General features: G+C 47.7%; 45 protein-coding genes, 1 pseudogene and 2 riboswitches (2 of these 48 cut by a window edge). Of the genes and pseudogenes, 37 read left to right on the forward strand and 9 right to left on the reverse strand.

What is annotated here, in order from left to right:
• The 3 genes from gcvPB to gcvT all read right to left on the reverse strand — a co-directional run.
• Window positions 1-796 carry the 5' portion of an aminomethyl-transferring glycine dehydrogenase subunit GcvPB gene (gcvPB, locus tag ACDJ59_RS02400; protein WP_413409695.1) on the reverse strand. It extends 644 nt beyond the left edge of the window, so 796 of the gene's 1,440 nt are visible here — the first part of the coding sequence; it begins with the start codon at window positions 794-796; its stop codon lies beyond the left edge, outside the window.
• 137 nt (window positions 797-933) lie between these two features.
• Window positions 934-2,289, reverse strand: coding sequence for an aminomethyl-transferring glycine dehydrogenase subunit GcvPA (gene gcvPA / locus ACDJ59_RS02405; protein WP_413407496.1), 1,356 nt, complete (start codon window positions 2,287-2,289; stop codon window positions 934-936).
• Entirely contained in the window at window positions 2,286-3,422 is a 1,137-nt protein-coding gene (gene gcvT, locus ACDJ59_RS02410; protein ID WP_413407497.1) for a glycine cleavage system aminomethyltransferase GcvT, read from the reverse strand. The genes gcvPA and gcvT overlap by 4 nt, the downstream gene beginning before the upstream one ends.
• A gap of 321 nt (window positions 3,423-3,743) precedes the next feature.
• Window positions 3,744-3,866: riboswitch (glycine riboswitch) on the reverse strand.
• 343 nt (window positions 3,867-4,209) lie between these two features.
• On the opposite strand from gcvT, the gene gcvH reads away from it, so the two are divergent.
• The 7 genes from gcvH (at window position 4,210) to ACDJ59_RS02445 (ending at window position 11,483) form a co-directional block, all read left to right on the forward strand.
• Window positions 4,210-4,602, forward strand: coding sequence for a glycine cleavage system protein GcvH (gene gcvH / locus ACDJ59_RS02415; RefSeq protein ID WP_047844042.1), 393 nt, complete (start codon window positions 4,210-4,212; stop codon window positions 4,600-4,602).
• Window positions 4,603-5,021: 419 nt separating this feature from the next.
• The gene (locus ACDJ59_RS02420) at window positions 5,022-6,476 is read left to right on the forward strand and encodes a PTS mannitol transporter subunit IICB (RefSeq protein WP_413407498.1); all 1,455 of its coding nucleotides are present in this window, start codon (window positions 5,022-5,024) and stop codon (window positions 6,474-6,476) included.
• Window positions 6,477-6,514: 38 nt separating this feature from the next.
• Window positions 6,515-8,617 (forward strand): BglG family transcription antiterminator, encoded by a 2,103-nt coding sequence (locus ACDJ59_RS02425; RefSeq protein ID WP_413407499.1) that lies wholly within the window; start codon window positions 6,515-6,517, stop codon window positions 8,615-8,617.
• Window positions 8,614-9,048 carry a PTS sugar transporter subunit IIA gene (locus tag ACDJ59_RS02430; RefSeq protein ID WP_017686856.1) on the forward strand — a complete coding sequence of 145 codons (435 nt, stop codon included), beginning with the start codon at window positions 8,614-8,616 and terminating at the stop codon, window positions 9,046-9,048. Before ACDJ59_RS02425 ends, ACDJ59_RS02430 begins: the two co-directional genes overlap by 4 nt.
• Entirely contained in the window at window positions 9,045-10,190 is a 1,146-nt protein-coding gene (locus tag ACDJ59_RS02435) for a mannitol-1-phosphate 5-dehydrogenase (protein WP_413407500.1), read from the forward strand. The genes ACDJ59_RS02430 and ACDJ59_RS02435 overlap by 4 nt, the downstream gene beginning before the upstream one ends.
• A 142-nt stretch (window positions 10,191-10,332) precedes the next feature.
• Window positions 10,333-10,650, forward strand: coding sequence for a transposase (locus ACDJ59_RS02440; RefSeq protein WP_413406014.1), 318 nt, complete (start codon window positions 10,333-10,335; stop codon window positions 10,648-10,650).
• Window positions 10,599-11,483 (forward strand): IS3 family transposase, encoded by an 885-nt coding sequence (locus ACDJ59_RS02445; RefSeq protein ID WP_413406016.1) that lies wholly within the window; start codon window positions 10,599-10,601, stop codon window positions 11,481-11,483. Before ACDJ59_RS02440 ends, ACDJ59_RS02445 begins: the two co-directional genes overlap by 52 nt.
• 40 nt (window positions 11,484-11,523) lie before the next feature.
• Here ACDJ59_RS02445 and ACDJ59_RS02450 read toward each other — a convergent pair whose 3' ends face one another.
• Together ACDJ59_RS02450 and ACDJ59_RS02455 are read right to left on the reverse strand one after the other, a co-directional pair.
• The gene (locus ACDJ59_RS02450; RefSeq protein WP_169481867.1) at window positions 11,524-11,775 is read right to left on the reverse strand and encodes a cysteine-rich CWC family protein; all 252 of its coding nucleotides are present in this window, start codon (window positions 11,773-11,775) and stop codon (window positions 11,524-11,526) included.
• 138 nt (window positions 11,776-11,913) lie between these two features.
• Window positions 11,914-13,917 (reverse strand): endonuclease MutS2, encoded by a 2,004-nt coding sequence (locus tag ACDJ59_RS02455; protein ID WP_413407501.1) that lies wholly within the window; start codon window positions 13,915-13,917, stop codon window positions 11,914-11,916.
• 528 nt (window positions 13,918-14,445) lie between these two features.
• Here ACDJ59_RS02455 and ACDJ59_RS02460 point away from each other — a divergent pair.
• From ACDJ59_RS02460 to ACDJ59_RS02515, 12 genes are all read left to right on the forward strand, one after another.
• Window positions 14,446-16,782: an AraC family transcriptional regulator gene (locus ACDJ59_RS02460; RefSeq protein WP_413407502.1), complete on the forward strand. Its 2,337-nt coding sequence runs from the start codon at window positions 14,446-14,448 to the stop codon at window positions 16,780-16,782.
• A 282-nt stretch (window positions 16,783-17,064) separates the two neighbouring features.
• A complete protein-coding gene (locus tag ACDJ59_RS02465; RefSeq protein ID WP_017686861.1) occupies window positions 17,065-18,018 on the forward strand; it encodes an ABC transporter permease in 954 nt (317 codons plus the stop codon).
• A gap of 45 nt (window positions 18,019-18,063) precedes the next feature.
• Window positions 18,064-18,936, forward strand: a complete 873-nt coding sequence (locus tag ACDJ59_RS02470) for a carbohydrate ABC transporter permease (protein WP_017686862.1) — start codon at window positions 18,064-18,066, stop codon at window positions 18,934-18,936.
• Window positions 18,937-18,998: 62 nt separating this feature from the next.
• A complete protein-coding gene (locus ACDJ59_RS02475) occupies window positions 18,999-20,498 on the forward strand; it encodes an extracellular solute-binding protein (protein ID WP_413407503.1) in 1,500 nt (499 codons plus the stop codon).
• 24 nt (window positions 20,499-20,522) lie between these two features.
• The gene (locus ACDJ59_RS02480) at window positions 20,523-21,626 is read left to right on the forward strand and encodes a glycoside hydrolase family 88/105 protein (protein ID WP_413407504.1); all 1,104 of its coding nucleotides are present in this window, start codon (window positions 20,523-20,525) and stop codon (window positions 21,624-21,626) included.
• Window positions 21,627-21,734: 108 nt separating this feature from the next.
• A complete protein-coding gene (locus ACDJ59_RS02485) occupies window positions 21,735-23,246 on the forward strand; it encodes an extracellular solute-binding protein (protein WP_413407505.1) in 1,512 nt (503 codons plus the stop codon).
• Window positions 23,247-23,593: 347 nt separating this feature from the next.
• Window positions 23,594-24,862 carry an S-layer homology domain-containing protein gene (locus ACDJ59_RS02490; RefSeq protein ID WP_413407506.1) on the forward strand — a complete coding sequence of 423 codons (1,269 nt, stop codon included), beginning with the start codon at window positions 23,594-23,596 and terminating at the stop codon, window positions 24,860-24,862.
• 710 nt (window positions 24,863-25,572) lie between these two features.
• A complete protein-coding gene (locus ACDJ59_RS02495; RefSeq protein ID WP_413407507.1) occupies window positions 25,573-28,554 on the forward strand; it encodes a DUF5704 domain-containing protein in 2,982 nt (993 codons plus the stop codon).
• 171 nt (window positions 28,555-28,725) lie between these two features.
• Window positions 28,726-30,774 (forward strand): type I pullulanase, encoded by a 2,049-nt coding sequence (pulA, locus tag ACDJ59_RS02500; RefSeq protein WP_413407508.1) that lies wholly within the window; start codon window positions 28,726-28,728, stop codon window positions 30,772-30,774.
• A gap of 487 nt (window positions 30,775-31,261) precedes the next feature.
• Entirely contained in the window at window positions 31,262-34,138 is a 2,877-nt protein-coding gene (gene pulA, locus ACDJ59_RS02505; RefSeq protein WP_413407509.1) for a type I pullulanase, read from the forward strand.
• Window positions 34,139-34,418: 280 nt separating this feature from the next.
• Entirely contained in the window at window positions 34,419-35,048 is a 630-nt protein-coding gene (locus ACDJ59_RS02510) for a 50S ribosomal protein L25 (protein WP_413407510.1), read from the forward strand.
• Window positions 35,049-35,263: 215 nt separating this feature from the next.
• Window positions 35,264-35,404: a hypothetical protein gene (locus ACDJ59_RS02515; protein WP_413407511.1), complete on the forward strand. Its 141-nt coding sequence runs from the start codon at window positions 35,264-35,266 to the stop codon at window positions 35,402-35,404.
• A gap of 99 nt (window positions 35,405-35,503) precedes the next feature.
• Here ACDJ59_RS02515 and ACDJ59_RS02520 read toward each other — a convergent pair whose 3' ends face one another.
• Together ACDJ59_RS02520 and ACDJ59_RS02525 are read right to left on the reverse strand one after the other, a co-directional pair.
• Window positions 35,504-37,276: a sensor histidine kinase gene (locus ACDJ59_RS02520; RefSeq protein WP_413407512.1), complete on the reverse strand. Its 1,773-nt coding sequence runs from the start codon at window positions 37,274-37,276 to the stop codon at window positions 35,504-35,506.
• Between the two features lie 3 nt (window positions 37,277-37,279).
• A complete protein-coding gene (locus ACDJ59_RS02525; protein ID WP_413407513.1) occupies window positions 37,280-38,020 on the reverse strand; it encodes a response regulator in 741 nt (246 codons plus the stop codon).
• A 382-nt stretch (window positions 38,021-38,402) separates the two neighbouring features.
• Between ACDJ59_RS02525 and ACDJ59_RS02530 the strand changes: the two genes are divergently transcribed.
• The 12 genes and pseudogenes from ACDJ59_RS02530 to ACDJ59_RS02585 all read left to right on the forward strand — a co-directional run bounded on the left by ACDJ59_RS02530 (window position 38,403) and on the right by ACDJ59_RS02585 (window position 49,430).
• Window positions 38,403-39,401, forward strand: coding sequence for an ABC transporter ATP-binding protein (locus ACDJ59_RS02530; protein WP_413407515.1), 999 nt, complete (start codon window positions 38,403-38,405; stop codon window positions 39,399-39,401).
• Window positions 39,398-40,396 (forward strand): ABC transporter ATP-binding protein, encoded by a 999-nt coding sequence (locus ACDJ59_RS02535; protein ID WP_413407516.1) that lies wholly within the window; start codon window positions 39,398-39,400, stop codon window positions 40,394-40,396. The genes ACDJ59_RS02530 and ACDJ59_RS02535 overlap by 4 nt, the downstream gene beginning before the upstream one ends.
• A 22-nt stretch (window positions 40,397-40,418) precedes the next feature.
• The gene (locus ACDJ59_RS02540) at window positions 40,419-41,369 is read left to right on the forward strand and encodes an ABC transporter permease (protein ID WP_413407517.1); all 951 of its coding nucleotides are present in this window, start codon (window positions 40,419-40,421) and stop codon (window positions 41,367-41,369) included.
• A gap of 52 nt (window positions 41,370-41,421) precedes the next feature.
• Window positions 41,422-42,321: an oligopeptide ABC transporter permease gene (opp4C, locus tag ACDJ59_RS02545; protein ID WP_413407518.1), complete on the forward strand. Its 900-nt coding sequence runs from the start codon at window positions 41,422-41,424 to the stop codon at window positions 42,319-42,321.
• 67 nt (window positions 42,322-42,388) lie between these two features.
• Complete coding sequence (locus ACDJ59_RS02550; RefSeq protein ID WP_413407519.1) at window positions 42,389-44,029, forward strand: ABC transporter substrate-binding protein; 1,641 nt, start codon at window positions 42,389-42,391, stop codon at window positions 44,027-44,029.
• A 39-nt stretch (window positions 44,030-44,068) separates the two neighbouring features.
• Window positions 44,069-45,052, forward strand: a complete 984-nt coding sequence (locus tag ACDJ59_RS02555) for an ABC transporter ATP-binding protein (protein WP_413407520.1) — start codon at window positions 44,069-44,071, stop codon at window positions 45,050-45,052.
• An 86-nt stretch (window positions 45,053-45,138) separates the two neighbouring features.
• Complete coding sequence (locus tag ACDJ59_RS02560; protein WP_413407521.1) at window positions 45,139-46,617, forward strand: M20 family metallopeptidase; 1,479 nt, start codon at window positions 45,139-45,141, stop codon at window positions 46,615-46,617.
• Between the two features lie 24 nt (window positions 46,618-46,641).
• A riboswitch (glycine riboswitch) is annotated at window positions 46,642-46,762 on the forward strand.
• 86 nt (window positions 46,763-46,848) lie between these two features.
• A pseudogene (locus ACDJ59_RS02565) lies at window positions 46,849-46,998 on the forward strand (hypothetical protein); the annotation flags it as partial.
• A 52-nt stretch (window positions 46,999-47,050) separates the two neighbouring features.
• Complete coding sequence (locus ACDJ59_RS02570; RefSeq protein ID WP_413407522.1) at window positions 47,051-47,167, forward strand: hypothetical protein; 117 nt, start codon at window positions 47,051-47,053, stop codon at window positions 47,165-47,167.
• A 92-nt stretch (window positions 47,168-47,259) separates the two neighbouring features.
• The gene (locus tag ACDJ59_RS02575) at window positions 47,260-47,778 is read left to right on the forward strand and encodes a hypothetical protein (protein ID WP_413407524.1); all 519 of its coding nucleotides are present in this window, start codon (window positions 47,260-47,262) and stop codon (window positions 47,776-47,778) included.
• 275 nt (window positions 47,779-48,053) lie between these two features.
• Complete coding sequence (locus tag ACDJ59_RS02580; protein WP_036617058.1) at window positions 48,054-49,025, forward strand: helix-turn-helix transcriptional regulator; 972 nt, start codon at window positions 48,054-48,056, stop codon at window positions 49,023-49,025.
• 42 nt (window positions 49,026-49,067) lie between these two features.
• The gene (locus ACDJ59_RS02585) at window positions 49,068-49,430 is read left to right on the forward strand and encodes an HIRAN domain-containing protein (protein ID WP_237176987.1); all 363 of its coding nucleotides are present in this window, start codon (window positions 49,068-49,070) and stop codon (window positions 49,428-49,430) included.
• 21 nt (window positions 49,431-49,451) lie between these two features.
• On the opposite strand, the gene ACDJ59_RS02590 is transcribed toward ACDJ59_RS02585, so the two are convergent.
• On the reverse strand, window positions 49,452-50,555 hold the full coding sequence (locus ACDJ59_RS02590) for a glycosyltransferase family 4 protein (protein WP_413407525.1): 1,104 nt from the start codon (window positions 50,553-50,555) through the stop codon (window positions 49,452-49,454).
• A 215-nt stretch (window positions 50,556-50,770) separates the two neighbouring features.
• Between ACDJ59_RS02590 and ACDJ59_RS02595 the strand changes: the two genes are divergently transcribed.
• The 6 genes from ACDJ59_RS02595 to msrA all read left to right on the forward strand — a co-directional run bounded on the left by ACDJ59_RS02595 (window position 50,771) and on the right by msrA (window position 56,708).
• Window positions 50,771-51,082 (forward strand): DUF3817 domain-containing protein, encoded by a 312-nt coding sequence (locus tag ACDJ59_RS02595; protein ID WP_036617062.1) that lies wholly within the window; start codon window positions 50,771-50,773, stop codon window positions 51,080-51,082.
• Window positions 51,083-51,359: 277 nt separating this feature from the next.
• Complete coding sequence (locus ACDJ59_RS02600; protein WP_413409697.1) at window positions 51,360-52,178, forward strand: TerC family protein; 819 nt, start codon at window positions 51,360-51,362, stop codon at window positions 52,176-52,178.
• Window positions 52,179-52,680: 502 nt separating this feature from the next.
• Entirely contained in the window at window positions 52,681-54,144 is a 1,464-nt protein-coding gene (locus ACDJ59_RS02605) for an RtcB family protein (protein ID WP_413407526.1), read from the forward strand.
• The gene (locus ACDJ59_RS02610; protein WP_413407527.1) at window positions 54,144-55,448 is read left to right on the forward strand and encodes an ATP-binding protein; all 1,305 of its coding nucleotides are present in this window, start codon (window positions 54,144-54,146) and stop codon (window positions 55,446-55,448) included. Before ACDJ59_RS02605 ends, ACDJ59_RS02610 begins: the two co-directional genes overlap by 1 nt.
• Window positions 55,449-55,756: 308 nt before the next feature.
• Window positions 55,757-56,014 carry a GlsB/YeaQ/YmgE family stress response membrane protein gene (locus ACDJ59_RS02615; RefSeq protein WP_017686880.1) on the forward strand — a complete coding sequence of 86 codons (258 nt, stop codon included), beginning with the start codon at window positions 55,757-55,759 and terminating at the stop codon, window positions 56,012-56,014.
• A 178-nt stretch (window positions 56,015-56,192) separates the two neighbouring features.
• The gene (msrA, locus tag ACDJ59_RS02620; protein ID WP_413407528.1) at window positions 56,193-56,708 is read left to right on the forward strand and encodes a peptide-methionine (S)-S-oxide reductase MsrA; all 516 of its coding nucleotides are present in this window, start codon (window positions 56,193-56,195) and stop codon (window positions 56,706-56,708) included.
• A gap of 82 nt (window positions 56,709-56,790) precedes the next feature.
• Here msrA and ACDJ59_RS02625 read toward each other — a convergent pair whose 3' ends face one another.
• Window positions 56,791-57,671: the 3' portion of a hypothetical protein gene (locus ACDJ59_RS02625; RefSeq protein WP_413407530.1), read on the reverse strand. It continues 391 nt past the right edge of the window; the window shows 881 of its 1,272 coding nt (coding positions 392-1,272); the start codon falls outside the window, past its right edge — the gene reads right to left on this strand; it ends in the stop codon at window positions 56,791-56,793.

The following is a 57,671-nucleotide window of genomic DNA, read 5'->3' on the forward strand; positions in this document are numbered from 1 at the left end:
TTTTGTGCAAGTTCAGATGCACCACGTCAAAGCCCATATCACCCGGACGGGTAATGCCCATAATGGCATTGGAATTGGCTCCGTCGTAATACAACAAGCCACCAGCCTGGTGTACGATGGATGCAATCTCCTGAATGTCTTTCTCGAACAAACCAAGTGTATTCGGGTTTGTCAGCATCAATGCTGCCGTATCGGAACCGACGGCTGCACGGAGTGCGTCCAGATCGACCAGTCCGTCTGCGCGGGATGGAATCGTCACAGTTTCAAATCCTGCAACGGTAGCACTTGCCGGGTTGGTCCCGTGAGAAGAATCGGGCACGATGACTTTGGTACGTTTTTCACCACGACCTTCGTGGTAGGCACGAATCATCATAAGTCCAGTCCATTCTCCATGGGCGCCAGCGGCTGGTTGCAGGGTCACAGCGTCCATACCTGTCAGACCTGCAAGGTCGTTCTGCAACGTATATAACAGTTCAAGTGCACCTTGAATGCTGGATTCATGCTGGTACGGATGGATTTTGGCGAATCCATTGTAACGGGCAACATCCTCATTAATCTTTGGATTGTATTTCATCGTACAAGAGCCCAGTGGATAAAATCCATTATCTACCCCGAAGTTACGACGGGACAACGCAGTATAGTGTCGAATAACATCTACCTCGAACACTTCCGGCAGTGCCGCTGCTTCCGAACGGAGCATTTCCCGGGGAATCAACGTATCGGCAGACTGGCGAGGAACGTCACATTCTGGCAAGGAATAAGCGACACGCCCAGGGCTGCTGAGTTCAAAAATCAATGATTGTTCCGGAGCAGGAGATAAGGTCTGTGCACTAAATGTTGTATCCGTCTCAGGTTGAACCGAAGTGGAGACAGAGGTACCTGTTACCGATTGTCCTTGTACCGATGTTGTCGTTGTCGTCGTCGTATCCTGAGTCACAGCGATCCCTCCAATGCTCGTGCGAATTCGTCAATCTCTTCCTTAGTGCGCCGTTCGGTAACAGCAATCAGCATTTGTCCGGCAAGCTCCGGGTAATCACGTCCGAGTTCGTAACCACCAATAAAGCCCGCATCCAGCAGTTTCAACTGAAGAGTATCCACGTCGGTTCCTTCAGGAAGTTTAATTACAAACTCATTAAATGTTGGTGCATTAAAAGTAAGGCTAACTCCAGGAATCGCAGTTAATGTATTGAGGGTGTAATGACTCTTTTGCAAATTCAGATCCGCGACATCGATCATACCCTGTTTACCCATGATGGACATATACACAGATGCGCTGAGTGCAAGCAAAGCCTGGTTGGAACAGATGTTGGATGTCGCCTTTTCGCGGCGGATATGCTGTTCACGTGCTTGCAGTGTGAGTACAAAACCACGTTTGCCGTTGCGATCCGTGGTCTGGCCTACGATTCGGCCAGGAATTCGGCGCATATGAGGCTGGGATACGGCGAAATATCCGCATGTTGGGCCGCCGAGTGAAGCGGCGATGCCAAGGGGCTGCGCATCACCTACAACGATGTCGGCACCCAGCTTGCCTGGGGCTTCCAGCAGACCCAGCGATAGCGGGTTGGCACTTACAACGAGCAGGCCTTTGTGTGCATGCACGAGGTCGGCAGCCTGCTTCACATTTTCCACAGCACCAAAGAAGTTCGGACTCTGGATCATGACAGCAGCGGTATCGTCCGATATGGCGGCTTGCAGGGCATCCCAGTCAGTGACGCCATCCTTATAACCAATCTCGACAATCTCCAGACTTAATCCGTGTGCATATGCCTGCAATACCTGACGGGCTTCTGGATGAACGGTACGGGATACGATAAGCTGTTTGCGACGTGTTGCCGCTGCCGCCAAGTTACCTGCTTCCGCAAAAGCTGTTGCGCCGTCATACATGCTGGCATTGGCTACAGCCATACCGGTTAATTCACAGATGTAGGATTGAAATTCGAAAATGGCCTGTAGTTCACCTTGGCTGATCTCAGGCTGATAAGGTGTGTAGGCAGTGTAGAACTCGGAACGGGATATGACATGATTGATGACGGAAGGAACATGATGATCGTATATACCTGCGCCGAGGAAGCTGGCGTGTGTTTCAAAATTGGCATTGGCGCCGGCTTGTTTGGACATATGACGTGTCAGCGCATATTCATCAAGTTTGGAGGATACGGGCAGCTCGCCCTGATAACGAATCTCTTTTGGAATGTCCTGAAACAAATCCTCCAGCGTATCCACACCGATGGTTGCGAGCATGGCGCTCTGATCTTGCTCAGTCATGGGAATATAACGGTGCTTGCTCATGCTTGATCAGCTCCTTGAGTAGGTGTCTTCGACGTACGTGTCCGTTTATGAAAAGGGGTCTTCACGACCTCGGCTTTTAATTTCTTGCCGCGGATCTCAATCTCAAGCGGGGTTCCCAGCGCAGCGTATTTGCTGTCGATGAGGGCAAGCCCCAGATTACGTTTCAATGTAGGTGATTGCGTGCCTGTAGTAACTTCACCAATCTGTACGCCTTCGGCATAAATTGGATAGTGGGGGCGGGGAATACCACGCTCCAACACTTCGATGCCGACCAGTTTACGGGCGAGCCCGTCAGTTTTTTGCTGTAACAAGGCTTCGTGTCCGATAAAAGGTCCGGCATTCAGCTTCACAAACATACCTACGCCAGCTTCGAGTGGAGAGATAGTTGCCGACAATTCCTGTCCATACAGAGGGAGCTTTGCTTCAAAGCGCAGTGTATCCCGAGCACCGAGGCCTGTCGGCACGAGTCCGTGACCATCACCGGCTTGCATTAACCCATTCCAGACCACAGCGGCCTGATCTGCAGGAACATATAGTTCAAAGCCATCTTCACCGGTATAACCGGTACGGGACAACAGTAATTTTACTCCACATACTTCAGCATCCTGCACAAAACGGAAAGGCTCAATCGAGGATACATCCGTATCCGTAACTTTCCTGATAATATCTACAGCCAGTGGTCCTTGAAGGGCGAGTAGCGCCGTCTGCTCCGAATCGTTGGTCATGCTCACGCCAGGGATCAAGTGCTCTTGCAGCCACGCCCAATCCTTGTCGATGTTGGAGGCGTTAACCACAAGCATATAATGCTGATCTTCCAGCTTATACACGAGCAGATCATCCACCACACCGCCATCTGGATAACACATCAGGGTGTACTGGGCTTGACCGGGAACCAGCGTGGTCACATCATTAGTTGTCATTTGTTGCAAAAACGCTTCAGCCTGCTCACCCTGTACTGTGAATTCGCCCATATGGGATACATCAAACAGTCCCGCGCGCTCGCGTACCGCTTCATGTTCTTTCTGAATTCCGCTAAATTGTACCGGAAGCTCCCAACCTCCAAAATCAATGCACCTTACGCCTTCGTATTGCTGATACAGTGGGAAGAGTGGTGTTCTAAGCAAATCGGACATCAAATCACCTCGTCATGGGCCGTCAGCCGGCCGGATATACAATCGTGGATCAATGAACCATGGTATTTTTAAATTTTCAGCTAGATAATTTCATCACATAAGTATGGTAAGGCAGCTATGGCAGCGCCGTTCTACATCCTGTTTTTCGTTTTTTGGGAAAAAGGAAAAGGACAGGCCAAAGAATCGGCATGCCAAGTAGCACGCTGTATTCTAAGGCTCTGTCCCTTGTACCTGAGAGTTACCCCGCCGCATTAGTGCAGCAGGTTTCCCCTTGGGTGATCATAACGCCCGCACAGGGCGAATAGATGCTCTCCAGAGTTGCGTCCCGTAAAAGTCCTTTTGCCTGAGAGATTCACCCCCGCTTATCGGTGGTTTACTCCTTCGGCGTTACCTCATGTACATCCCGAATCGGGTGTCACGGGTAATCTCTCCCTTTACATTCATCCGCGGGTATAACATAGTCCAATAAACACATTTACTCCTCTCATTAAAACGTGAATCCACTACCGATGTCAAGAACGATATCATAGATAATGATTTAAAACCGAATATTTAATTTAGTTTTTATGTTATTGTTCGTGTATTTATAAAGACTGCGCTTACTATTCTAATATTAACCAGTATATGAAGAAAGAGTGTAATCCGGTTACAGGATTTAGAGGTGTTCAGCAAATAAATTGTGAGGTATCTTGACATTTGAATCGAAAATATCATACGCTATGTTCTGGGAAAAGGGTTAAGGTCAAAGAACGCATGCACTCATTAATGAAAAGCGAGGCGGATATCGATGAGCGAATTGAAAAGTGATTTCCTGTACAGTGAAGAGCACGAATGGGTGCAAACCGTAGGGGAGGATACTGTACGTATTGGCATTACCGAGTTCGCGCAGCATCAGCTGGGTGACATTGTGTTTGTGGAATTGCCTGACCTTGAAACCAATGTAAAAGCAGAGGACAGCATTGGAACGATCGAATCGGTCAAAACGGTGTCGGACTTGTTTTCTCCAGTCACTGGTTCAATTATTGCAGTCAATGATTCGTTGCAGGATTCCCCTGAACTTGTGAACAGCTCTCCTTACGAGGAAGGTTGGATGATTGAGATCCGTGTGGAGGGAGATCTAACAGCAGCATTGTCTACATTGATGAATGCAGACGCGTATCGGAAACATACGGAAGAATAGTATCAACGAACTTGTACTTATTAACATATATTTTATATTTAAATGATATGAGCTTCATATTGTTTCGACCTGTGTGAGCCGGATGCTTGCACAGGTTTTTTGTGCTTTCCAAGAATGGTTTTGAATGTGGATTGAAGCAGATTGTGGATGTAAATCACCTGATTGGACCAAGCTATAGGTTAGAAAATGATTCTGGAAATGACAAAAGTCATAGGCAAGAAAAGCCTTGTGTACCAATGGGTTCAGCCATTATGCATCGATTAAAACGATTACATAACCTAATGTTGTCATCATTGTTCATGACGAAAGTACGCTTTCATTTCATTGAACAGGAGAGCATTCTCGCTTAGGATTACAGCAGGGGAGAAATGATACCCCTTTCATAAATCATAATCACTTGATCCAAGGAGGATAATACAATGAGTAATTTGGACCAATCGTCCAATTCCAAAGGTGGGCTAAGGGTAGGTGTTCAGCGTTTTGGCCGGTTCCTGAGTGGTATGGTCATGCCGAATATGGGCGCATTCATCGCCTGGGGATTAATTACCGCTCTGTTCATTCCAACAGGCTGGTTCCCTAACGAGACGCTTGCGCAGCTAGTTGATCCGATGATCAAATATTTGCTGCCACTGTTAATTGGTTACACCGGGGGTACGATGGTGCATGGTCAGCGTGGTGGTGTCGTGGGTGCCATTATGACCATCGGGGTCATCGTGGGTAGTGATATCCCGATGTTCCTCGGTGCCATGATTGCCGGACCACTGGCAGCATGGATTATCAAAAAGTTCGATAAATCGATTGAAGGTAAAATTAGAGCCGGATTTGAAATGCTGGTTAACAACTTCTCAGCCGGTATTATTGGCGGGATTCTGGGGATTTTTGCGCTACTGGGTATCGGGCCTGCTGTAGAAGCGATTAGCAAAGTATTATCTGCCGGGGTACAAGGCTTAATGAATCTGGGCTTGTTACCGCTGGTCAACCTGATTATCGAACCGGGTAAAGTATTGTTCCTGAACAATGCGATCAACCACGGGATTCTTACACCAATTGCAACAGATCAAGCGAGAGAATTAGGGCAATCCGTGTTATACATGCTTGAATCGAACCCGGGTCCGGGACTTGGTATCTTGCTTGCTTACTGTTTCTTCGGACGCGGAATGGCCAAATCTTCTGCACCAGGTGCCGTTATCATTCATTTCTTCGGGGGAATTCATGAGATCTACTTCCCTTACATTCTGATGAGACCAATTCTGATTTTTGCCGCAATCGCGGGTGGCGTCGCAGGTACATTAACATTCATGCTTACCGGAGCAGGACTTGTTTCAGCACCATCACCGGGTAGTATTATCGCGTATTCCCTCTTAACACCAAAAGGTGGATACCTGCCGATGCTTGCAGGGGTGCTTGTAGCAGCCGTCGTTTCTTTCCTGGTTGCAGCAGTGTTACTGAAAACGGGTAAACAAAAGGACGAAGATCTGGAGTCCGCATCCAGTCGGATGAAGGACATGAAGAGTCAAGGAACCGTTCCAAACGCTGGCATTACGGCTAACCAACATGAAGCAGACAGAGCCCCAGATATGGCTTCTTCTACCGTCAAAACAGACGTGAAGAAAATTGTCTTCTCCTGTGATGCAGGCATGGGTTCGAGTGCCATGGGTGCTTCCATTCTACGCAAGAAGATGAAGGCAGAGGGGATTGACGTTACGGTGACCAATACGGCCATCAGTGATATCCCACCGGATGCAGATGTGGTCATCACACAACAAGTATTAACCGATCGTGCCCGCTCCGTTGCGCCGAACGCAGAACATATATCCATCGACAACTTCCTAAAAAGCCCGGAATACGATGCGCTCGTTGAACGTCTGAAGTAATTGCACGCATTTGTTTTCCCTGAGCCGGAGGCTGAGATATGAGTATTACCAAAAGACAACGTGAAATCGTGGAGTTCCTGCTAGAGCATCCACATGAAGTAACAGCCGGCGAAATCGCCGTTGAAGTAAAGGTCAGTACCCGAACGGTTCACCGGGAGCTGCAAATGATTGAACAATGGCTTGAACCTTTGGGCATGAGGCTGGAAAAAAAATCAGGAACTGGTATCCGAATCGATGCCAGTTCCGATGATCTGGCTGTATTGCGCAAGCAACTAGAGGGTAAAGAATATGTAGAGTTTACGCCAGAAGAGCGTAAGCTCTTCATGCTTTGCATCCTGCTGGATGAACCGGAGCCTGTAAAGTTACTCGCACTGGCTTCGGATCTGAAAGTGACCGTATCCACCGTAACCACTGATCTGGACGATCTGGAGTCACGAATTCGTCAGGCGGGACTGAAGCTGGTTCGCAGACGTGGATATGGCGTCAAGATTAACGGAAGTGAGACGATTCATCGCACAGCTATAGCTGCCCTTGCTCTCGAATTTTTGGATGAATCCGACCTGTTCGGAAGACAGCCAGAACAGGGAGGCTCCATCGTAAACCAAAAATTGTTGGATATGATTGGACACGGTGATGTGCTTACGGTCGAAAATGCGTTATGGCAACCGGATATCGAATGGCTGGAGAACATTCCAGAACGCCAATACATGAAGCTGCTGATTCAATTATCCGTAGCGGTTGTACGTATTCGTAAAGGCATCGGCATTGGACGTATGTCTACACGAGAGAAAACGGGAGATGCAGTTGCAGAGCAGGATGAGATGAAGGTTCCACCTTATATGGCTTCCCGCTTGTGCGGTGTGTTATCCACCCAGCTGGGGCTGACATTCTCCCAAGATGAGCAAGCTTATTTTCACAGACTATTAGTTGAGACAGAGCAGCGGATTCACTCTTCGCGGCTGTTGCCAATAGACGACTTGATTTTACTGGACAGGGTACATTCTCTGATTGATCAGATGCAGGCGAGAACGCATTACGCTTTTCATGAGGATCGTTTGCTTCGTGAAGGTCTGCTTGGTCATATGCAACCTGTCATGGAGCGAATTGAAGGGCAACAGATGATTCGTAATCCGCTTTTGCAGCAGATTCGTAAGGATTATGATTCCCTCTTCGAAGAGGTCAAACAATCCGTGCATCAAGCTTGGCCAGGTACAGAAGTTCCGGATGAAGAAGTTGGTTTCCTGGTCATGCATTTTGGCGCTTCCATCGAGAGGTTACGTGCACTGAAACGGGAGATCAGGGCAATCATCGTGTGTACAAGCGGAATTGGATCATCACGCATGCTTTCCAGCCGACTGTCCAAGGAGATTCCCGAGATTCGGATCATGGACAGCGTGTCCTGGTATGAAGCTGCCCGGATACCTACAGATCAATATGATCTGGTTTTATCCACTGTTGATCTGCCGATGGATGAACATCAGTATTACAAAGTGAGTCCACTGCTTACGGCAGAAGAGAGCGAGCGTCTGCGTCATTTTATCCGAACAACAACATTACAACGACAGCATAATAAGCCCCGTGAAGCAGAGGTTCAGACGACAAGTCGTTACTCGGACCCGGATGGAATGGAAGCTATTTTAGTTGAAATCGTCCGAATTATTGGCAAGTTTCAGGTGTATCCGTTGGATAACCAAGATATCGGTTTCTATAAAACCGTATATGCGATGTGCAACGTACTCCATGGATCTGGTGTTCTGAAGGAACCGGGGGAGATCGCAAAACGGTTGGAGGCACGTGAAGCAGTGGGGAGTCAGAAGATTCCCGGTACAAGACTTGCGCTTTTTCATACACGCAGTGAGGGAATTTACAGGCCGTCCATTAGCTTGTTTCAGCTCACTGAGCCACTCCTCTGTACGCCGGATGATCCCGCAGGAGTTACCCATGTCCTCTTGATGCTTGGTCCCCGAGAATTATCCAAGGAAAGCCTGGAGGTTCTCAGTGAGATCAGCGCCCTGTTATTGCAGGAAGAAATGATTACATTGCTGGAAAAGGGAATCAGGGATGAACTCATTCATTACCTGTCCCAGGAACTTGTTGGATTTTATCGCAGTAAAACCGAAATTGGAGGTCAACCATTATGAGTATGTTAACAACAGATAAAGTCATCATGAATGCGACGGCTCAGGACAAATACGAAGCGATTCGTATGGCAGGACAGATTCTAAAGGATGCGGGACATATTACCGCTGATTACATTGAAAAGATGATTGAACGTGAAGAGATTGTCTCGACCTATGTAGGGAACGGCCTGGCTATTCCGCATGGTACAAAGGAATCCAAAGCTTTCATTTTATCCACAGGTATCTCTGTCATTCAGTATCCACAGGGTGTTGATTTTGGCGAAGAAAAGGCTTATATGGTCATTGGTATCGCGGCTCAAGGCGGGGAACATATGGAGATCTTGACTAGCATCGCGGTGATCTGTGCTGAGGATGAGAATATGGAGGCTCTGCGTCTGGCGAAAACAGCCGAAGAAGTAATCGCTATTCTGGAAAGTGAAATGGAGCTATGAAGGCCCTACACTTTGGCGCAGGTAACATTGGACGCGGGTTTATCGGCTTGATTCTGTCCCGTGCGGGGTATGAGGTGGTCTTCTCAGACGTGAATCAGACCTTGGTCACAGCTCTCCAGCAACAGGGGCAGTATACTGTAGAACTGGCTAACGAGAGCAAGGATCAGGAGACCGTCACGGGTGTAAACGCAATCGATGGGACTCAGCTAGAAACGGTTGCCCAAACTGTGGTGGAAGCGGATCTGATTACAACCGCAGTGGGTGTAGGAGTACTAAAGCATATTGCACCAGGCATTGCGAAAGGACTTGAGAAAAGACTGAATTCAGGTCCTGCTCAAAACCCTCTCCACATTATTGCTTGTGAGAACGCCATTGGAGCCAGTACGCAATTGAAAGAACATGTATATGCTTTGCTCAATGAAGACGTACGTTCCCTTGCTGATCAGTATATTTATTTTCCAGACTCGGCCGTAGACCGGATTGTACCTATTCAGCATCATGAAGATCCGTTGCATGTACAGGTGGAGCCTTTTTACGAGTGGGTGGTGGACCGTTCCCAGATGGCTCCTGCATTCAAACCGGTTGAGGGGATCGTATATGTCGATGATCTGGAGCCGTATATCGAACGGAAGCTGTTCACTGTTAATACAGGACACTGCGTTGCAGCATATATCGGTAATGTGCACGGCTATGACACGATTCAGAAGGCTATTGCTGACGAAAAGGTGAAATCCATTGTCTACGGTGCTTTGCAGGAAACTGGAAAAGTTTTAGTGAAACGTTTTGCATTCAACCCGGAAGAACATGAGCAGTATATTGTCAAAATATTGGGACGGTTTGTCAACCCGTATCTCACCGATGAGGTTACTCGTGTTGGTCGTTCCCCGCTGCGTAAGTTGTCTCCGAATGATCGTCTGGTTCGCCCGGCCCTTCAGGCATATGCGGATGGAAGCGAAACGACCTATCTGGCTATGGGTATGGCAGCAGCCTGCAAGTTCGATGTCTCCGATGATCCGGAAGCAGTTGAACTGCAGGACATGATCCGCCAGAAGGGGATTACAGCAACGCTCCACCATTATACGTCCATGGATGAGCATCATCCGGTGCTTGAACAGGCTGTTGCCCAGTATAACCAAATGTAAGAGCAGTGTTAGCCAGCTAATAGTATTAGATGTGATGCATAATGAAGAAGAGCCATACAGTTGTTTGGAGTGCACCCCTTAGAATAGACATTGGAAAAACCCCTGGGTTTAGCCGATGAAATTCTAGGGGGTGCATTTTTTTATGGCGATTAAAGGACAAAAGTATAAAACGTATTCGGAGAAGATAAAAAAAGAGGCTATTCGTCTGCATACGGTTGAGGGCTGGACTTACCGAAAGATCAATGAACATTTGGGAATTCATGACCCGGGACGAATGAAACGCTGGATGCGAAAACACCGGGAACAAGGCGAGTTTGGACTGATGGATCAGCGAGGTCGACGGAAAGAATATTTGGATCAAGAACGCTATGTGCAAAAACTGAAACGGGAGAATGAGTTGCTAAAAAAGTGCTTGGTAATCTGGAAGGAGGAAGCAAACAAGAAAGATTTCAGATCATAGAAAAAGTAGCGGCATACGGGGATATCCAGAAACTTTGTGATGTGTTTGGCGTGTCACGGAGTGGATTTTATGCCTATGTAAAACGTAAACGATTCGATCGCGACGCAAAGGCGAAGAAACAGGTGCTTCAAACGTATCAACGATATGAAGGCAAATATGGTTATCGGCAGCTCCAGTTGTTCCTTTGGCAAGATCAGGGGATTTGGATGAACCACAAAAAGGTGCTACGCCTGATGCAAATGCTCGGTATTCAATCTCGAATCCGTCGTAAACGGCGCTCCAACAGCTCGTATGCACCTGCGCAGCGTGTAGCAGAGAACCGCTTGAAGCGAGATTTCAGTGCAGAAAAACCGAATCAGAAATGGGTCACGGACATTACCCAGTATCGTGTGGGAGAGCGCTGGATATATCTTTCAGCCATAAAGGATCTGTTTAATAACGAAATTGTGGCCTACGAAATAGGCGAACGCAATGACAATGAACTGGTGCTCCGCACATTCAGCAAGGCGTTTGCGAAGCAAACAGACGTGACCGGACTAGTCGTTCACAGCGACCAGGGATTCCAGTACACATCTCATGCTTACCACGACATGCTGCCAAAGGTTGGCGCCCAAATCAGCATGTCTCGCCGAGGAAATTGTTATGACAATGCCTCGATGGAGAGTTTCTTCTCGCATCTCAAAACGGAAGGACTCTATCCTTATCATATCCGAACGCTTACCGAAGCACAAAGCAAAATCGAAAAGTATATCCGTTTTTACAACCGAAAACGACCACAACGGAAACTAAAAAAACTGACGCCGGTAGAGTACCGACGCCAGTTTGCAGCCTAGGGTTTTTTTTATAATGTCTACTAAATGGGGTCTTGACCAGTTAACTGTGAGGCTCTTCTTTTGGTTGGCTTTTATCGGCATAGTCGTCCAAACAGCGTTGACATATGCATGATTTTCGGCGCTGTTCTGCCGGAATGCGGTCAAATACACCTTCGGGGAAAGTAGCCCGGTTACACCAGCATTCCGAATGAGGATGTCCTGCGGCATAGGAACAGCGATTAGCTTCCCCGCATAATGGGCAGACAAGAACATCGATATGGATGTGCTCTTGATCGTCTTGTTCTGCAGACATTCGGTTCTTCCCTCCCTATGGAATAGCTACGAACTGAAGTTGAACATACTGGTCCCAGTATAACAGAAATGTGCTGGTGATATGGATTTCACTGTGTATATATGACTTCCATTTCACTACATTTTTTTCTCCCATGGGTTATTCTTCAGGCGGTAATTCGATCTGTAGGCCTTCCACATGTTTGCGTCCCATCAACTTACGCTTCTTACGATTTTCCTTTGTTTCTAGCACAATGTCCAAGTCATAATCGTCACCCGGATAAAGCTCATCGGCAGATATATGCAGAGTCAGGCGTTTCTTATGGATTTTGACTTTGCGTCCCCTGAGCATGACCCCGATATTTCCACGGCTATCCTCGACATCACAGACGATGCCCGACTGATTGAGATAGGCTACATATACCCGATCCCCTTTGCGAAAATTTTTGGCAGGAGCAGGGGGAGCTGACTCTCTTGGTGTTGTGTTTTTGTGGAGACCGATTGAATACTTTGACTGCTTCGACTGATTCCGTTTGGACAACTCTGCTGGGCCGTCTGCTTCTGCAACAGAACGATCAGGCGTCAGGACCGGAGTTTCCAAAGGAGGTGACGTGAACCCTAACGTACGATCTCTTGAAATACTTTGATCGGACAGGGACTTGGATCGCTCGATAATTCGCTGTGGCATGCCCAGCTTTAATGCGATGGAATAGGCGTAACTTTCGCCAGCTTCTCCGATACGCAATCGATAAAGTGGCTGGAGAGATACGGTATCAAATTCCATACGGGCATTTTCGAATCCTGGTGTGGCAGCTGCAAAATGTTTGATTTCACCAAAATGTGTTGTCGCTACGACGGTTGCTCCGCGGCTGTGCAGTTCCTCCAACATGGCGATAGAAAGTCCGACACCTTCACCGGGATCTGTGCCGGAAGCCATCTCATCAATGAGCACCAGAGTTGATGTATCAGCCTGTTCCAGTATCCCAATCATATTGCGAATATGTGCTGAGAATGTACTGAGTGCTTGTTCCAAACTCTGCCCGTCACCAATATCAACCGCTACCTCGTTATAAACAGCCATCTCGCCACCTTCCTCCACCGGAATAAGCAAACCGGATTGCATCATCAGGGTTAGCAAACCAAGTGTTTTGAGTGCGACCGTTTTACCCCCCGTATTCGGGCCAGTAATAATGAGTGACGAGTACGTTCTGCCGATTGCAAAATCAAGGGGAACCATGGAAGAACCCATGAATGGATGACGTGCACGTTGAAGGCTGATGTGGCCTTGCGTATTGACTCGAACGGTACGTCCATCCATGGTGGCCGCATATTTGGCTTTGGCAAACAGGAAATCCAGCACACCTACCGTTTCGGTGTTCAGGGCGATTTCACGGCTATACGATTCGGTCAGGGAGGTTAAATCACCGAGAATTCTCATCTCCTCTCGGGACTCCTCCGCTTGTAGAGCGGCCAATTCCATCTGTAAACTTACTAATTCAACAGGTTCGATATATACGGTTTGCCCGCTCCCGGATTCATCCAGTACACTGCCTTTCACCTGTTTACGGAACTCTTTTTTTATGGGCAGAACCGTTCTTCCTCCGCGTTGGCTGATGACATGCTCCTGCATAATGGAGCGATGTTTGCTCACCAGAGAATCAAGCTTTCGTTTCATGCGTTCCTCATTCACCGTCATTTTTTTACGAATACGAATGAGTTCTTTGCTCGCCTGATCCTGAATGCGTCCACTATGGATGCAGCGCTCGATCTCACTCAGCAAAGGTTCGATCATAATCATGGATGCTGCATAGCGACTAACGGTGGGAGCGGCCCCAGATTTGCCCTCCATGTATTTCATAAGTTGTGCACAGCTCCGCAGGAACTGAGCAAGATGACTGAAGTCGCGTTCACTGAATAGATAACCGGTGCCAAGCAGATCCATAATGGTTTCCATTCCGTCCAGTGAAGGGAGGGGGATACTGGCCCCGAAGCGAATCAACGCAGCCGCTTCTGCTGTTTCTTCTAGACGTAGCTGGATCAGGTGAGCATCTACCATCGGTTTTAGTTCTCTGGCATAACGTTTGCCCAGATAAGACAGGGCGCAGTCTGCCACGTTTTTTTGAATTTGTGGATAGCCCAAACTGTTTAATGTGTTTTCATTCATGCGTAATCTCTCCTTGAATTTGAATTGGAATTTCAGTTGACGCGTTGAAACATATTCCTGGAAAACGCAAAAAGGGCGGAGAATGAACAAACGTCATTCTCCGCCCTAAACGTATGGGAAAGCAGTGTCCACTACAGGTCTATATTAAAAAAATCCGCGCTGAACTCAGCGCGGAAATAGACCCGGACAATTACAATCCCGGAGGCGATTTATGATATCCGCTGTTCTTAACTAAGTACAGGGATCTGGCGCATCATGAAATACACGTATGCCATATGGGCACAAGCGCAATGAAAGGCCAAACTCCTGAATATGAAACTTGGTTAGTTAAGAACATTCACCGACATTAAAAATCTCTCCTTTGATTGAGGAATATGCAACCAATATAAACTGGAAATTGGTTTGAAGTCAACCTTTAGAATAAATAAGTGGACTTGAATAAGAATGGGTTTTAAAATAACAATAGTAAAATAATCCAATGAAAGCGATTTATTTTAATAAACATACGTATAAAGGAGGATGCTCTTCTTGCCGAAGTATTTACTGCGTTTGCTCTGTTTTACCCTGATCCTCGGAGCCCTTCCGGTCATTGTTATTGGTTCGGTCTCGTATACGATTGCATCACGTGACATTGAACAGAAAGTGCGTGAGAGCAATCTTCAGATATTACATCAGACCCAAATGAGGGTAGAACAAGTTCTACGTAGCCTGCAATTATCATCCATCCAGTATGTTAATTCGCCCTTGGTACTACAAGCGATGAAGAAACCACTAGACAGCAGCGAGTTTCAGGAGATTCGTGATCTGACATCCGGATTTAACAACTTGCAAGCGGTTACGAACATTGACCAAGCCTATCTGGTTAATCTGGATGAAGATTGGGTCGTTTCGATGCGTTCTTTTGGCAAATTGGATGATTTCAGCATTCGAGACCGAATTGGCTCCTACCTAAGTTATACCAACAGCCTGTTCTGGGTCACTCAGAATGCCAGTTCAGCGAAAGAAAGTGTACCTGTGTCAGCAGGTATGGGTGAACTAACACCCGAACAGGCACCTGCTCTTATATCATCGGATAATGTGGTCAGTATGGTATTCAAAATCCCGATGATACCAACCAATGTGAAACCAAAGGGATTTCTTGTGATTGATATCGCCGATACGGAACTGAGTACCTACTTGAGCCGAAATACGAATTCTGGAGATATGTACGTTCTGGATCGGGAGCAGAAGTATTTTCTGAACGATATGCAGCAAGGCGGGAAATATGACGCACTGAATAAGGAAATTCATGAAATGGTGCAAACGACAGGCCAGCCAGAGGGTTTCTTCAGTGCGGAGGTGGAAGGTAACCAAGTGGCGGTTAGTTATAGGCAATCTCCGCTCAATGGCTGGTTATACGTGTCCGTTGTATCTCTTGGACAGATTACGGCCCAGTCACAGAAAATTGCATTGGTTACCGGTATCGCTACACTGGTCATGTTATGTGTAACGGGATTGTTCGCCATATACGGCAGTCGGCGGATGTACTCACCGATCTCCAGACTGCTGCAATTTACGAAGGGGCTGGATTCTCCAGTTACTCCGTCAGGACGCCGTCAGGATGAATTTATCTATATTGAAGAGCAATTGTCAACCTTGTTCAGTTCGGAGAAAACGATGCGTGAGCAGATGAAGGGGCAGCATGTGCACCTCCAGGAGTTTTTTATGACCAAACTGCTGACAGGTAAAATCTCGGAAGAGGATTTCAGATATCAGGGAGAATTGTATGATTTTCCGAAAGGGTGGGCGAGTCTTGGTGTACTCATGCTCCAGATCGATACCTTGGAAGGGACCCGATATGAGGAACAGGATCGCGATCTGCTGCTGTTTGCCGTCAACAATATGGTGGGTGAGCTCCTTCCTTCGGCAGTTCGGTTCACCCCGGTCATGCTGGATGATGCTCAGGTTACCGTACTTGCCTCCGAACTCACGGATGAGGTGAAGCTGAAGGAATGGATGCATACTCAGGCAGACTGGATTCGTGAACGTGTCGTGACTTATCTGAATCTGCCCGTAAGTATCGGCATCAGTCGTTCCTACGCTTGTATCGGAGATACGCCAAGAGCGGTTCAGGAGAGCCGCGAGGCTCTGCAAGGTCGGGTCAGTTTGGGCAGCCGTATTATTTTGCATTACGAAGATATTCAGCCACGTGGTCAGATGGAGGCCGCGTTGTATACCCAGTTACGTATGATCGAGGATCAGCTCGCGTCTGCGCTCAAGCAAGGAGATGAAGAGAAGACGGACGCCTATTTTAAGCAATATTTGGGACTGCTTGCAGACAAAAAGCTTCATTTCAGTGAATACCCCGTCATTATGGTTCAGTTATTGTCTCGTGTATATCAGCTTGTGCAGGAGCAAGGTGGAGATGTAGCCGAAGTACTGGGTGAAAAAGCATCCATGTCACATTTGCTGAAGTTGTCCACATTGGACGAAATGACCAATTGGTTCCGCAAGCGGCTGTTCCTGCCAGTCATCCGTTTCTGGCGAGAGCAGGAAGAATCCCAATACATGAATATTGCGAGACGTATGATTCGTTTGATCGAGGAACGTTATGATCGTGAATTGTCGCTGGAAGCCTGTGCAGCAGAGCTTAATTTCCATCCTGTCTACCTAAGTCGGGTATTCAAGAAGGAAGCTGGAGTCAATTTTACGGAATATCTCGCAGAGTATCGTATGGAAAAAGCGAAGACCTGGCTGCAAACAACAAATCTTAAAATATCGGAGATTGCCGAGAAATTAAACTATACCAATCCAACCGCATTTATCCGTACGTTTCGCAAAATCACAGGAACAACCCCCGGCAAGTACCGGGAGCAGCAGCGATAAAACAAACCTGCTCTGCCCGCCATGGCAGGCAGGCTTTTTTATGTTCGGATGAAGGAAGAAGACCACTTTTCTCCATAAAGTTAAGACAGGAATATAGAGGTTGAAAGCAGTTCATTACGCCTTTGAACTCTGTGATGGAAATGAGCTAAACCCTTGCTACATAAGGAAAAACAAAAGGCTAAAACGAGACGATAGCCAGTCATTCGTTTATCCTCCACAATGAAGACATGAATTCAGGAAGTGATATTTTGTAATCGTTTCCAATGTGGGGAGGAAGACAATATGAAAGCCGAAACGGCGGCTCGAACACGGCCCGCTACCCGCAGTGACAAAAACCTGCTGTGGAGGGACATTATCAAAAACCGGTGGCTGTATATCATGTTAATACCGGGTGTGCTTTACTTTGTTATTTTCAAATACATACCCATGTATGGCATCACGATGGCTTTTCAGGATTACACGCCTTACAAGGGCATCTTGGGAAGTGACTGGGTAGGGTTCAAACATTTCCAGCGTTTCTTCGGAGAACCGCAGTTCTGGACATTATTTCGGAATACGTTTTTGCTTGCCATTTATAACATTGTGTTCTTCTTCCCACTGCCGATTGTACTGGCACTCATGATGAATGAAGTTCGCCGTGAACGGTTCAAACGATTTGTACAAACTCTTGTCTATGTTCCACACTTTGTTTCCTGGGTTGTTGTTGTCGGTGTGTTCTACATGCTGTTCACAACTGAGGGTGGTGCGATTAATGAATTGCTCTATAACCTGACGGGACAAAAAGTGGCGTTCCTGCTTGAACCTGGTTGGTTCCGAACGATGATTGTCGGACAATCCATCTGGAAAGAAGTTGGTTGGGGCACAATTATTTTCCTTGCAGCACTCTCAGGTGTTGATACACAGCTCTATGAAGCTGCACGGATTGATGGTGCTAATCGCTGGCGCCAAACCTGGCACATTACGTTGCCGGCCATTCGCAGTACAATCGTCATTTTGCTCATTCTGCGTCTGGGAAATTTCCTGGATACAGGCTTTGAACAGATCTTCCTGATGCTAACTCCGACAAACCGGGATGTGGGCGAGGTATTTGATACCTACGTGTACACAAAGGGTCTTACCCAGGCACAGTACAGTTATAGTGCGGCTGTCGGGTTGTTCAAATCGGTTGTCGGGCTGGCGCTTGTTCTTGGTGCCAATACGCTGGCCAAAAAATTCGGGGAGGAAGGCGTCTACTAACCCTCGGAAGCAGACGTTCTTCACCAGACAGGAGTGAACATTAAAATGCAACAGGATAAAACGTGGGGCAACCGGATCTTTGATTTTCTCAATCACGGCTTGCTGCTGTTGATTGGAATCGTGACGGTCATCCCGTTCATGTATATTTTGGCTGTCTCGTTTACCAGTCCGCATGAAGTGGCTAAGGGAGGATTCATTCTTTTTCCAAAAGAGTTCTCTCTGGCTGCGTACCGTTACATTTTCTCTACAGATACTTTGATTCGCAGTCTGGGTGTATCGGTCTATATTACGGTGATCGGTACCTTCATTAACCTGCTGTTTACATCACTTATGGCGTATCCGCTCTCCAGAAGATACTTGCGTGGACGCCAGCCCATTTTGCTCGGTGTATTGTTCACGATGCTCTTCAGTGGCGGGATGATTCCAACATACTTTGTTGTGAAATCCTTGCACCTGACGGATACGTTATGGTCACTGATGCTGCCAACCGCTATTAGTGCATTTAACTTGATCGTACTGAAAAACTTCTTCCAGGCCATTCCCGACGAGCTGGAGGATGCAGCCAAAATTGATGGATGTAACGATGTCAGCGTATTGTTCCGGATTGTACTGCCGTTGTCCATGCCAGCCATGGCGACATTTTCACTCTTTTACGCGGTGGCCCACTGGAACAGTTTCTTCAGCGCTGTTATCTATATCAACGATAGTGAGAAGTGGCCTGTCCAAGTCTGGCTGCGTGAGATTGTCATTCTGGCACAGAGCCGAATCGGAGACACAAGTATCGAAGAGACCGAGATCCAGCCGCTTACCATTCGCATGGCCGTTATCGTATTCTCCACAATCCCGATTATGCTGGTATATCCATTCCTGCAAAAGCACTTTGCAAAAGGAGTGATGCTGGGTTCGGTGAAAGGTTGAGTCGGCACATGGTTCAAAGTCAGTTCACTATGACTGCATAAAAAAAGGGAGGTTTTCATGTTATGAAAGCAACAAAAAAGAAAGCCGTAGCTGTCTTGAGCACACTGGCACTGGTGACAGGTTTGCTGGCAGGATGCGGATCAGATGAGGGCCAGGCTGCCGAGGGCGGCGTACAAAATGTGTCCATAGCCATTGCACAGGTTGGTGATGTGCCAAGCAAGGGCAATGAAGTTCAGCAAATGATTGAAGCGTCTACCAATACCAAACTGGATATCCAGTGGATTCCGGCTTCGGCCTACAATGACAAAATTAACGTGATGATCGCTTCAAGCGATATGCCAAAAATTGTGAAAGTGCAATATAACCCAACGGTGACCAGCGCGATGCGTAATGACGTGTTCTGGGAAGTGGGGCCTTTGCTGAAAGACTACAAAAATCTGTCGGCACAGAACGAACGTTTTTTTGACAACATCAAGGTAGAAGGCAAAATCTACGGGGTTCCTGTTTTCTCTGATATTGCGCGGGCTACAGTGATCTATCGCAAGGACTGGTTCGAGAAGCTGAATCTCAAGGTGCCAGCCACACCGAATGAATGGTATGAAACGATCAAGACACTGGCAACCTCCGATCCGGATGGAGATGGTCAGGATAATACGTTTGGACTGATGCTTTTCAAAAAATATAATGAGGATCAATATTCCTTCACGACACGCCTTGGCGTAAGTTTTGGTGCACCTAACAAGTGGAAGGTCGAAGATGATGGTAGCTTCACACCGGAATTCATGACACCGGAATATATGCAGGTGCTGGATCTGCTGAAACGTTTGTACGATGAGAAACTGCTGAATCAAGATTTTGCCGTATTCGACTCTACGGAAGCGGAGAAAAAGTATGATTCCGGTGTTGTCGGTATCCGTGTTGGTGTTGCTCAGAACGGAAAAAGTCAGCAAGAGCGTCTATCCAAAAACAATCCGGATGGTGTAGTAGACATCGCTGGTTTGCTTGGCGCGAACGGAGATCGTGTTGCAGGACAGACGGGTAACTCCGGGATTCTGGCATTCCCTAAATCAACGGTGAAATCGGAAGAAGAACTCAAGAACCTGCTCTCCTTCCTGGATAAACTGATGGACCCTGAGATGGCGACCCTGTTGATGCGTGGTATGGAAGACAAACATTACACCAAAGTGGGCGAAGATCAGGTGGAGATGAGTGACTTCGATGCATTCCAGCGTGAAGTGAAACCTTACCGTGACAACCTTCCTTATGTGGAAGGATATAACGTACCGAAATTGAAGGATACCGAACTTGGTGAAAAAGGTACTGCACTTGCTAAGGAACTGGCGGAGCACGCTGTGCCAAACCCTGCGCTGACGTTATATTCTCCAACGTATGGTGACCGTGGGGCAGACCTGGATCAGGTGATTGCCGATGCGCAAACCAAATACATTATGGGCAAGATCGATCAAAGTGGCTGGGAAAAGGAAATCGAGAATTGGGGCAATGCGGGTGGAAACAAGATTCGTGAGGAATATGCCGAAGATTATAAAAAACAGGCTCAATAAAGAGCCGGAAGCGGAGGCTTGATCATGAAGGAAACACTGCAACTCACATCGGTGCGCATGGCACAGCAATTCATGGAAAGTTATCGCAACCATGAGCTGTACGCCACTTGGCATTACGAGAACGGCTGCTTACTGAAAGCACTGGAGGAGCTGTATACGCACACGGGGGAGCAAAAGTATTTTGACTATATCCGTGAGCTCATGGATCATTTTGTTCAGGAAGATGGCTTCATTCGCTCCTATACGATCGAGGAATATAATCTGGATCAGATCAATCAGGGGAAATCACTGTTCCTGTTGCACGAGAAAACGGGAGAAGAGAAGTATCGCAAAGCTGCGGAGTTGCTTATGACTCAGCTTAAGGGACAGCCACATACGAGTGAAGGCGGGTTCTGGCACAAAAAGATTTACCCTTTCCAGATGTGGCTAGATGGATTGTACATGGCTACTCCGTATCTGACCCAGTATGGCGCAGTGACGGGAGAAGAGAAGTGGTTTGACAAGGCGGCTCTGCAGCTCTTGCTGGTGGAGCAACGTACACGTGATCCGCGTAGCGGTCTCTTGTACCATGCCTGGGATGAGAGCAAAGAGCAGCGCTGGAGTTCGGGTGAGACGGGATGTTCACCACATGTCTGGAGTCGGGCGATGGGCTGGTATGTGATGGCGGTTGTGGATACCTTGGATTATCTGCCGGTAGATCATCCGCAACGCGGGCAGATTGTGGGTATCTTCGAACGGGTAGCAAACGCACTTGTGCATGTACAGGATCAGCAGACTGGACTATGGCCACATTTGTTGGATCAACCGGGACGTGAGCGGAACTATCTGGAGGCTTCCGGGACCTCGATGTTTGTCTATGCATTGGCCAAAGGTGTGCGTAAAGGATATCTGAGTGGCAAGTTCAAAGCGGTTGCGGAAAAAGGGTATCAGGGTCTGGTGCAGCATCTGCTGCAAACGGACCGTGAAGGCGTGCTGTCCTTGACGCAGTGTAACGGCGGAGCCGGTCTCGGAGGAAGTCCGTATCGTGACGGGTCCTACGAGTATTATGTGACCGAGTCCATTCGGATCAATGATCCGAAATCGGTCGCTCCGTTCATTTTGGCGGGAGTGGAGATTGAACTGGCGTAATGCTGGTTCTTCTTTTTAGAACACTTATGATAGCGCATACACGGTTGGTTTGAGTAAAGTGAGGCAAGATTGCTGAACAATTTGGCTATCCAAAAGGAGAGATGGTTCATGAGTCCAAAAGGTCCAATGTCCCGTTTAGGCGGAATCGTTGTAATTGGTGCAATGTCCGCTGGATTGCTTGCAGGTTGCGGGGGAGAAAAAGCACCTGCTGCAGGGGAAGGTAAACTTCCCATTTCCATCTCTTTAATGCAGGTAGGAGATATACCGGCCAAGGAGAACGGGATTGAAAAGAAGATTGAGGAATATACAAATACGGATGTCAATGTACAGTGGATTCCGCAGTCTGCTTTTGATGATAAGGTGAATGTTATGGTTGCTTCAGGCGAGATGCCGACCATTATGCGTGTGAATTATGTACCGACAACATTTAATGCCGCCAAAACGGGACTGTTCTGGGAACTGGGGCCTTACTTGAAGGATTATAAAAACCTGACTGCCCAATCCGAGGCTTATTTTAACAATATCAAAATTGAAGGCAAGGTCTACGGTATTCCGAACTTCCGGGATATTGGACGGACTGCGATCGTATATCGCAAGGACTGGTTTGATACATTGAAGCTGGATATACCCAAAACGCTGGATGACTGGTATGAAGTGATGCGCTCTATTCGTAAGGATGACCCTGACGGAAATGGTAAAGAAGATACGTACGGTGCACTGCTCTTCAAAAAGTATAATGAGGGTGTCTCTTCCCCACTGACGCGGATTGCTGTAAGTATTGGCGGTGTTAACAAATGGGGAGTGGATGATGCTGGGAAACTGACCCCGGAGTTCTTGACTACCGAATATGTGGATACAATGAAACTCTTCAAGCGACTGTTCAGCGAGGGACTGATTAATAGTGATTTCCCTGCTCTGGACCCTTCTGATGCGGACAAAAAAATGGATTCCGGCCTAGTTGGCATGAAGCTTAACGGTGTGGCCCAGAACGGAAAGTCCTCTCAGCAGCGGCTTACACCTAACGCTCCGGATGGAGAAATTGATGTGGCTCCGTTCCAGGGAACCGACGGCATTCGAATCGCTGGGGAACCAGGGAACTACGGAATGCTGGTCATCCCGAAGGCGTCAGTAACGGATGAGGAGCAATTGAAGCAGGTTCTCACGTTCCTGGATCAGTTGATGGATGAGGAATTGAGCGCTTTGCAGCTCCGCGGATTGCTCGATGTGCACTACACCAAGACTGCGGATGGGAAAACCGAACTTAAGGATTTTGACGCTTATCAGCGTGAAGTGAAGCCATATCGGGATAATTTGTTAAGCATTGAAGGTTATAACGTGCCTGAACTGGTTGATGTTCCGATTGGTATGAAAGGTACAAAGATGGCGCGTGAGAATGAGCAGTACGCCATTGCTAATCCGGCACTCACATTGTCTTCGGCGATCTATACCGAGCGTGGTCAGGAGCTGGATCAGATGATCTGGGATGCGCAGACCAAGTACATTATGGGTAAAATCGATGATGCTGGTTGGGAGCAGGAAATCGCGAGTTGGAGGAAAGCTGGTGGTGATCAATTGATCACAGAACTCGAAGCATCCTACAAGGAATTGAACGGGAAATAAAGCTGGCTGAAATAAAAAAAAGGTTGATCAAATGGAATGATATGGTTTATTCTATGAGTGAGTTCATTTTTCCAATATCATAAGAAAGACCACACCCTTAAAGCATAAGGCTATGAATCTGCGGATTCATGGCCTTTTTTTGTGTTTTAGGCGAATGAAATGGGTCTATGGAAGGAGGGGCGCACGCCTTGAAGTGATGGGGATAGGCGAAAAATAATACCAATAGCCTAGTACAACATGGTAGAATATTGATTATTATGGCAAATTTAGGTTTTAGTTATGAAGAGCAGTAACTAGGCTGACTAAGCAAGCACCCCCATACTAAGGTACATAGGAGCGTGAGCAGATTGAAGAAGCCGATCAAAGGACACGAGAAGAAGGAAAAACGGAACGTGTGGATCGTCGGGTTATTAACGACAGCTGTATTGGCAGGAACACTATTGCCCGTTGGCCCCGTACATTTAACGTCAACAGCGAATGCCGCATCGGGAACGAGTGACAGTGCCCTTAGCAAGTTCAAGGATATCAAGGGCCACTGGGCCCAAGCAACGATTGCCAAAGCGTATGAAAAAAATCTGATCTCTGGTTACCAGGACGGAACGTTTCGTCCCAATGGCAAAATCACGCGTGGGGAATATGCGACCATACTTGCCCGTGCGACTGGACTAGAGAAGGTAGAGGGGCAGAATCCCTTTGCTGATCTCAAGGGACATTGGTCTGAAGCCGCGGTTAGCCAACTTGTCGGACAAGGATTCATTAACGCTGGCGATTATGCCAAAGGGTTCAATCCGAATGCGGAGCTGACGCGTTACGAGATGATGAAATGGATTGCAAATGGACTGATCAAGTCCGGAGCTAGCTTCCAGGATGCTTTTAACGATACCAAAAATACGCTGCTTCCCACACCGGAAGTGAACCGCGGTACCATTCGTGCTGAGCAGATTCCGTATCTTGCCCTTGTCCGTGGGACAGGCATTGTAGGTGGATTCCAGGATGGCACATTAAAACCCGCGGATTCCACCACTCGTGCAGAAGTATCGGCCATTTTACTGCGTTATATGGACGTGGAGGGCACGGATGCCGGGAAGTATAGTGACTTAAATGAGATGAGAGAGGTAGGCACGACGGGGACGAATCTAACGACAGTATCAAATTACAAATATATTAAAGGTAACTTCGGAGATATAGTTAACACAGAGTACACGTTGAAAAATAATGTGGGGGTCGTAAGGTACCATAGATTTATCATAGTGGATACCCGAGGGACTAAGCCCAAGGGACTGTACGCCACGTTATTTGTAGATCAAAATAACTTGACTAGGGCACAAAAGGGGCGCTTCTCTACCTACGCTGAGATAACGTTTACTTCAAAACTTGATAAGTCAAATCTTTTAACTATTGCTAGAGCGAATGATAATATAGCTATTCCAATTCAACGATTATTTAACGTGAGCTATTTGAAAGAAAAAGGGTTTATTACTTTACCAGACGATTCAAACGCAATGTTGAAGCAAGGGGTATCTACCAAATTTTGGTCATCACATACTCTGGATCCTGTAAAGGGAGGATATATGTTGAAGAATGATGCTGGTAAAGAAGTTCAAATCTATCAATAGAACTTTTGGTGGTGTTTAAATTTAATATTAAACGTTATCTACTAGGTGGTTTTAAAAGTTTATATAGAATCTTAGTAATTATATTTATGATGTTACCAGTCTATTACTGCACTTTTGATACTCTTAAAGCTAATGCCGTAGAAGAACAATATGGTTCCAAATCCATGAAAGGGCCAGCAGTAACAGTTGATGCAAACCCAACTCAAGGAACACCGGGAGTTTACTGGTATCAACTTGATTCAGGAGAATTTAGGGCAGAATATCAAGGCACACACAAAGATGTGGATAACGGAGGAACTGATTATGATGCATACCCTGTAAAAACAGAAATTCCTGATAATGTTGATATGAGTAGATGGCCGCCACTAAGTTGGAAGCCATATAGAGGTATAGGAATTGATAAGGAAATGGTAACTGATATTAAGTTAAAGAACGATCCTGATGGTGTAAAATATCAGCAGGTAAATAGTTATGAAGGAATAGGTAGTCCAAGAGTTACAAGTGAAAAAAATGCGGATCTTAGAACATATACTGGCAAAGGGTTTGAGTTCTTTGAAAGGGAACCTTATGGGACTAGGCCAGGCAATAAACCCAAATATAAGATGGTATACCACACCCCTGTTAGCATCTTCTGGGAAGGTAAGATTCACGAAGAGAAAGAAATCGATGTAACCCCAGATTCAACCCTTACCATAGGGAAAACACAACAGATGGAAGCAAAGGTGAAGACAAAGGGCTATGGTGCGACAGTCTTTGGTGAGGGCATCGACGTATCCCGCAGGGAAACAGAAATCAAATGGTTTTCTTCTGACGAGACAATTGCGAGCATTGAATTGAAAACAGGGATGTTAAAAGCTGAGAGTCCGGGCACGGTCACTGTGCGTGCAATCTGGAACAATGGTACATATCTCATCTCGGATACAGCCACCATAACCGTTACGTCTGAGCCAGGACTCGTTGTGAATCTGCCGAATGCTTGTAAAGCCAATACGACACCTCTACAGGCAGAAGCCGTTCTAACAAAACCGGATCGCTCTGTTCATAAACTGACAGCTCATCCCAAATTGACGTGGCAAAGCTCGAATCCGGCTGTGGCAACGATCGGTGCTGATGGCAAAATCACGACAAAAGGGATCGTGGGTAGCACTACCATCAAAGCTCATTTTCTTGATTCTGCTCAGCAACTGGATGAACAAGGGACTCAGGTGCTTGAGGTGAAGGACTGCACGGATAATGGAGAGGGTGGTAATGATGGCGATCCGGGGGGTGACCCTGCGAACGCTTGCCCTGTGACCATCAGCCCACCGAGTAGAGGCACGGTTATTGAAGCATCGGTTATGGACCCGTCTGTTCGAGGTGTGTTGAAGGCAGATGATCGTGGATCTGAGAAGTTCGATGTTACCCATGGCATTCCGACTTCGGAAGATCTTTATGCCAATGTCTTGGCTAAGGAATATCTGTTTCAGCACCGCTGGGTTAACATGTCAGGAACGGTGACTTACACCGTTAAAGTGAAAAGGGTTTATCATAAAACCTGGACGATCCCGGGAAGAGCATCTAGTGGTGAGGGGGATCCAGGGACACCTCCTCAGCCCAGAGAACGTGATGTGCCTGGGGATAAAACCATGCAAGTAACACGGACATATAGCTATTGGCAGATCGATAACCTGGAGGTATACAAGTTAAATGAGGCCAAGGTATCTAACTATGCGCTAGGCGGTTATGGTGACACCTTGACCTTGACGCCCAATGCATATACATCACCGACTTTACAATCGGCTATGGATACTGCGGTTACCAATCATGTGAAACCTGCGCCATGTCGAGAAATTGATCTTGGCATCAAAGGGGTTCCGGGTGGTTCGGATGAACCGCCTACGCCAGATGAGACATCATTGTTTCAATCCAAAGCTGAAGCGGAGGTTAGAGAGAACACCGTTAATAACGACAAGGTAACCTTTAATGGAGCGACAATTATGGATTCTGCCCCGGTGGAAAAAACAGCTCCGCAACCGGGAAGCATCCCCCAGCCTGGTATGATCGGAGACGATGTTCTGTACCAGAACCGGCTTACGATCAAGAACACGTTGATGAACAAAGCTAACCAGCCAACCACGGGTGAGATTACGTATGGACTTCTCCCTGGCAATGTTAACGGAGGGCAGGATCAGAAATTCCCCATTTTGGGCATCAACTCGGTGACAGTACATACTCCAGTTGTGAACTACGCCTGGGTGTCAGATGATCAGCCTCATAATCAGAAGACCACGCCTGATCCGACCAGAGCTGCACTTATTTTAGAACGTCCATTCATTGTGCGGATACCGACCTCAGGTCAACATTTGGATGTAGCGAGTTACCCTGGGTATGGAAACCATGATTATGCGAAATATTTCCGGATCAAACAGGTTCGTTTTCCATTCGATGTTTATAACGCTACCAGGAGTCAGTTTATTCCGGCCCTGACATGGGTGGATATTCCGGTAAATCAGTTGGACACCCCTTTTTATCTTCCTGTATGGGTAGATGAAGGAAATTACCAGATCGAGTTTCGTAATATCGCCGAAAATGCACCTGCAAACTTCACAGAACAACAGGATGCCAACACGAATCTGACTCATCATGTCGCAGCAGATACCGTTGCTGTAGAGGTTATCGGACGATTGTATGATTTTCACATCACCGATATTTCAGACTACAACTGGGAGAATGTGTTCCGCAAGCGGATAGGCAGCCCCGAACCAACGGGTGTAAGCTACTGGACCGGAGAAAACAGTATAGACGGAGATCCCCGAGGAAATTTGGCTCCCTATGTTCTGCCTATTCGTCCCGGCAGTCATCCGGTACAGGGGTTCCGAAATGCTGCAGTGAAGACGGGTTACCATTTCAAGTTTGATCTGAAAACCAAGGGCAATATGTTTGGGAAACAGGATGGTATTCGAATCACGCCAACGTTCTCTTTTGTGAGTAAAGATGGCACCACTCGGCAAGAAGTGGATTTATACTACCATCGAGGACAGGAACGACTCATTCGTATCGGATCGGCACAAGATCTAGAAAAACGCTTTGTTGTCCTGAACTCACGGTTGCGGAATGTCCCCGGTACGGAGTTAGGTGATACAGCGCGTTATCAGTATACCTATGAACTGTCGGCGGAGGAACGAAATCAAGGTACAATGGCGGAACATATGGTTCGTTTCGTGGATCAGACCTCTCATCATAAAACGTGGGTAGGTCGCTATGACTGGATGATTCTTCCTTCACAGATCCGTACACTTATTGGCCCAAAAACAGATATTCCCTCCAGTGTTAATGTGGATCGGGCGAATGCAGCGATTCAGCGCTGGTATGGGGAGTATAGCTTGCCAGCAGATGTATATGCTGTACCCAAAGGAACCGATCTCGAGTCGCTTGCCAGACAAAACCAGTTGGATGAGAAGGCAATGGTATTTCTGAGGGACGGTTACATTGTGGTTAACTTCAATATCGAAACATTGCGCAGTGGTAATATGAGTGCACCGCATCTGCAATATATTCATGCACCGTTGATGAATCAATGGCAAATGGAAGGTTTTGATAACAGCCCGGTAGATGGTCAGGGTAGAAGCTGGCTGATGCAAGATGGGGACGTGGTTTTGTACCACGCGGATCAATCCAGCCGGAATGATTTCCAATCCCAGGTACCGCATTAGAGAGATATCGTTTTACCCATAAAGAAGGCAGGCGCAATGTGAACCTACATGACGTTTGTCTTCTTTTGTGTAATTCGGATTATGGTTGGGCAGCAGAAAGGGTATAAAGGGTAAGGAGCACTCGTACCATCCATATTCATCAATTTTCTCAACGAGAGGGGAACAACACACATGATTGAAGAAGATAAGCAGGAACTATTGATTTCAGAAGATACATACAAAGGAAGAGATTTAGGTGTCACATTAGAAGCACAAACCTGTCACTTCAAAGTCTGGTCACCGTTAGCCGTTCAGATGGAACTACTTCTGTACCCACCTTTGACAGGGGGGAGCCCGGAGGAAGAGCCCAATCAACTGAAACAGCAGGCGTTACCTATGCAAAAGAAAGGACAAGGCATCTGGGTTCTGGAACTGGAGGGTGATTTAAACAGCTACCGTTACATGTACAAGCCTACCTTTGAAGATGGACATTCGACCAATGCTGTAGATCCCTACGCACGAGCAGTGACCATGAATGGAGAAATGGGTGTAATTGTGAGACTGGAACAGACACATCCGAATGGATGGAGTGAGGATATTCGCCCGGAGTTGACCAGTCCTGTAGATGCAGTCCTGTACGAACTGCATGTACGTGATTTTTCCATTCAGCCATCATCTGGTATAACGAATAAAGGCAAATACATGGCTTTCACCGAGACGGGCCTGCGTGATTCGGAGGGCAACACACTGGGGATCGATCATTTGGTTGAACTCGGAATTACCCATGTGCATCTAATGCCTGTATTTGATTTTGCGACGGTGGATGAATCCAAGGTGGATGGTGATACGTCTGATGACTCCAACTATAACTGGGGATATGATCCGCTCCATTACAATGTCCCGGAAGGTTCCTATGCATCACGTGCAGATGATCCGGAGACACGAATTCGTGAGTTCAAATCAATGGTGCTGGCCCTTCACAACAAGGGAATAGGTGTCATTATGGATGTGGTATATAATCATACGTTTGATACGGCAGGCAGCTCTTTTGAAAAACTTGTACCAGGGTACTACTATCGTCAAAACGCCGATGGGACCTATAGCAATGGTTCAGGTACAGGCAATGAGGTAGCTACTGAACGCACCATGGTTCGCAAGTTTATCATCGAATCGGTCCGTTATTGGGCAGAGGAGTACCATGTTGATGGTTTTCGATTTGATCTGATGGGCCTGATCGACACAACTACGATGAAACAGCTTGCAGCGGAATTGCACACCGAAGTGTCACCTTCCATATTGTTATATGGTGAACCATGGGGTGCACTGGATTCGCCGCTTGGAGATGATATGACCCAAAAAGGAACGCAGCGCGGAGCGGGTTTTGCTGTGTTTAACGATAATTTCCGCGGAGTGATCAAGGGAGACAGTGATGGCATGGGTACGGGATTTGCTACGGGTGCGGACGGAAAAGAAGACGAATTGTGGACTGGCATCCGGGGAGCCATTCAGGATTTTACGGATGGTCCATCCGAGACGATTAACTATGTAACCGTGCATGATAATCTCAACCTGTGGGACAAAGTCGCACGTACACAAGGACTCCACGATACCTTGAATTTCCTCACCTATGACGAGGATGGAAGTATTCGTGGATGCCAGAGTGTGGAAGAGGCAGTAGAGAAGGCTAAGCCTTACCTGCAGATTGACCCGGAACACATTCTGGAGAATGAGACCGTTAGGCGTAGTCTGCTTGCCAATGGTATCGTTCTAACCTCCCAGGGTGTGCCCCTGATCGCGGCTGGAGATGAGCTGCTTCGAAGCAAATATGGGGACGCCAACAGCCACCAGAGTGGAGACGTGGTCAATGCCATACATTGGGAGCAGAAGAAGCTGTTCAAGCCGATATTTGATTATTATCGTGGGCTGATCCGTCTTCGGCGAGAACATCCAGCCTTTCGGCTTCGTACACGGGAAGAGATCGAGAACCATGTTTGTCTAATAGAAAAGGGCAATGGGCTGCTTGCTTATGAATTGAACGGTACAGCAGCCAGCGATTCATGGGAACGCATTGTTGTTATCTATAACGCGGCAAAAGAAAACCGTGACATCTCTGTCCCCACAGGGACATGGAATGTGATTGTAGAAAAAGGACAAGCAGGCATTGATACGATACGTACCATACAAGACGGACAGGTACATGTGAATGCGATATCCCTAACGGTGATGTATTCCAATTCCTGATGGACGCAAAGCTTGCAAAGAATTGAAGGCTGCCAACAGACCATTAGTAAAATCGCTAACAAGGACACGTTCAGGTATCCAATCAATCGAATTTAATCAAATAAATTGAGATAAAACAAATCCCCCTTTCCCGTAAGAAAGGGGGATTTGTTGATGCGTCAGAAACCATTGCCTTGGTCGCAGGGCTATACATTGTCATGTCTGGAGCTTTTTTATGCTGTGCACCTGTTGGTGCACTTTAATCTCAACCCATTGACATCCTGCAATTTATTCTTGTATATTCCAAACTTTTTTTGTCAGGACAGGTACAAATGCTGTCAATCTATGGCGCTTGTTTTCATATCCTATATTTTGAAAGCGATTGCTAATTGAATACGCAAATTGAACCGATATTGATGAGTACAGACAACCCCGGGTTGACAAACAACGTCCCGCTCCGTAACATCGGGACAACACGAAATCAATGGATATAAAGGCGGTGGGAACGATGCCGGAATGGACTTCTTTTTGTTACGAAGGCAACGATCTTGGCTTAACATATACTCGTGCAGCAAGTACTTTTAAATTGTGGGCACCTACGGCACAACAGGTTTATATATTGATTTTTGACGATGAAGGGCATTACAACGATAGTGGTAAAGTACAAGAACATGAAAATGGGCAGGAACATACTCTGAAATGTGATGCGGACGGAATATGGAGTCTGAAGCTCAGCGGCGATTGGACAGGACATTATTATATGTACCGAATTATCCATGATGATCAGCGGATTGAAGTAGTTGTTGATCCTTATGCCAGAGCGGTAACGGCTAATGGACAGCGAACGGCTATTATAGATCCGGAGACCACCAATCCAGTCGATTGGGACCTGGATGTCAAACCTGCTTTTCTGCGTCCTGTTGATGCCGTGTTATATGAGTTGCATGTCCGTGATTTCTCCTCAGACCCACATGCAGATATTCCGTATAAGGGAAAATATTTGGCATTCACAGCATCCGGTCTGACGGATAGAGCAGGCAATAGTATTGGCGTAGACCATCTTGCCGAACTGGGAGTTACTCATGTACATCTTCTGCCTGTGGCGGATTATCAGACGGTGAATGAACTTGCTACGGCAGATGTGGGTTCAAATGTCAGAGCACCATACAACTGGGGGTATGATCCCCAGCATTATAACGTTCCCGAAGGTTCGTATGCGACAGATCCTCGTGATCCTGCAGTTCGAATTCGGGAGCTCAAATCACTCGTTCAATCGCTGCACAGACAAGGCATTCGCGTTGTACTTGATGTTGTCTATAATCACACATATAGCGTGGAAGAGGGACCTTTTGAACGGATTGTACCAGGCTATTATTACCGTTATCGGGAGGATGGTACCCTCAGTAATGGTTCTGGTGTAGGCAATGAATTGGCGACAGAACGTCCCATGGTGCGAAAATATATTTTGGATTCTCTCCGATATTGGGCAGAAGAATATCATGTGGACGGATTTCGATTTGACCTCATGGCCCTGATTGATACGGAAACGATGAATGAATTGACACGCGAATTGAAGGAACAGATCGATCCGGCGTTTCTGATCTATGGGGAACCCTGGATGGGTGGAGATTCACCTTTGGACCGTAAAACATTAAAAGGAACCCAGCGAGGTCAGGGGTTTGCAGTATTTAATGATCATTTTCGCAGTGCAATCAAGGGTGATAGTGATGGCAGTGGCAGAGGGTTTGTCACGGGTGCCGGAGGGCAGGAATATGAGCTTATTAGGGGATTAGCGGGAGCACTGGATGATTTCACATCTTCACCTGTGGAAGTTGTCAATTATGTAACTGCTCATGATAATCTCAATCTGTGGGATAAAATTGCGACAACAATGAACCTTAGACATGAATTAGGATTTCCCGTATGGAAGGACGGACAGCCCGTGGGTGGTGGGAGTGCTGAGTCCGCTGTAAAAGCAGCAGATCCTTATCGGTATGTGGATGCAGATGATGTTTTGAATCATGAGATGGTTCGTCGCTCGTTACTGTCCTCCGGCATTCTGCTTACTTCTCAGGGAATTCCGTTTCTGCACTCAGGGGATGAGATGCTCAGATCCAAAGCTGGTGATCATAACAGTTATCGGAGCGGGGATGCGGTGAACGCCATCACATGGGCCAACAAATCACGGTTCAGACCAGTGTTTGACTACTATCGTGGTCTTATTCATTTGCGGCGCACCCATCCCGCTTTTCGTATGATTGATGCTGAACAGGTACGAAATCACCTTCGTGTGATTCGTGCGGATGGCAATGTAGTTGCCTTTATACTTCAGAATGGTGCGAATCAGGACACCTGGAATCAGATTATGGTCATCTATAACGGAACGGAACATGAGCAGCATGTTGATCTGGGGGAAGGGGACTGGCATGTTGTAGTCAATGATCATCAGGCAGGCACAGACCTGATCGAGACTGTTCGTGGTACTGCTCAGGTAGAACGATGGTCCTTAATGGTAATGTATGACACAGAGCATGCTGGAGGCGCTGAACCATCAACAGTGGAGATTAGTTTTCCTCGCCAGGTATATAGTCCGAAGGAGACCACTCAACTGCGAGCGATCGTACGGGACAGTATTGGCAATGTGGTGGAAAAAGCTCCAGTTACCTGGACTTCTTCTGATCCGGATATTATTCAGATCCAGCCTGATGGAACAATCCATGCACTGGAACGAGGGGAAGCTTCGATTACAGTCCACTGTGGGGACATAACGGCAAGCTGTATGTTACAAGTGGATTATCGTCATGCTGAACGAATTGAAATTGTGGGCGAACCTGTCATGTACATGACTCGAATCAGTCGCTTCCGTGCCTTGGTTTTGGATCAATTTGGTCAGCCGCTTCAGGATTCGAATATACGCTGGAGCTCTTCTCATCCAGAACTTGCAGCGGTGAGTGCAGCAGGGATCGTACGTGCAATGACACCTGGAGTAACCCATATTATTGCTGAAGCTGGAGGAATCCGGGCAACGCTTGGCGTAACGATTCATAAACAGATTTCGCGAACCGTCACGCTTCGATACGAACGGGAAGACCAGCATTATGAAGGTTGGGATGTCTGGGTATGGGGCACAGGTATGGAGGACGGAGCAGTACGGCTGGAACAAGTTGGGAATGCCGCCGAAGCCCGCTTCCGCGTTGCTCCGGGTCTGCATCACCTGGGATTGATCATTCGATTGAACGAATGGGAAGCTAAAGATACGTGCGGAGACCGTTACGTGGACATTGTACCTGAAGACGGGGATGTACACATTGTTGTCCGTAGCGGATCAGACGAGATGCAGATCATTCGTGAAAGTGAAAAAACAGAGGATCGTAATAGCGCATAGTTTCTTTATTTATAACTTTGAATTTAGTTCGTCAAAACCTTGTTAAACCAGCAGTTGGAAGAGATTCCGACTGCTTTTTTGGTCTGATTATAAGCCGCATAACTTGCCGAAAAATAATTAATTGTCCTGTTTCGTGTTTGAGATCCTCTATCATTGGGGTAAATATAGATATGGCCCACGATTCGGCCAAAGGAAAAAAGACCATCATGGTCTATGAGATAAGCCTCAGCGCTTTCCAACAAATATAATGTAGTGATCCCTTGAAGGAGGATGTTCAATCATGAAATCCAACGGAAAAATGGCTCAACTTACAGCAACGCCAAGAACGGAAAAGAAAGGTGCAGCACTGCGCCTGTTAAGACAAGGCGGACGAGTTCCCGCAGTCGTTTACGGCCCGGGACTTGAAGGTGCTTCAATACATGTAGATGAAAAAGAAATGCTGAAAGTGGCACGCACAGGCCGCTCCGAAATGTTCAACCTGAATGTTGAGGGCGGTAAAACGATTCCGGTGCTGATCAAGGATCAGCAAGAGCGTAACGGACGTTTGCTGCATGTAGACTTCCTGCAAATTTCCAAGAACAAGCCGATCAGCGTAAGTGTATCGATCGACTTCCAGGGTACAGCGGCCGGCTCGAAAGCTGGCGGTGTATTCCAGACACAGGAGACACAGCTGGAAGTAGAAGGATTGCCTGCGGATCTGCCAACGTCCATTGAAGTGGATGTTAGCGGATTGGATATTGGCGATCGATTGACTGCTGCGGATATCAAACTGGATAAAGGTTTGACACTCGTAACATCACCTGAGTCCATCATCGCGTCCGTCATGCCGCCACAAGCGGCTGAGGAAGAGCCAACGGCTTCTGCTGAGGAAGCTGAACCGGCAACTGAAGAAAAAGCTACAGAAGAATAAGCGAAGCTCAGGGATCTCGCGAGATCCTATGCTTAACCCAAGCCCAGTCCTAAGGACTGGGCTTTTTTATTTCCAGCACAAGAGAGTTCGATAGTCCTGCCGGGACTGCCCCCTTGTAGAACGGCGGCTTGACGTCCATTGGAATGCAGCTCTTATATGTGGTACCCTTCGTGCTTATAGCTTCCCCCACCGATGAACAGAAACAAGACCAATTCGTGCAGAAACTAAGGTCGGTGGTGAAGAAGTGGTCCAGCGTACAGGCTTCTCTAATGTTCGGTGGGGTGGGTGGTTTGTATAAAGGGATTGGAACGTATCGAAGAGTAATGACGAAGCTAACCGTTCGCTCGCTTACGTAATTATGCGGGAGAGGCCGGGGATTATCCGGGAAGTCTCAAACTTCTGGAAGCGAAAGACATACGAAAATATCGTAACGCCCCAGCCGTCCAGCCCGCGAACTAATTGATTGGAAGCTTAATGTCAATCAGCGTTCCCCGGCCGGGCTTGCTCTTGATGCGCAGCTCGCCTCTATGACCGTAAGCAAGCTGTATTCTTCTCTGTGTATTAATAAGGCCGATGTGGTTCGCATCCGTCGAATCACTAAACAACCTCGTGCGCAGCTCGACCATCCGTTCCTCCGATATACCATTGCCGTTGTCAATGACGGCCAAGCGCAGGCAATTGCCAGAGCGCTGAATCTTGATCTTGACTGCCAGCTTCTGATCCGAACGGCTCAAGCCATGCTGTAGGCTGTTCTCGATCAGTGGCTGGAAGATCAGCTTGAGCACCTGGTACTTCTCTAGCTCCGCGTCGTACTCCCACCAAATGTCAAACCGCTCCCCATATCTTGTTTTCTGAATCGCTATGTAGCTCTTCGTGTTGGCGATCTCCACGTTAAGCGGCACGAGTCCATTTTGCCCGTCCAGGGAATACCGCAGAATATCGGACAAATGCTCCACGATGCTTGTTAGCTCATTCGGCCCTTCTGTATATCCTGCTGCCTTCCAATGTATCGTCTCCAGCGTATTGTAGAGAAAATGAGGGTTGAGCTGCGATTGTAGGGCGGCGAACTGGGCGGCTTGCGTTTTATACTGGCTCTCCGAAAGTTGAACACGCATGTAGTTGTGCTCGATAAAATTTTGCAGCAAGCTGCGGATGATTTGGCTGTAAACGCTGTTACCCTTTGTTCGGTGTAAAGGGAGCGGCTTGCCTTGCTCTGCGGCGCCCAGAATGGACATGATGATCTTGAGGTCCGAGTAATTCTTCTTCGTCAGCTGAAAGGCTAGTAGAAGCGCTACAACCAACGCCATGACCATCAGTATAGCCCCGATGCGAAGCAGGCGATTAATCGCGGTGTACAAGGATTGCTTCGGAGTGACGGAGATGAATGTCCAGTCATAGGTCTTGGAGTAAATCATGTTGATCAAGGCTTCGTTATTCGGAGCTTGCGTCGTAATAGAGGTGCTTTTACTCGAAATGACCTGTTCCAGTTCCTCGGCGCTTAGCTCGTACCGGGCGTTATTCCGGAATATAACAGAGCCCTGTTGATCGACAACGGCGAGCAGTTGCCCTTTTGCGGTAGCGAGATCGTTCAGCCTGCGTTCAATATACTCCCGTTTGATATTAAGGACAATAACGCCGCGGGTGTCATCGGACACCTTGAAATTCCGGTACATGGTAATGACATCTGAATATTCGATCTCTTCGTTCAGATTATAGCGCGGAACCTCCCGGCTTTCCGTCCAGATCCCCTCGTGATGTTCATTCTTTAGATAGCTGTCGTACCATAAGCGGTCTGGATCCTCTCCGAGCTCGATGAAGCCCCCGGTAACGGATGAAATGTAGCGCTGGTTGTCGTTATTTAGATAGATATAGATGGAATCAATATAGGGGCTAGCAATGGAGGGCGAATCGATAAAGTTTTTCAGGACGGCCAGTTGTTGGTAATCCTTTGCCGATGGCAGGGGCTTGTTCAGCATACCCTTCAGGTTCATGAACTGGGTCGTGCTGGCGATGATATGCAGGTTCAGGGAGTTCTGTTCATTGAACAGAAGTTCAATATTCTCCTTGGTCTGCTTAAGCATGTTCATGTTGTTGCTGTTGATTCCGTGAACGACGTACTGCTGGATCAGGAAGGCGGACAGAGCACCGAGAACGACGAGTGGGATCAGCATGGGCAAAAGGAAGGTCAGAAGATTCTTGGTGAAAAAGCGGACGGTAGTCGTGATCATAAGTTATGCCTCGTTCCGATATTCTCTGGGAGTCATCCCGAAGAAGCTCCGGAACATCCGCGTGAAATTCTTTGCGTTACTGTACCCGACGATTTCGCTGATCTCGTACGTCTTGCAGTAGGTGGTCTTCAGTAGCTCGGCCGCACGATGCATGCGAAGCTTCGTCACGTAATCCGAGAAGTTCTCGCCCGTCTTGGTCTTGAAGTACTTGCTTAAATAGAAGGGGTTAAGAAAAACATGCTTTGCGGCGTTCTCCAGGGTGGCGGCGGACAAGTTATCCTGCAAATAAGCCTTAACCTTCTCGATGGTCTGGTCCGCCAGGCTGCTCTCTGCGGTCGATGCAGAGTGGGGAGGGTCAGGCATTCTCGCGTTGTCCATTTCGCTTCGGAGATGTCCGAACACTTCGGCGATTTCCGTATATTTAGTAGGTTTTGTCAAATACCTCTTGACTCCATACTGTACGGCCAACTGGGCGTATTCGAATTCCTTGAAGCCGCTTAGCAGAACGACCTTGACCTCCGAGCCTTGTCGGTAGAGCCGTTCTGCTACATCAATGCCCGACAAGGAGGGCATGCGGATGTCACAGAGAAGCACATCTACAGGCTGCTCCTGGATAAAGGCGAGTGCTCCCTCTCCGTCGCACGCTTGCCCGACAACTTGAAAGCCGAATTCATGCCATGGGAAATAGTTACTTAGACCATTGCGAATTTCACTCTCGTCATCGGTGATTAGAAGATTGTACATGGCCCACACTCCGTTCTTTTTTTACTAATTCTTAAAATTTGATACCTTTCTGGTCTTTCGGAGGCATTGATGCCAAGAAATGATTCCAAAACCTAATGTAAAGTGTCTTTAATTAATCGTCATATTGACGTTAAATAAAGTTACAAGAAAAGAAACATGATTGAAATGTTAGGGGGCGTTCACAAGAAATGAATATTATATTTGAAATATAGCATAAGTTTTTTGTGAAAAGTATGTAGATTTCCCAATTAAAAAGAGAATTAAGTGTGGAAATTCACATTCACCTCCCTAAGAGGGCTTAACAAGACGTTTTTTTATGTGAGAAAAAATAACATGAAATACTTAGTGGTAGACCAAATATTGACACAAAGGAGGGGCGCACATGCTGCTAGAGCTTAAGGACGTAAGGACCGTTTTTAAAACGGAAAAAGGGGAAGTCACTTCGGTGGACCGGGTTAGCCTTAAGCTGGAGAAGGGGGAGACCATCGGCATCGTCGGCGAATCGGGCTGCGGTAAGAGTGTTACTTCTCTCTCGATCATGAGGCTGCTCGGCAAGAACGGCAGTATCAGGGAGGGGGAGATTTGGTTCATGGACAAGGATCTCGCGAAACTGCCTGAGTCCGAGTTGCGGCTGATTCGTGGCGGAGACATTGCGATGATCTTTCAGGAACCGATGACCTCACTCAATCCGGTGTTCACTATTGGGAATCAATTGACGGAAGCTATCCGGCTACATACCGATTTGAGGGGCAAGGCTGCTGAAGGATACGCAGTAGAAATGCTTGAAAAGGTCGGCATTCCCCGCCCTGAAGCGATTATGAAGAGCTACCCGCACTCTCTATCTGGGGGGATGAGACAGCGGGTGATGATCGCAATGGCACTTTCCTGTAAGCCGAAGCTGCTCATCGCCGATGAGCCTACGACCGCACTGGACGTGACGATTCAGGCGCAGATTCTGAATCTGATGAAGGAGCTCCGCGAAGAGATGGGTGCCTCGATCATGCTCATCACCCATGATCTCGGCGTTGTTGCGGAGATGGCGGACAAGGTTGTGGTCATGTACGCCGGTCAGGTGGTCGAGGAGACTGACGTGTTTACCCTGTTTGAGAAGCCGCTTCATCCTTACACGAAAGGATTGATGAGATCCATTCCCCACATTGAAACCGATGCCGAGGAAATGCTGGCCTCCATCCCGGGTGCGGTGCCTCCACTTACGAACATGCCGAAGGGCTGCCGATTCCATACTCGCTGTGAGTTTGCCGAAGGGAAATGTCTATCCGAAGCGCCGACGCTGCTGCCGGTTCAGGAGGGACACCAAGTGCGCTGCTGGATGGCACAGGATCCCGATGCCTGGAAGACGCGAGAGGAGGAAGCCATATGACGATTGCGGAACGCAAAGTGGCCCAAGAACCTCTCCTTAGAATCGAAGGCTTAAAGACGTACTACCCCATCAAACGAGGATTGCTGTCCCGCACGGTCGGTAATGTCAAAGCAGTGGACGACATTTCGCTGGAGCTGTACCAAGGAGAGACGCTAGGGCTCGTTGGCGAGTCGGGCTGCGGCAAGTCGACCATCGGCCGGAGCATCATCCGACTTGAGAATCCAACGGACGGCAGAATCTGGTTCGAAGGGCAAGAAATTACGACAAGCACAATGTCGGACCTCCGTGGGGAACGGACGAAAATGCAGATGATTTTTCAGGACCCCTACTCCTCTCTTAATCCCCGGATGCGGGTACAGGAGCTGCTCGCCGAGCCGATGCGGGTGCATGGCTTGGCCGGTGGAGCAGAGCTAGAGGCAAGAATAGATAACCTTCTGGACACGGTTGGCATTCCCCGCAGCTACAAGCAGAGATTCCCTCATGAATTCTCAGGCGGCCAGCGGCAACGCATCGGCATCGCCCGCGCACTCTCCCTGAACCCGAAACTCATCGTGTGCGATGAGCCCGTATCCGCGCTCGACGTCTCCATTCAGGCGCAGATCTTGAACCTGTTGAAGGAGCTACAACGGGAGCTCGGACTCACCTATTTGTTCATCGCTCACGGTCTCGGGGCGGTTAAGTACATCAGTACCCGTATCGCTGTTATGTACCTTGGCAAGGTGGTTGAGATCGGAACGAAGGAGCGGATCTTTGCGAGCCCGCGCCATCCGTATACCCAAGCTTTGCTCAATGCTTATCCGGTACCGGATCCCCGCAAGCGCGGACAGGAGCGAATCGTTCTTCAGGGAGATGTGCCAAGTCCCGCTAGTCCGCCGTCAGGCTGCCGGTTTCATACCCGTTGTCCGTTCGTCCAAGCAAAGTGCAAGGAGGAGGAGCCTCTTCTGCAAGGGGGAGAACACGCAGCTGCTTGTCATTATCCACTGACTACCGGCTAAATCGCAAGAGAGGAGAGAGAGCATGTTTACTTACGTCATTCGCCGCATTCTGATTGCGATTCCCGTCTTGTTTGGCATTACGATCATTAATTTCTTCATCATCAACCTTGCGCCGGGTAACCCGATCGACATGTACATGACACCGGACACACCACCGGAGCTGCTCGAGCTACGTAAGGAGCAGCTTGGATTGAACGATCCGACTATCATTCAATATTTCAAATGGCTGGGGCAACTGCTGTCCGGCAATCTCGGATACTCTTTCAGCACAAGCGAATCAGTTGTATCGCTCATCGGTGAGCGTCTGGGGCAAACGGTGCTGCTCGGCATCTGTGCTCTGATTATTGGCCTTTTGATCGCGCTGCCGATCGGTATTATGAGTGCTGTCCGGCAAAACTCGAAGTTTGACTACCTGATGACCGGACTCTCGTTCGTCGGAACGTCGATTCCCCAGTTTTTCCTTGGTCTCTTGTGCATTTATATTTTCGCTGTTCAACTGGGCTGGCTTCCCGTCGGCGGAACGGAGGATCTTGGTGGAGGAGGAGGGTTCGGGGACCGAATCAGTCATTTAGTGCTTCCTTCCATAGCAATGGCAGTAGGTATTGCCGGACGCAAAGTGCGTTATATCCGGGCCAGCATGCTGGATGTACTGAAGCAGGATTACCTGCGGACAGCGCGAGCCAAGGGGCTTAAAGAGTTTTTTGTCACCAACAAGCATGCGCTACGCAACGCCCTGATTCCGATCATTACCGTCGTCGGGATGGAAATCCCGATGCTCTTCGGGGGAGCCGTCATTGTCGAGCAATTGTTCCAGTGGCCGGGTATCGGTCAGTTGACCATCCAATCGATCATGTCTCGCGACTATTCCACCATCATGGGCCTTAATCTGGTCGCTGCTATCATTGTGCTGGTCGCCAATCTGCTCACGGATATTTTCTACTCGGTAGCCGATCCTCGCATCCAATATCATTAAATTAAAGCTTATTATCATGAAACGAACACACGAATGAGAGGAGGCGGACTCGATGTCTGCTGTTCAAACCCCAGTCGCCGGAGGAGTCATTCTTCCGATTCAACAAGAAGAGCCCGAAGGCGTCTTCCGGCAAATGGCCCGGCGTTTCCTGAAGCATCGGCTGGCCGTCGCCGGGCTTGTCGTTACCTTGCTGCTTATCCTCATCGCCATCTTCGCCCCGTGGCTGTCCCCGCATAGCCCTTATGCGGTTACCGCCGAATTTTCAGCCGCGCCTTCATCTTCCCATTGGCTTGGAACCGACCAGGTGGGAAGAGACGTGCTGTCCCGCCTGCTATACGCGACTAGAGTCGCCGTCACGGTCGGGTTCGGAACGGTCGCTCTGTATGTGGTGTTCGGAACGGTCATCGGTCTTTGGTCCGCTTATGTTGGCGGCTGGGTCGATATGACGGTCATGAGAATTACCGATATGTTCATGGCATTCCCCTACATGATGGTTATTCTCGTTGTCGTCAGTGTGCTTGGGCCAACACTCTGGACGCTCGTGCTTGTTCTTGCTCTGTTCTCCTGGCCGTCCATTGCCCGACTTGTCCGGGGGAGCGTATTGACGCTCAAGCAAATGGATTACATTAAAGCCGGAGTCGCCCTGGGGCTCAGTACGCCGCGCATTGTCTTCCGTCACATCCTGCCGAACGCGCTGGCTCCGATCATCGTGAATGCGACCTTTGGTGTTGCGGCGGCAATCATGGCGGAGTCCGGGCTGAGCTTCCTGGGCATGGGCGTACAGCCACCGACCGCCAGTTGGGGCAATATGCTGACGGACGCCCAATCAATTAGCGTCATGACCGACCAGCCCTGGCTTTGGCTGCCTCCCGGGATCATGATCCTGGTGACGGTGCTCGCCATCAACTTCGTAGGTGACGGGCTGCGCGACGCACTCGACCCTAAACAATAAACCACAATACATCTCTCATATATGGCATTCAAAAAAATAATTAGGTGGAGGAGATCAGATGAAAAGGATGCGTAAAGCTTGGATTTGCGGAGTATTGACATTATTAATGGTATTGGTCACGGCCTGCGGTTCGAATTCTGACAGCAATACAACATCGTCTCCGGGGTCGGATGGCGAGAGCGCTTCTGCTTCCGGAGGCTCCGGTCAGCCTCTTTATATCGGCCTTGTGAATCCGGTGACGACATTCGATGTCTTCAATTTGGACAATGCAGGTGTCTTCGTCAACTCGTTGATGAGCGATACGCTTGTTGCCATGAACAGCGAATATGGATTCGATCCGAAGCTTGCCGAATCGATCGAAACGACGGACAACCAGAACTTCACAATCAAGCTGAACAAGAACGCCAAGTGGAGTGACGGGGAACCGTTCACGGCAGACGACGTCGAGTTCACGTTCCGTATGTTTACGGACGTTAACGTAAAGACGCTCCTCAACATGACGTTCGTCGCTGGACTGAACGAAGCCGGTAAAAGAGAGGAGGGGCAAACGGAGCTGGCATTTTTCGAGAAGGTCGATGATTACACCTTTGTCATCAAGACGAAAAACCCGATGGAGACGAATCAATTCAAGAGTCAATTCGGTACGTACTTCCGCTTCCTGCCAGAGCATGTGTTGAAGGACGTAGCCCCGGTGGACCTGAACAAGAATGAATTTATGATGAATCCTACTGTCACCAACGGGGCTTATAAGTTCGTCAAATTCGCCAAGGACCAGTACGTTCAACTGACCGCGTCCGAGCAATATTATGAAGGTGCGCCGAAGATCAAGGATATTTACATCAAAATGATGCCGGCGACGAATCTGGCAGCGCAGCTCCAGACAGGCGACATACAGTTGACTTCTCCGGGTGTAGGTCTCATTCCAGTGCAGGATTTTGACAAGGTGGCCAATATGGCGAATGTGACCACGGGCTACGGCGATGCGAACAATCCGAACCTTATGTTCATCAATACGAAGAAGTTCCCGGATCCAAAAGTGCGGCAAGCAATCGCTTATGCCATGAACCGCCAGCTTATTGTAGATCAATTGCTCAAAGGGCAAGGCGAACTCGTGGATGGCATGCTCGGTCAAAACCACCCTTATTACAATAAAGATATACCACTGTACGGCTACGATCCGGAGAAAGCGAAAGCACTGCTGGAGGGAGCGGGTTGGGACTTCAACCAGACGATTGAATTCGTCGTCCCGACAGGCAACAAGATTCGTGAGCAGGCTTCTGACATCATTGCCGAGAACCTGAAAGCAGTCGGTCTGAAGGTACAAGTGACAAAGCTTGATTTTCCGACAACTTATCAAAGAGCACTTAAGCACGACTACGACTTGACGATAATTAATCTCGGCTTTATTCTCGATCCGAACTCCGTGCTAGGTCTGTTCAAGACGGGAGTCAGCTTTAATATCGCAGACTACTCGAGCACCGAAGTCGACGAGTTACTGGTCCAAGGAGCGGAGGAGCTGGAGCCCTCCAAGCGTTTCGAGATTTACAAGCAGGTTCAGCAAATGCTGCACGACGATGTTCCGGTTATCGCTCTGTTCGCTGACAAGCAAATGTATGCTGCGGCCAAAAATCTCGACCTTGGCAAAGGCCTCGAGACCAGCACGGTTGGTCTAACGAACAACGTCGCCAAGTGGACGTTCACCCCATAATCGAATAACGACCAGCTTCGGTTCAGAGAGGAGCTGCAGATGCGAGGTTTGAAAAAGGAGAGGCCACCTCTGCTCAGCGTAGAAAGTCTCAAGACGTATTATCCGATCCGGCAGGGCATTTTCTCGCAGGTCACAGAATATGTCAAGGCGGTCGACGGTGTCAGCTTCTCGATTCGCGAAGGAGAGACGCTTGGTCTCGTGGGAGAATCGGGCTGTGGTAAGTCGAGTGTCGGTCGCACGCTGCTTCAACTCGAGACTCCTTATGAAGGAAGGATTCTCTATGCGGGCCGGGAACTGGCAGAACTCGGCAAGAGGGAACTTCGCCGAACCCGGGCGAGCTTGGGGCTGATTTTCCAAGACCCCTATTCCTCGCTTAATCCCCGGATGAGGATCGGTGATATTCTGGCAGAGCCTCTGCTGGCTCACCGACTCGAGAGCCGTTCGTCTGTTTGGAATCGGGTGGATATGCTGCTCGAAACAGTCGGAATTTCGATAGAAGACAAAAGTCGTTATCCTTATGAATTTTCCGGAGGACAGAGACAGCGAATTGGCATTGCGAGGGCTTTGTCCCTAAACCCCAAGCTAATCGTGTGCGACGAGCCCGTTTCCGCTCTCGACGTCTCTATCCAGGCACAGATTTTGAATCTCCTGAAGAAGCTCCAGAAGGAGAATGGCCTCGCTTACCTGTTCATCGGACACGGTCTCGGCGCAGTCCGCTATATCAGCGATCGAATAGCTGTTATGTATCTAGGCAAGATTGTGGAGATTGCGAGCCGGGAGAAGCTGTTCAGGGCACCGAAGCATCCCTATACGAACGCTCTGTTGAGTGCGAATCCGGTAACAGATCCAAAGCTTCGTTCGCAGAAACGGATTATCATCCAGGGGGATGTACCGAATCCGGTCCGCCCGCCAGGCGGCTGTCGTTTCCACACGCGCTGCCCGATCGCCAAAGCAATCTGTCGCGAATTCGAGCCGGCGCTCAAAGGTCACGATCATGCCGTTGCCTGCTTCGCATTTGATTGACCGATAGCCTGTACTCAACGTATTTGCTGCATCCTTAGCCCGTGAATAATGGAGATTAGCCAAAATGAAGGAGAGAGGTGTTTGGCATGAATGAGAAGATCATTGAAGAGGTTACCACGTATATCGAAGGGAAGAGAGATTTATTTATTGATGTAAGCGACTCGATCTGGGGCTTCGCTGAGACGCGATTCGAAGAGTTTGAGTCAGCAGATTTGCTCTGCAAGGCACTGGAACAGGAAGGGTTCTCAGTTGAGAGAGGAGTTGCCGGACTCGCCACTGGATTTATAGGTAGTTTCGGGGACGGTTCCCCGGTCATTGCGATTCTTGGTGAGTTTGACGCCCTAGCCAGCCTTAGCCAGCAGGCGGGAGCTGCGGTTTTCGATCCTGTTGTGCCTGGTGCGAACGGACACGGTTGCGGGCATAATCTGCTCGGAGCGGGCTCTCTTGCAGCTGCCTTTGCGGTAAAGGATTACCTGCAGGAGCATGGAATCTCCGGCACGGTTCGCTACTATGGCTGTCCGGCGGAAGAGAGTGGATCCGGCAAAGCATTCATGGCCAGAGCAGGCTTGTTCAAGGATGTCGACATCGCGTTCTGCTGGCATCCTGCCACGATGAACGTCGTCATGCATATGTCCTCTCTTGCCAATCTGCATGTGCACTTCAAATTCGCAGGCCGCAGCGCCCACGCGGCAGCCGCACCCCATCTCGGACGAAGCGCGCTGGACGCGGTCGAGCTGATGAACGTGGGAGTGAACTACTTGCGTGAGCATATGATTTCGGATGCCCGAATCCACTATGCCGTGACGAATACAGGCGGCTTCGCACCCAATGTTGTACAGGCGGAAGCAGAAGTGAACTATTTGGTTAGGGCGCCGAAGTCCTCTCAGGTCGCTGAGCTGTTCGAACGGGTTCTTGATGTTGCTCGTGGAGCGGCTCTGATGACGGGAACTAAGATGTCGTATCACTATGAAGGTGGCGCGTCCAATCTTATTCCGAATGCGACCCTGGAAGGCAAAATGCACGAGTTCCTCAGTGGACTTGAGCTTCCCGTTTATACGGAGGACGAATTGGCCTTCGCCCAAGAGATCTTTGATGTGATTCCGGAAGAGGATAAGACGAGTGCATCGCGGCAGAATGGCAAGGGGGTCCATGACATGCTTTCGGCCCATCCTCTTGCGGGCTTCGTCGCTCCACTTATGGAGACAATGCGCGTTATGCCGGCGTCGACGGACGTGGGAGACGTCAGTTGGAACGTGCCGACTGCACAATGCGGTACGGCGACCTGGGCTTACGCGACGCCAGTCCATGCCTGGCAGACCGTTGCGCAGGGCAAGAGCGGCTATGCCCACAAAGGCATGCTGCTCGCGGGCAAAGCGATGGCGTGCACTGCCATTGCAGCGCTGCTCGATCCCGCGCTCATCGAGAAGGCGAAGGAGGAGCTGGCGGAACGGCTGGAGGGAGAGTCATACGTTAGCCCGTTCCCCGATGAGGTGATGCCTCCGAATCTTTCATTTTCTCAAAGCACTGGCGGAGCAGCAAATGAACAAACACCGGTAAATATGTAATTCCCACCCAAAAGATATAGCGAATGACGATGGCAGGGAGAGACCACCGAAGCGAAATAAAGCTTCGGGGCACCGAAGGAGCAAGTCAGCGGCTGGCCGGCCGCTGGTTAAACTCTCAGGTACCCGGGACAGAGAACACGGCATAAGCCGGTTCACTGTCCCTTTTTATTTTTATATCCTAAGGGGAGGCATTTACTTGAGTTTATTAAATTATGATACCGAAATTCAGCGATTGAACGAGAACACGACAGACAATTAGAGACGCTGGGCACGGTCCTGACAAACAAGTACGCTGAAGATTATCCCGAAAAGAGGTATTATGGAGGCTGTGAACATGTGGACGAAGCAGAGGTTCTAGCGATTGAGAGAGCGAATCTGCTAGCTTGCTGGGGTGTTCCCTCTGTTCTTGCGGGATGTACAAGCGAACGAGACGGTGAGTACGATTGAATCAGTCAAAGCAGTAACGGACTTATTCAGCCCGATCAGCGGCACGGTGACGAAGGTTGACGATGAGCTACTGGACGCTGCGGAAAAAGTGCATGGAAAGTGAGAATATACTACAATAAACCTGAATATAGGCTTGATCAACTAATGAGAACCAGTGGCAGATGAAGTTGAAGGAAAAGAAAGTGGGTTTATTTAATGTTTGATCCTACGGTATATGACAATCTGAAAGTTGGCTTTGAAAATTATCTTTATGATATGGATAACCTGGATGAACGTATTCAGATTACGGGGCGTAAAGATCGGCTGGAGATGGCAGTGATGTCCAGAGAGTTCATGTTACAATTCTGTCTCAGGGATCTTCCAGAAGTAACAGGGGAAGTTGTATTAAGCAGTTCCCTTGAGGAGCTTGCAGCGGAGATACTGGAGACGCCTGGTGCGAGTCCGGGTTGCCGCTTGGAGCTACGGTTCAGTATGGTTGTGAAGGATCCTGAGAAGCAGTGCCCGGTTATTCGTCCGATATTACAGAAGAGCTGGCCTGAGCAGAGGATGTGCCAGACTATCCAGTATATCTTTGATGAACAGCCAATCATGTATAACGTCACGGCTCACGTTTATTTTGACCGCAGTGTGAATGAAGACCAGATGGGGGACATTCCTGAACTCTGTGAGCATATGGCGAATGTGATGAATCAATTATTACAGTTGCATAACTAGTAATTCCGAGAAAAGCCTTGTCTCTTTGTGGAGATCAGGGCTTTTTTTGTATTATTTTTAGAAAATTGTATAGGCTTTCAGGCTTAGGTTTAAGGTCTTTTAGGTTAATGTTTTACGCAAGCGAGTAAGAGAATGTATATTAAAAGGGGGTAAGAGTGCAATTGGACTATACAAAAATGGTGAAATTGCGAAAATAAAATTGGGACTAAAGATTTAGTCCTGTACTAAAGGAACTAGTTTTCCTTGCCGATAAAATATCGAAGGGGAGAAACTACATGACAGAGAAATTAATTCGTCTGCTGCGTATACTTCAGGCTATACAAGCAAATCCTGGAATTTCGGCCAAGGAATTGGCGCTGAAATGCGGTACGACTGTACGCACGATTTATCGTGATCTCCGGATTTTGGATAGGGTCGCCCCGATTATGAATGAAGGATACGGCAAAGGTTACCGATTTATTGGTGAGTTTGCGATGTATCCATTAGATTTTACTGAACAGGAAGCAATGGTTTTCTCCTTGCTCCCGTCCGTAGTTGATACCTCCAAGTTACCTGCTGAGTTTGATTCAGCGTTTGACAAGGTCATGTCGGCTCATACCAAATTAAAATCAAGAAACAGTGACATTGTAGAGAATATTGCGGGAATTATTCGGATGGGCACGCCAGCTTATCGTGAGGAAGGAAAAGACCCTAATTTGCTGATTCCCATCATCGAAGCTATTCTAAGCCAGCAAACCATTCGTACTCAATATCATACGCTGACAAGAAATGAGATCACAGTCCGGGATATCGATCCCTATTATCTCATTCCACGTGATCAACGTTTTTATTTGATCGGATACTGCCATTTGCTGCAAAAAGTTCGATTGTTTCGGATCAGCCGTTTTTTGGATGTGACACGAACAAATGCCGGTTTTGACAAGGGTGATTTCAACATAACGCAGTACATGAAGAACACATGGTCTATTGACCGTGGCGACGAAAATATCCATTTCAAGGTAAGATTCTCTGAGAAAGTGGCCCCCTACATAAAAGAAGAAGAAATGTTTGTTCGCCCGCGAATGACGAATATGTCGGATGGGGGATTGTTATTTGAAGTGACACTGAATAGCAGCAGAGAATTTTTGAAATGGTTGTATCAATTTGGGCCCGAGGCAGAGGTACTTGAACCTCGTGAGTTCCGTAGAGAGATACGCAGGCAACTTGTCGAGTGGTTGGAACATTATGAAACCGATGTATCTTTGTAAAAATTTTAATCATGGAGAAATACAGGAAAAGGAGCAGGTAATATGAGCACCAAATTATTCGCAGCTATGTATGGGATGGATCACTACCATGGAGTACAGGCTCTACATGTGGGGGATACCGTGTATCTCGTCAAAGATCCAGATAATCGTTTGGATCATCAAGCAATTAAGGTTGTTATTCCCCCGATTGGAGCCGTAGGTTATATCGTTAATGATCCACTTGTCGTACCTCATGGATGTTGGACCGGGACGGCATTCTACGATGTATTTCATCAACTAACGTGTGCCAAAGTACGATTCATGATGAGAGATATGGTGATTATGGAGTTAATTGAGATGAGTCACATTCCTGTTCCGCAGATGGATTCTTTGATTAAGGGATGGCAATTTCGTGAAAAAGCTTGATCATTGTAACAGAAGAAAGGCTCATTTACGGATGAGCCTGGTATAGGTGGCTTCCAGGTGCATGGCTGTTCTTGCCCAACTGAAATATGCCCTTGCGCTGTCTCGGCCAGCCTTTCCTAACTTCTCGGCAAAAGTGGAATTGCTTGCAAGTTTGTACAGGTAAGAGGTGAAACGTTGGGGGCGCTTATAAGCGGTGACAAGGTATCCATTGATACCTGATTCAATAATCTCACGAATACCTCCGTTATCCGAAGCAATAACGGGTAATCCTGAAGCCATCGCCTCAACGTTAACCAGGCCAAAAGCTTCATGTTCTTGTGACGGACAGACCAGACAATCGACTGCCCGATACAACTGATCGATATGCTCATGGTTTATCTGACCACGGAAGGAAACATGGACTTTTTGTTTTTGGGCAAGTTCGCGAAGTTTACGCATGTAATACGGAGGTCCTTTGCCTGCAACAACCAGTTGAACAGGTACCTGTTGCTGAAGGAGGGCAGTCGCACGAATTAATACGTCTACACCTTTTCCAGGGATCAGCCTGCCGACATACAGAATAGAGAATGGTTTAGTTACTCCAAATTGTGTACGCAGATGAATCTGTTCTTCGCTGGATTCAACAGGCCTGAAGCGGCTTAGATCTGCACCCAATGGAACAACACTCATTCGGTGTTTTACCAACGGAAATCTGCGGCCTAACCTCTGTCGTAGGGAATGACTGTTGACGGCAATCCAATCAGCTTTTTTCATTAATGTGAGTTTGGAAGGCCCGGGCTGAGCAAACGTTAATGAGTGAAGATAGAGTACAACGGGAGTGCGTGGAAAAGCTCGTTTGATCGTAGCCATACTTCGTGGCCTGTTATCCACTTGAATTACATCATAGGGTTGTTGGGATAACAAACGTATGACTGCTTTGGTGTACATGACAGGACTCGACGCTGGGACACGTTGAATGGTGATCCCATCGATCTGTTCTGTGGCGGGGAGACCTTGCATTTGACGACTTATAATGGTCACCTGATGGCGTTGGGCTAGTTCACGAGCGATGCCCAGGATACAGATTTCCACGGAACCATTACCGGGCAAAGGCAATTTCTCGGGTGCAACCATAGCTATTTTCATGATCCGGCTCCTCCTTGTCCGACATCTGTAACAATCTTCGTCATATATCTTATGAGAAGTTAAAGCATTTGGCTCCTGCGAAATGGTTGATGAACCACCCATATAAGCGTGCAGGAATAATCTGCTGCATGGCATTAAGCGAGATATTCAGCTTTTGTGATATACTGTACGGGAACAATTGAATTCGTTACATGTATAAAAGCAGGAGGAAAATAATGTTACATTCTACGCTGGGACGCTTCCGGCTGATGTTGTGGTTGCAGGGCATTTCGTACGTGTTGTTACTGTTTGTTGCTTTTCCGTTGAGAGATGCCGGGGTTATGCCGCAGGCTGTCACATGGTTTGGGAATCTGTACGGTTTTTTGTTTTTAATGTATTTGTTATTTATGGTGACTATGTACACCTCACAGAAATGGCGTCTGCGCCGTCCAATTGCTCTGTTCTTTGTTTCTTTCATTCCACTGGGGAATATGATCTACGATGTTGTCGTATTCCGTAAGTTGTATCGTCAACTAAATAAAGCTTGACTTTATTTAACGTTATGAAATATGATGAGTACAGGTTAAACAACCCGTTCCAACTAAAACTACATATTCCTGTTAAAGGGGAGTAGCTTTTACAGTAAAGTCGTCAATTCGGGATCATATCCCCGGCTTTATTGGCAGCAATTTTGTTGTTAGCGAGACCTTTACCAAGTTTTCATGCTCGGTAAAGGTCTCTTTTTGTGGATATAAAAGGACCTTACCAGTGATGGTAAAGGTCCTTTTTTTTGTACATCATAAGAATATTAAGGAGGAGTCAATGTTGGATGTTTCATTATTATTAGAATATGGGTGGGTGCTTGCTGTCTTAGTGGTCCTTGAAGGATTACTCGCAGCAGATAATGCATTGGTACTCGCAATTATGGTTAAACACTTGCCTGAAGATAAGCGCAAAAAAGCGTTGTTCTATGGTTTGATGGGTGCATTTGTTTTCCGTTTAGGTTCGTTGTTCCTGATCTCTTTCCTCGTCGATGTATGGCAAGTGCAAGCGATCGGTGCCCTGTATCTCCTGTATATTTCGATTAACCATATCGTTAAAAAGATACTGGGTAGTCGCAATAAAACAGATGAAGCAGCTGATTCAACGCCTAAGAAACCGAAAAAACAATCCAGTTTCTGGATGACCGTTTTCAAGGTCGAAGTAGCGGATATCGCATTTGCAGTTGATTCCATTCTGGCTGCTGTTGCTTTGGCGGTGGCGTTGCCACCAAGTGGATTGCCTCCAATTGGCGGACTCGACGGTGGACAGTTTATCGTTATCTTCCTCGGTGGATTCATCGGGCTTGTGATCATGCGTTTTGCAGCCTCATACTTTGTAAAATTGCTTCATTCCCGTCCAGGACTTGAAGTTGCGGCCTTTGTAATCGTAGGTTGGGTAGGGGTTAAGCTGGCCGTTATTACACTCGCCCACCCTTCATTGGGTGTTCTGGATGAGCATTTCCCGGAAAATAAAATTTGGAAATTCGGATTCTATATTGTACTGATCACCATTGCGGTATGTGGTTGGTTCCTGTCTTCCAAAGTTCCTGAAAAAGAAGACGAAAATCCGGTTGAAGAGTTGGAAAAACAAGCAGGACTGTAATAATCATGTTACGCTAACAACATCATTATTATTTGGAAAACAGGAGATTGTCCTAGGACAATCTCCTGTTTTTGTTTGCATATGAAAAATGTAACATGGTCCAATTTCCAAGAAAAGGGTTGACACATGAATTCTAGTCCCCTTAATATAAGACTAACATTAACGAAGGGAGGCCGAGAGACATGATGCTTGGTTATGATTTGATTCAAACAGGGCGCAACGTAGACACAATAGCATATCCGGCTCATCGTTTCATTGGCCTCATACGGTCGACATAGGGGATAGGCATATCGTTTAGCAGGTTTTATAATCGATATGCGTTCTTCGCTTATATTATAGCGATGGATGACAGACACACAGCATGTTTATGCTGTTCTGTTCTCCGTTATTGTCATTCAGTAGAAGTCATGGGCGACTAGCCTATGGCTTTTTTTAGTTTTATTTTACAGATGAATCAGCAAACCGAATTTGCTGAACGTACAGGAAGGAATAATACACTTTTATGAATACAGAATTTAATTTATTTACCAATCCAAATGAATTAACAGGTGCCTACCGGCATGAAGTAAAATTGCCTGCAGGCGACCTAACCGTATATGCGGCGCAACAGCTCTTCTCCTCGCTTGATTACAAGGTATTCGAGATGGCAAACAATAATCTGCAGATTCCGGGAATCTCTTATATGAGTTACACGCCAGACGTACACGTCGGTGTAGGTACGTGCATTGGAACGACAGCTGTGTGGGATGCGCAGAGCGGATACGTTTCTCCCTCCATCGTGGGCAGTGACATTGGCTGTGGCATGCGAGTGCATATGACGAACTTGCACAAAGACGAATTGAAAGACATCAAGCTTCGCCGCAAACTCGTCAAGGCCATTGAGAAAGTATTGCCGATGGAGGCGAACCAGCGAGGTCATTACTTGGATATCAGACTGGAGCATATTGTTCGTAAAGGCCTGCATGGTTTACCCAAAAAGTATATTCCGGACAGCTATACACCGAAAAAATCAACCGCGTTGACACATGTGGAAAGCAGCAAGTTCAGTTACGATGAGGATGTGTTAAACCACGTTCCTGATATGACATGGCATCGTTCGCATCGTCAGCTCGGAACACTGGGTGGGGGGAATCATTTTGCCGAGATCCAGGCGATTGAGATCGCTGAAGAGAATCGTGAAATCGCCGAAGCTTGGGGATTGTATGATGGACAGGTCGTGGTCATGATTCATTCCGGCTCTCGTGCATGGGGTGGGTATGTAAGCCAGACGAGTTCGTCAGCGATTGCCAAAGTTATGCAGCGGCTTAACCTGGGTACATCCGATCCCAGACTGGTATTTGCTCCACTTGAGCATGCGGAAGGTCGTCATTATGTGAACATGATGTATTCTGCATTGAATTACGCTGTTGTCAATCGGCACCTGATTGCGTATGCTATTCGCGAAGCATTCCGGGATGTGTTTGGCTCCAAATGTGAATTTCGTACGTTATACGATCTGATGCACAACTATGCCTGGGAGGAATCTCACGCAGACCAAGGTTCCTTTTTTGTACATCGCAAAGGGGCGACACGTGCGTTGCCGGCAGGTCATCCGGACAATCCAAAGCCCTATCAGGCAACAGGGCATCCGGCACTTATTCCCGGTTCCATGGGAACTGCTTCATATGTCATGGTAGGTCAGCCGCAGGGTGCTGATAATTATTATTCAATATGTCACGGTGCGGGTCGGATCCGTTCACGGACAGCAACGAAACGATTGATTAGCGTGGAAGATTTTGCTGCGGCACTGGGTGTGGGTACAGAAGATGAGATCGTGGTAAACCAACGCTCACTTGAATCCATTATTGATGAATCACCTCAGGCTTATAAAAATGTAGATGAAATTATAGACAGTGTTACCGGCGCAGGCCTGGCTCAAGTTGTAGCCAAATGCAAACCGCTTGTAGCGGTAAAGGGAGCGAAATAATGACAATAAACGAAAAACAAACAGATCCAACCCAGGCGATCTATACCTATGACGAACAACATGATACCCGAATTCGAGTGGAAGGGTACGCCATCTATTCGAGGCTGATTCGTGGAATCAGTGAGGCGCTCCATCAGCGCTATGGGGTTGAGTACAAGCTTTATGCCAGTTCTGATCCGAACAATGAATACTGGGAGTTACTCCGGGAAGACTTGCAAAATGGCAGTGACGAAGTGGAATTGGTAGCTCGCATATTCGAGGATCTGGAACTTCAGACGTTGCATTACGACGATGATGGAGATGTACCCACTTATGGTGTGCATTACTCCATTCGCAATAACGTATTTGCTTATCCGAAATGGGGCGTAGCACTTGTGCGGGTTCCATTTTTCCGAGAGAACGGGATCTACAGTGAAGACTTTGTCTTTGCCATCGGTGATGAGGAGATGAAGCAATTTCTGGGAAGTGTCCGGGAACGGGAACGTCAGCAAAATATGAAAAAAGTAACGGTCTACACCGATGCCCGCAATGGCAGCGATCGTCATGTGGAATCCATCACTCGCTCCGTGGGAAGAGAGGATGTTGTTCTTTCGGCACAGATCAAGCAGGATATTTTCCGCTCGCTGGATCAGTTTTTCGAAGCGGATCGTTCCTTTTACAGAGATTATGATATCCCGTACAAACGGGGAATTTTATTGTATGGGCATCCGGGGAATGGTAAGACCACGTTGGTGAAATCCATTGCGGGAAGTATCCCGGGACCGGCTGCGTATTGGCAGATTACGGAGTATACCAACAGTGAATCGGTGCGTGAAGTGTTCGAGGCTGCCAAGCGGTTGGCACCGATGGTACTGATCATTGAGGACATCGATTCGATGCCGGATGAAGTCCGTTCCTTTTTCCTGAATACACTGGATGGAGCTACGTCAAAAGAAGGGATTTTCTTGATCGGGACAACGAATTACCCGGAGAAAATAGATCCTGGCCTCATGAACCGTGCTGGACGGTTTGATCGGGCTTACGAAATTCCGTTGCCAGATGAAGCGCTGCGCCTGCAATATTTGCGGCAGCGGGGCTTCACCATATTCGCGGGTGAAGAAGGCACGGTAGAGGCAGCTCGCCTGACCGACACGTTTTCTCTTGCACAGCTAGGTGAGTTGTATGTGAGCGCTGCGCTGGAATGGCATCAGAATGGACAGACAGACATTGTGAAAGTCATTCAGTCGATGCGTGGCGAGCTGGACAAGAGCCATAAACATACTTGGCTGGCGCAGCCAGGTAAGGGCCGTGCAGGCTTTTATTGATCAGACCTAACCCATTCAACCTATAATATGACGCAATTTTATAAATAATCCTACCTCAATTGGTGATACTAACCTTGTCTGCTCTAACATACAATGACTTTCGGGAGGTACATAACGCAGCCCTGAGCTGGTGAGATGCCGGAAAGTAACGCGAGTTGTTCCATACCTGACTAAGGCTTGTTTTGCAGAGGGAGATGCATGGGGACAAAAGGTAATATGCAAAAATTTTTATGCCAATTGTTTAAATGCTTCTGTAGCGGTTAATAGTAGACAGACAACAACAAAAACTTTAATTAGAGGTGAATGATATGGGTTGGTTATGGTCATTAATTATCGGTGGTATCATTGGATGGTTGGCAGGTTTGATCGTTGGTCGTGACATTCCAGGTGGTGTTATTGGTAACATCATTGCTGGTTTTATCGGTGGATGGTTAGGTGGAGTAATCTTGGGCGATATGGGTCCTGAGATGGGCGGATTCTACATTGTGCCTGCATTGATCGGTGCGATCGTTCTTGTAGCCATCGTAAGCTTGATCTTCCGTTCGATGGGACGTAGTCGCGGGTAACTTAATCAAGATAATTTCTTGAATTAGTTGTCAGCTAAATGTTTTACCAATGAAGAGGTTGATTGAGAGCCATAACCATGGCTTTCAATCAACCTCTTGTTGTTTTAAAATATAAGAATGTATGCGTAACTTAGCATCAGTATTCTATAGATAGTTTCGATAAGAGGGGATGAACGGAATGGAAAAAGCTACATTCGCCGGCGGATGTTTCTGGTGTATGGTTACACCGTTTGAAGAACAACCGGGCATTCATGGCATTATATCGGGTTATGCTGGCGGTCACGTCGAGAATCCAACATATGAGCAGGTCAAAACCGGGGAGACCGGTCATGTCGAAGTGGTTGAAATTACATTTGATCCAGATGTATTCCCTTATGAACGACTGCTGGAGCTATACTGGCCGCAGATTGATCCGACGGATGACGGAGGTCAGTTCCAGGATCGGGGGACACAGTATCGTACGGCGATCTTTGTGCATAATGAACGTCAACGTGAGCTTGCTGAACACTCCAAACAGGAACTGGCAGCCAGCGGACGATTCACTCAACCCATTGTTACGGAAATTCGGGATGCAGCTATATTCTATCCGGCTGAAGACTATCATCAGGATTACCACAAGAAAAACGAAAAACATTATAAGGAAGACCGTGCGTTATCCGGAAGGGACGAATTTATAGACGAGAATTGGAAATAGGATGATCATTCTATTCTGCCAATGTAATAAGCCGGGAGGAGCTCCTTATGGAACTCTCCCGGCTTATTATTAGATCGAGTATTTATTTTGCAGAATTGGACTTCAGTACATATTTGGACAATGTCTCATTGTTCATGGAATAGAAGACATCATCGACATAGGTTGAAACACCTTCTAATGAAGGAACCGAGGCACTGGTCGTGTAGATATGCACGTCTTCCAGCGTCTGTGGATCAAGAATGTATCCTGTTTTGGCAAAATCAAGCTGATACTGACCATCCTGTGTCTGGTCAACACGCATAAGTGCAGGCTGTGCGTCCTTGAATGTACGCTCAGTCACTTTGCCTTTCATCGTGTACAGTTCCAGCTTCTGCCCTGTAAAGACTGTATAACCGTTGCCAGCCGTCTGAATGTAGGCATCACCAGTAATGGCACGTCCCCAAGCAAGCTTGCCATCGATGCCAAAGCCCATCAGTCGGTTACCTGTGTTTTCAAAATTGGCACGCATAATGATGGAACCATCGTCGAGAATGGCCAGCGATTCACCGCCGCCATCTCCTAATGTATTTGCATTGGCAGGGAATTGGTAGAAGGACAGACGATTCAACGTACGATCATAGATCTCCACTTTGGGATTCGCAGCTTGCTGCCAGAAGTTGCCTACCTTCGTTTGTTTACTGGCATCTACTACAATTCGACCATGATCAGCCTTAAGCACGTTACCGTTAATGGTCTTTTCGGTAATCAGCTTGCCCTTTTTGTCATATAACGAGATGGCGGAGCGAACCGAACCATTTGATTGCACGCCCTGACTTGAAGCAACCATCAGCGTATCGTTATCCAATAGGGATATGCTTGCAGGTGAATTCACCGTTTTGACCCAGTTGGTTTTACCGGATGTATTAAATGAGTACAATTTTTTGGTTTTGTCTGAATATTCCATATACACATAAGCCGTACCGT

The organism is Paenibacillus amylolyticus, assembly GCF_047302515.1.
GTDB lineage: Bacteria > Bacillota > Bacilli > Paenibacillales > Paenibacillaceae > Paenibacillus > Paenibacillus amylolyticus_G.

Coding starts and splice junctions, on each gene's coding strand:
- opp4C (WP_413407518.1), top strand. CDS start 41,422: ATGTCTGCTGTTCAAACCCCAGTCGCCGGAGGAGTCATTCTTCCGATT.
- ACDJ59_RS02520 (WP_413407512.1), bottom strand. CDS start 37,276: ATGATCACGACTACCGTCCGCTTTTTCACCAAGAATCTTCTGACCTTC.
- msrA (WP_413407528.1), top strand. CDS start 56,193: ATGGAAAAAGCTACATTCGCCGGCGGATGTTTCTGGTGTATGGTTACA.
- ACDJ59_RS02575 (WP_413407524.1), top strand. CDS start 47,260: ATGTTTGATCCTACGGTATATGACAATCTGAAAGTTGGCTTTGAAAAT.
- ACDJ59_RS02470 (WP_017686862.1), top strand. CDS start 18,064: ATGCAACAGGATAAAACGTGGGGCAACCGGATCTTTGATTTTCTCAAT.
- gcvPA (WP_413407496.1), bottom strand. CDS start 2,289: ATGAGCAAGCACCGTTATATTCCCATGACTGAGCAAGATCAGAGCGCC.
- ACDJ59_RS02535 (WP_413407516.1), top strand. CDS start 39,398: ATGACGATTGCGGAACGCAAAGTGGCCCAAGAACCTCTCCTTAGAATC.
- ACDJ59_RS02435 (WP_413407500.1), top strand. CDS start 9,045: ATGAAGGCCCTACACTTTGGCGCAGGTAACATTGGACGCGGGTTTATC.
- ACDJ59_RS02485 (WP_413407505.1), top strand. CDS start 21,735: ATGAGTCCAAAAGGTCCAATGTCCCGTTTAGGCGGAATCGTTGTAATT.
- ACDJ59_RS02590 (WP_413407525.1), bottom strand. CDS start 50,555: ATGAAAATAGCTATGGTTGCACCCGAGAAATTGCCTTTGCCCGGTAAT.
- ACDJ59_RS02615 (WP_017686880.1), top strand. CDS start 55,757: ATGGGTTGGTTATGGTCATTAATTATCGGTGGTATCATTGGATGGTTG.
- ACDJ59_RS02480 (WP_413407504.1), top strand. CDS start 20,523: ATGAAGGAAACACTGCAACTCACATCGGTGCGCATGGCACAGCAATTC.
- ACDJ59_RS02455 (WP_413407501.1), bottom strand. CDS start 13,917: ATGAATGAAAACACATTAAACAGTTTGGGCTATCCACAAATTCAAAAA.
- ACDJ59_RS02550 (WP_413407519.1), top strand. CDS start 42,389: ATGCGTAAAGCTTGGATTTGCGGAGTATTGACATTATTAATGGTATTG.
- ACDJ59_RS02475 (WP_413407503.1), top strand. CDS start 18,999: ATGAAAGCAACAAAAAAGAAAGCCGTAGCTGTCTTGAGCACACTGGCA.
- ACDJ59_RS02465 (WP_017686861.1), top strand. CDS start 17,065: ATGAAAGCCGAAACGGCGGCTCGAACACGGCCCGCTACCCGCAGTGAC.
- ACDJ59_RS02495 (WP_413407507.1), top strand. CDS start 25,573: ATGGAAGCAAAGGTGAAGACAAAGGGCTATGGTGCGACAGTCTTTGGT.
- ACDJ59_RS02530 (WP_413407515.1), top strand. CDS start 38,403: ATGCTGCTAGAGCTTAAGGACGTAAGGACCGTTTTTAAAACGGAAAAA.
- pulA (WP_413407508.1), top strand. CDS start 28,726: ATGATTGAAGAAGATAAGCAGGAACTATTGATTTCAGAAGATACATAC.
- ACDJ59_RS02420 (WP_413407498.1), top strand. CDS start 5,022: ATGAGTAATTTGGACCAATCGTCCAATTCCAAAGGTGGGCTAAGGGTA.
- gcvH (WP_047844042.1), top strand. CDS start 4,210: ATGAGCGAATTGAAAAGTGATTTCCTGTACAGTGAAGAGCACGAATGG.
- ACDJ59_RS02430 (WP_017686856.1), top strand. CDS start 8,614: ATGAGTATGTTAACAACAGATAAAGTCATCATGAATGCGACGGCTCAG.
- ACDJ59_RS02425 (WP_413407499.1), top strand. CDS start 6,515: ATGAGTATTACCAAAAGACAACGTGAAATCGTGGAGTTCCTGCTAGAG.
- ACDJ59_RS02580 (WP_036617058.1), top strand. CDS start 48,054: ATGACAGAGAAATTAATTCGTCTGCTGCGTATACTTCAGGCTATACAA.
- ACDJ59_RS02610 (WP_413407527.1), top strand. CDS start 54,144: ATGACAATAAACGAAAAACAAACAGATCCAACCCAGGCGATCTATACC.
- ACDJ59_RS02605 (WP_413407526.1), top strand. CDS start 52,681: ATGAATACAGAATTTAATTTATTTACCAATCCAAATGAATTAACAGGT.
- ACDJ59_RS02510 (WP_413407510.1), top strand. CDS start 34,419: ATGAAATCCAACGGAAAAATGGCTCAACTTACAGCAACGCCAAGAACG.
- ACDJ59_RS02555 (WP_413407520.1), top strand. CDS start 44,069: ATGCGAGGTTTGAAAAAGGAGAGGCCACCTCTGCTCAGCGTAGAAAGT.
- gcvT (WP_413407497.1), bottom strand. CDS start 3,422: ATGTCCGATTTGCTTAGAACACCACTCTTCCCACTGTATCAGCAATAC.
- ACDJ59_RS02540 (WP_413407517.1), top strand. CDS start 40,419: ATGTTTACTTACGTCATTCGCCGCATTCTGATTGCGATTCCCGTCTTG.
- ACDJ59_RS02450 (WP_169481867.1), bottom strand. CDS start 11,775: ATGTCTGCAGAACAAGACGATCAAGAGCACATCCATATCGATGTTCTT.
- ACDJ59_RS02560 (WP_413407521.1), top strand. CDS start 45,139: ATGAATGAGAAGATCATTGAAGAGGTTACCACGTATATCGAAGGGAAG.
- pulA (WP_413407509.1), top strand. CDS start 31,262: ATGCCGGAATGGACTTCTTTTTGTTACGAAGGCAACGATCTTGGCTTA.
- ACDJ59_RS02440 (WP_413406014.1), top strand. CDS start 10,333: ATGGCGATTAAAGGACAAAAGTATAAAACGTATTCGGAGAAGATAAAA.
- ACDJ59_RS02525 (WP_413407513.1), bottom strand. CDS start 38,020: ATGTACAATCTTCTAATCACCGATGACGAGAGTGAAATTCGCAATGGT.
- ACDJ59_RS02595 (WP_036617062.1), top strand. CDS start 50,771: ATGTTACATTCTACGCTGGGACGCTTCCGGCTGATGTTGTGGTTGCAG.
- ACDJ59_RS02585 (WP_237176987.1), top strand. CDS start 49,068: ATGAGCACCAAATTATTCGCAGCTATGTATGGGATGGATCACTACCAT.